The 56543-nt window shown below is 71.9% G+C and carries 48 protein-coding genes and 1 pseudogene (1 of these 49 running past the window's edge); 25 read left to right on the forward strand and 24 right to left on the reverse strand.

Translation table 11 applies throughout. The annotated features are described in order from the left end of the window. Positions 1 to 91: 91 nt before the first annotated feature. Positions 92 to 778 carry a GntR family transcriptional regulator gene (locus ABZT74_RS25265; RefSeq protein WP_355873993.1) on the reverse strand — a complete coding sequence of 229 codons (687 nt, stop codon included), beginning with the start codon at positions 776 to 778 and terminating at the stop codon, positions 92 to 94. 359 nt (positions 779 to 1137) lie between these two features. Between ABZT74_RS25265 and ABZT74_RS25270 the strand changes: the two genes are divergently transcribed. The 5 genes from ABZT74_RS25270 (at position 1138) to ABZT74_RS25290 (ending at position 7366) form a co-directional block, all read left to right on the forward strand. Beyond that, the gene (locus tag ABZT74_RS25270) at positions 1138 to 1617 is read left to right on the forward strand and encodes an NAD(P)H-dependent oxidoreductase subunit E (protein WP_356438354.1); all 480 of its coding nucleotides are present in this window, start codon (positions 1138 to 1140) and stop codon (positions 1615 to 1617) included. Beyond that, on the forward strand, positions 1614 to 3230 hold the full coding sequence (locus ABZT74_RS25275) for an NADH-quinone oxidoreductase subunit NuoF (RefSeq protein WP_356438357.1): 1617 nt from the start codon (positions 1614 to 1616) through the stop codon (positions 3228 to 3230). The genes ABZT74_RS25270 and ABZT74_RS25275 overlap by 4 nt, the downstream gene beginning before the upstream one ends. Next, a complete protein-coding gene (fdhF, locus tag ABZT74_RS25280; protein WP_356173866.1) occupies positions 3227 to 6097 on the forward strand; it encodes a formate dehydrogenase subunit alpha in 2871 nt (956 codons plus the stop codon). The genes ABZT74_RS25275 and fdhF overlap by 4 nt, the downstream gene beginning before the upstream one ends. A 31-nt stretch (positions 6098 to 6128) precedes the next feature. Then, positions 6129 to 6311, forward strand: a complete 183-nt coding sequence (locus ABZT74_RS25285; RefSeq protein ID WP_355873984.1) for a formate dehydrogenase subunit delta — start codon at positions 6129 to 6131, stop codon at positions 6309 to 6311. Positions 6312 to 6433: 122 nt separating this feature from the next. Then, entirely contained in the window at positions 6434 to 7366 is a 933-nt protein-coding gene (locus tag ABZT74_RS25290) for a LysR family transcriptional regulator (RefSeq protein WP_356173869.1), read from the forward strand. 26 nt (positions 7367 to 7392) lie between these two features. Here the strand turns inward: ABZT74_RS25290 and ABZT74_RS25295 are convergent, their stop codons facing one another. Further along, positions 7393 to 8982, reverse strand: a complete 1590-nt coding sequence (locus ABZT74_RS25295) for a FadD7 family fatty acid--CoA ligase (RefSeq protein ID WP_356173871.1) — start codon at positions 8980 to 8982, stop codon at positions 7393 to 7395. Between the two features lie 295 nt (positions 8983 to 9277). Between ABZT74_RS25295 and oxc the strand changes: the two genes are divergently transcribed. Beyond that, positions 9278 to 11029 (forward strand): oxalyl-CoA decarboxylase, encoded by a 1752-nt coding sequence (oxc, locus tag ABZT74_RS25300; protein ID WP_356173873.1) that lies wholly within the window; start codon positions 9278 to 9280, stop codon positions 11027 to 11029. A 65-nt stretch (positions 11030 to 11094) separates the two neighbouring features. Continuing rightward, complete coding sequence (gene frc / locus ABZT74_RS25305; protein ID WP_356173875.1) at positions 11095 to 12351, forward strand: formyl-CoA transferase; 1257 nt, start codon at positions 11095 to 11097, stop codon at positions 12349 to 12351. A gap of 80 nt (positions 12352 to 12431) precedes the next feature. Here the strand turns inward: frc and ABZT74_RS25310 are convergent, their stop codons facing one another. Continuing rightward, positions 12432 to 12866, reverse strand: a complete 435-nt coding sequence (locus ABZT74_RS25310; protein ID WP_356173878.1) for a PAS domain S-box protein — start codon at positions 12864 to 12866, stop codon at positions 12432 to 12434. Positions 12867 to 13032: 166 nt separating this feature from the next. Here ABZT74_RS25310 and ABZT74_RS25315 point away from each other — a divergent pair, with 166 nt between their 5' ends. Then, on the forward strand, positions 13033 to 13419 hold the full coding sequence (locus ABZT74_RS25315; RefSeq protein WP_356173881.1) for a hypothetical protein: 387 nt from the start codon (positions 13033 to 13035) through the stop codon (positions 13417 to 13419). 155 nt (positions 13420 to 13574) lie between these two features. Here the strand turns inward: ABZT74_RS25315 and ABZT74_RS25320 are convergent, their stop codons facing one another. Then, complete coding sequence (locus tag ABZT74_RS25320) at positions 13575 to 14153, reverse strand: helix-turn-helix domain-containing protein (protein WP_356173884.1); 579 nt, start codon at positions 14151 to 14153, stop codon at positions 13575 to 13577. A gap of 310 nt (positions 14154 to 14463) precedes the next feature. Between ABZT74_RS25320 and ABZT74_RS25325 the strand changes: the two genes are divergently transcribed. Continuing rightward, the gene (locus tag ABZT74_RS25325; RefSeq protein WP_356173887.1) at positions 14464 to 15948 is read left to right on the forward strand and encodes an MFS transporter; all 1485 of its coding nucleotides are present in this window, start codon (positions 14464 to 14466) and stop codon (positions 15946 to 15948) included. Positions 15949 to 16132: 184 nt separating this feature from the next. Here ABZT74_RS25325 and ABZT74_RS25330 read toward each other — a convergent pair whose 3' ends face one another. Both ABZT74_RS25330 and ABZT74_RS25335 read right to left on the reverse strand, forming a co-directional pair. Continuing rightward, a complete protein-coding gene (locus ABZT74_RS25330; RefSeq protein ID WP_356173890.1) occupies positions 16133 to 17797 on the reverse strand; it encodes an aromatic amino acid ammonia-lyase in 1665 nt (554 codons plus the stop codon). 97 nt (positions 17798 to 17894) lie between these two features. Next, positions 17895 to 18854, reverse strand: coding sequence for an ABC transporter substrate-binding protein (locus ABZT74_RS25335; RefSeq protein WP_356173893.1), 960 nt, complete (start codon positions 18852 to 18854; stop codon positions 17895 to 17897). A gap of 337 nt (positions 18855 to 19191) precedes the next feature. Here ABZT74_RS25335 and ABZT74_RS25340 point away from each other — a divergent pair, with 337 nt between their 5' ends. The 4 genes from ABZT74_RS25340 to ABZT74_RS25355 are packed head-to-tail and all read left to right on the forward strand — an operon-like array spanning position 19192 to position 23291. Continuing rightward, positions 19192 to 21765 (forward strand): ATP-binding protein, encoded by a 2574-nt coding sequence (locus ABZT74_RS25340; RefSeq protein WP_356173896.1) that lies wholly within the window; start codon positions 19192 to 19194, stop codon positions 21763 to 21765. Positions 21766 to 21767: 2 nt separating this feature from the next. Beyond that, a complete protein-coding gene (locus ABZT74_RS25345) occupies positions 21768 to 22241 on the forward strand; it encodes a roadblock/LC7 domain-containing protein (protein WP_356173911.1) in 474 nt (157 codons plus the stop codon). A 56-nt stretch (positions 22242 to 22297) separates the two neighbouring features. Further along, the gene (locus ABZT74_RS25350; protein WP_081220281.1) at positions 22298 to 22729 is read left to right on the forward strand and encodes a DUF742 domain-containing protein; all 432 of its coding nucleotides are present in this window, start codon (positions 22298 to 22300) and stop codon (positions 22727 to 22729) included. 34 nt (positions 22730 to 22763) lie between these two features. Beyond that, positions 22764 to 23291, forward strand: coding sequence for an ATP/GTP-binding protein (locus ABZT74_RS25355; protein ID WP_241539967.1), 528 nt, complete (start codon positions 22764 to 22766; stop codon positions 23289 to 23291). Positions 23292 to 23463: 172 nt separating this feature from the next. On the opposite strand, the gene ABZT74_RS25360 is transcribed toward ABZT74_RS25355, so the two are convergent. The 4 genes from ABZT74_RS25360 to ABZT74_RS25375 form a co-directional block, all read right to left on the reverse strand. After that, complete coding sequence (locus ABZT74_RS25360; RefSeq protein WP_356438360.1) at positions 23464 to 24138, reverse strand: ABC transporter permease; 675 nt, start codon at positions 24136 to 24138, stop codon at positions 23464 to 23466. After that, the gene (locus ABZT74_RS25365; protein ID WP_355873950.1) at positions 24135 to 24845 is read right to left on the reverse strand and encodes an ABC transporter permease subunit; all 711 of its coding nucleotides are present in this window, start codon (positions 24843 to 24845) and stop codon (positions 24135 to 24137) included. The genes ABZT74_RS25360 and ABZT74_RS25365 overlap by 4 nt, the downstream gene beginning before the upstream one ends. Next, the gene (locus tag ABZT74_RS25370; protein WP_355873948.1) at positions 24845 to 25978 is read right to left on the reverse strand and encodes an ABC transporter ATP-binding protein; all 1134 of its coding nucleotides are present in this window, start codon (positions 25976 to 25978) and stop codon (positions 24845 to 24847) included. The genes ABZT74_RS25365 and ABZT74_RS25370 overlap by 1 nt, the downstream gene beginning before the upstream one ends. A 162-nt stretch (positions 25979 to 26140) precedes the next feature. After that, positions 26141 to 27022, reverse strand: a complete 882-nt coding sequence (locus ABZT74_RS25375) for a DNA-3-methyladenine glycosylase 2 family protein (protein ID WP_356438363.1) — start codon at positions 27020 to 27022, stop codon at positions 26141 to 26143. A gap of 260 nt (positions 27023 to 27282) precedes the next feature. Between ABZT74_RS25375 and ABZT74_RS25380 the strand changes: the two genes are divergently transcribed. Further along, positions 27283 to 28596: a hypothetical protein gene (locus ABZT74_RS25380; protein ID WP_356438366.1), complete on the forward strand. Its 1314-nt coding sequence runs from the start codon at positions 27283 to 27285 to the stop codon at positions 28594 to 28596. 26 nt (positions 28597 to 28622) lie between these two features. Here ABZT74_RS25380 and ABZT74_RS25385 read toward each other — a convergent pair whose 3' ends face one another. Continuing rightward, positions 28623 to 29447, reverse strand: a complete 825-nt coding sequence (locus tag ABZT74_RS25385; RefSeq protein WP_356438369.1) for a CDP-alcohol phosphatidyltransferase family protein — start codon at positions 29445 to 29447, stop codon at positions 28623 to 28625. A 106-nt stretch (positions 29448 to 29553) separates the two neighbouring features. Between ABZT74_RS25385 and ABZT74_RS25390 the strand changes: the two genes are divergently transcribed. The 5 genes and pseudogenes from ABZT74_RS25390 to ABZT74_RS25410 form a co-directional block, all read left to right on the forward strand. Next, positions 29554 to 30534 (forward strand): zinc-binding alcohol dehydrogenase, encoded by a 981-nt coding sequence (locus tag ABZT74_RS25390; protein WP_356438372.1) that lies wholly within the window; start codon positions 29554 to 29556, stop codon positions 30532 to 30534. Positions 30535 to 30671: 137 nt separating this feature from the next. Continuing rightward, positions 30672 to 31070: a 6-carboxytetrahydropterin synthase gene (locus ABZT74_RS25395; protein WP_356438375.1), complete on the forward strand. Its 399-nt coding sequence runs from the start codon at positions 30672 to 30674 to the stop codon at positions 31068 to 31070. Positions 31071 to 31141: 71 nt separating this feature from the next. Further along, positions 31142 to 32293: a glycosyltransferase family 4 protein gene (locus tag ABZT74_RS25400; protein ID WP_356438590.1), complete on the forward strand. Its 1152-nt coding sequence runs from the start codon at positions 31142 to 31144 to the stop codon at positions 32291 to 32293. Further along, positions 32290 to 33237 (forward strand): class I SAM-dependent methyltransferase, encoded by a 948-nt coding sequence (locus ABZT74_RS25405; RefSeq protein WP_356438378.1) that lies wholly within the window; start codon positions 32290 to 32292, stop codon positions 33235 to 33237. The genes ABZT74_RS25400 and ABZT74_RS25405 overlap by 4 nt, the downstream gene beginning before the upstream one ends. Positions 33238 to 33473: 236 nt before the next feature. Next, positions 33474 to 34205: pseudogene (locus ABZT74_RS25410) on the forward strand (lysylphosphatidylglycerol synthase transmembrane domain-containing protein); the annotation flags it as partial. A gap of 137 nt (positions 34206 to 34342) precedes the next feature. Here the strand turns inward: ABZT74_RS25410 and ABZT74_RS25415 are convergent. Continuing rightward, the gene (locus ABZT74_RS25415; RefSeq protein ID WP_356438593.1) at positions 34343 to 35104 is read right to left on the reverse strand and encodes a creatininase family protein; all 762 of its coding nucleotides are present in this window, start codon (positions 35102 to 35104) and stop codon (positions 34343 to 34345) included. Positions 35105 to 35143: 39 nt separating this feature from the next. Between ABZT74_RS25415 and ribA the strand changes: the two genes are divergently transcribed. The 3 genes from ribA (at position 35144) to ABZT74_RS25430 (ending at position 38220) form a co-directional block, all read left to right on the forward strand. Further along, positions 35144 to 35851: a GTP cyclohydrolase II gene (ribA, locus tag ABZT74_RS25420; RefSeq protein WP_355873926.1), complete on the forward strand. Its 708-nt coding sequence runs from the start codon at positions 35144 to 35146 to the stop codon at positions 35849 to 35851. Further along, positions 35848 to 36834, forward strand: a complete 987-nt coding sequence (locus tag ABZT74_RS25425) for an ornithine cyclodeaminase family protein (protein ID WP_356438381.1) — start codon at positions 35848 to 35850, stop codon at positions 36832 to 36834. Before ribA ends, ABZT74_RS25425 begins: the two co-directional genes overlap by 4 nt. Positions 36835 to 36984: 150 nt before the next feature. Further along, positions 36985 to 38220, forward strand: coding sequence for an MFS transporter (locus ABZT74_RS25430; protein ID WP_356438384.1), 1236 nt, complete (start codon positions 36985 to 36987; stop codon positions 38218 to 38220). 13 nt (positions 38221 to 38233) lie between these two features. Here the strand turns inward: ABZT74_RS25430 and ABZT74_RS25435 are convergent, their stop codons facing one another. The 3 genes from ABZT74_RS25435 to ABZT74_RS25445 are packed head-to-tail and all read right to left on the reverse strand — an operon-like array spanning position 38234 to position 41558. After that, complete coding sequence (locus ABZT74_RS25435) at positions 38234 to 39460, reverse strand: serine hydrolase domain-containing protein (RefSeq protein WP_356438387.1); 1227 nt, start codon at positions 39458 to 39460, stop codon at positions 38234 to 38236. 29 nt (positions 39461 to 39489) lie between these two features. Continuing rightward, on the reverse strand, positions 39490 to 40983 hold the full coding sequence (locus ABZT74_RS25440) for an MFS transporter (protein ID WP_356438390.1): 1494 nt from the start codon (positions 40981 to 40983) through the stop codon (positions 39490 to 39492). After that, on the reverse strand, positions 40980 to 41558 hold the full coding sequence (locus ABZT74_RS25445; protein WP_356438393.1) for a TetR/AcrR family transcriptional regulator: 579 nt from the start codon (positions 41556 to 41558) through the stop codon (positions 40980 to 40982). The genes ABZT74_RS25440 and ABZT74_RS25445 overlap by 4 nt, the downstream gene beginning before the upstream one ends. Before the next feature lie 127 nt (positions 41559 to 41685). Between ABZT74_RS25445 and ABZT74_RS25450 the strand changes: the two genes are divergently transcribed. Next, on the forward strand, positions 41686 to 42135 hold the full coding sequence (locus tag ABZT74_RS25450) for a PPOX class F420-dependent oxidoreductase (RefSeq protein ID WP_356438396.1): 450 nt from the start codon (positions 41686 to 41688) through the stop codon (positions 42133 to 42135). Positions 42136 to 42427: 292 nt separating this feature from the next. Here ABZT74_RS25450 and ABZT74_RS25455 read toward each other — a convergent pair whose 3' ends face one another. Next, complete coding sequence (locus tag ABZT74_RS25455; RefSeq protein WP_356438399.1) at positions 42428 to 43093, reverse strand: TetR family transcriptional regulator; 666 nt, start codon at positions 43091 to 43093, stop codon at positions 42428 to 42430. 194 nt (positions 43094 to 43287) lie between these two features. Beyond that, positions 43288 to 45414, reverse strand: a complete 2127-nt coding sequence (locus tag ABZT74_RS25460; protein WP_356438596.1) for a TIM-barrel domain-containing protein — start codon at positions 45412 to 45414, stop codon at positions 43288 to 43290. Positions 45415 to 46372: 958 nt separating this feature from the next. On the opposite strand from ABZT74_RS25460, the gene ABZT74_RS25465 reads away from it, so the two are divergent. Together ABZT74_RS25465 and ABZT74_RS25470 are read left to right on the forward strand one after the other, a co-directional pair. Then, positions 46373 to 47857: an APC family permease gene (locus tag ABZT74_RS25465; RefSeq protein WP_356438402.1), complete on the forward strand. Its 1485-nt coding sequence runs from the start codon at positions 46373 to 46375 to the stop codon at positions 47855 to 47857. 11 nt (positions 47858 to 47868) lie between these two features. Then, positions 47869 to 48846, forward strand: a complete 978-nt coding sequence (locus ABZT74_RS25470; protein WP_356438405.1) for a hypothetical protein — start codon at positions 47869 to 47871, stop codon at positions 48844 to 48846. 310 nt (positions 48847 to 49156) lie between these two features. On the opposite strand, the gene ABZT74_RS25475 is transcribed toward ABZT74_RS25470, so the two are convergent. The 7 genes in view from ABZT74_RS25475 to tkt are tightly spaced (at most 19 nt apart) and all read right to left on the reverse strand, a layout consistent with a single transcriptional unit that may run on beyond the window. Further along, positions 49157 to 49762, reverse strand: a complete 606-nt coding sequence (locus ABZT74_RS25475) for a histidine phosphatase family protein (RefSeq protein ID WP_356438408.1) — start codon at positions 49760 to 49762, stop codon at positions 49157 to 49159. Positions 49763 to 49770: 8 nt separating this feature from the next. Then, complete coding sequence (gnd, locus tag ABZT74_RS25480; RefSeq protein ID WP_356177934.1) at positions 49771 to 50649, reverse strand: phosphogluconate dehydrogenase (NAD(+)-dependent, decarboxylating); 879 nt, start codon at positions 50647 to 50649, stop codon at positions 49771 to 49773. A gap of 6 nt (positions 50650 to 50655) precedes the next feature. Next, complete coding sequence (pgi, locus tag ABZT74_RS25485) at positions 50656 to 52305, reverse strand: glucose-6-phosphate isomerase (RefSeq protein WP_356438411.1); 1650 nt, start codon at positions 52303 to 52305, stop codon at positions 50656 to 50658. Next, on the reverse strand, positions 52298 to 53230 hold the full coding sequence (gene opcA / locus ABZT74_RS25490) for a glucose-6-phosphate dehydrogenase assembly protein OpcA (protein ID WP_355881128.1): 933 nt from the start codon (positions 53228 to 53230) through the stop codon (positions 52298 to 52300). The genes pgi and opcA overlap by 8 nt, the downstream gene beginning before the upstream one ends. Next, positions 53227 to 54882 (reverse strand): glucose-6-phosphate dehydrogenase, encoded by a 1656-nt coding sequence (zwf, locus tag ABZT74_RS25495; protein WP_355881126.1) that lies wholly within the window; start codon positions 54880 to 54882, stop codon positions 53227 to 53229. Before zwf ends, opcA begins: the two co-directional genes overlap by 4 nt. Beyond that, positions 54879 to 56024, reverse strand: coding sequence for a transaldolase (gene tal, locus ABZT74_RS25500; RefSeq protein ID WP_356438414.1), 1146 nt, complete (start codon positions 56022 to 56024; stop codon positions 54879 to 54881). The genes zwf and tal overlap by 4 nt, the downstream gene beginning before the upstream one ends. A 19-nt stretch (positions 56025 to 56043) precedes the next feature. Continuing rightward, positions 56044 to 56543 carry the 3' end of a transketolase gene (tkt, locus tag ABZT74_RS25505; protein ID WP_356438417.1) on the reverse strand. 1576 nt of this gene lie beyond the right edge of the window, so 500 of the gene's 2076 nt are visible here — the last part of the coding sequence; its start codon lies off the right edge, out of view; its stop codon occupies positions 56044 to 56046.

Consider the following 56543-nt stretch of genomic DNA (forward strand, 5'->3'; position numbering starts at 1 on the left):
GCAACCCGCTACGACAAGACCGCCGAGTCCTACCAGGCAGCCGTCACCCTCGCCTCGCTCCTGATGTGGGCGTGACATTTGAAGACAACTCCTAGGCCCGTCCGCCCGCCGCGATCTGCTTGCGGTAGAAGCCCGTGGTGCGCTCGGTGTGCTTGCGCATCACCTCGCCGGCGCGGTCGGCGTCGCCCTTGGCGATGGCCCTGATCAGCTGGGCGTGTTCGTTCCACGCCTCCTTGCCGCGCGGGCGGGCGATCGGCGTGTAGTACCAGCGCACCTTCTGGCCGACACCGGAGATCAGCTCGGCCAGGACGTCGTTGCCGGCCACGGAGGTGATGAAGGCGTGCAGGGCCGTGTTCGCGCCGACCAGTCGCTCGACGTCACCCTCGGCGAGCGCGTCGACGCCCTCCTGCTGAAGCTCCCAGAGCCGCTCGATGTCCTCGGGCCGCGCGTTCTGCGCGGCGAGCTGGGCCGAGTACGTCTCCAGGACCGCGCGGACGCCCAGGAGTTGGGCGGCCTCCTCCTCGGTGGGGGAGTGCACGAACGCTCCCTGGGCCGGACGCAGGTCCACCCAGCCGTCCGTCTGGAGCCGCTGCAACGCCTCACGGACGGGCTGACGGCTGACGCCCAGATGCTCGGCCAGCTCGGCCTCGACGAGGTGCTGACCGGGCTTGAGGGAGCCGCTGACGATCAGCTCGGTCAGGGCGTCGTACACGGCCTGGCGCAGTGGCGCCGGGCGGGTGACGCGCCGGGCCGCGGCGGCCGTGAGTGCCTCGCGCATGGGAGCCCCGATCTGCCACCGGTCCCGCGGGCCGACGGCTCTGCCAAGTGGTGGCCGCCGAGTGGGTCGCCGACGGCCCGGCCAGCATACAGGTTTTGGTATGCAAGATGGCGGGCTCCTCCGGAAGGAATCCCAGGTCGGCCGGGGGTGCGTGCCGTGCCGCCCATCGACTTGGGAGGGCTTCGAGCGCGGTGAGGGGAGCGGGAGCCGTGATGGTTCGCCCTCCACGGTGCCTCAAGTCCCCTCCAGGTGAACGTGATTGATGACGATTGAGTTCTGTATACAGAAGCCTGTATGAGGTATCGTCCGGACTCCCGCGAGCATCGCCGGGGGCCCGCGTGACGGAAGGCGGAGCGAACATGACGACCAGCGCGAGCGACGTGACGGTCGAGAGCGTGGTCCGGAGAGTGGCGGCCGGCCACCGGGATCAGCGCGGCGCGCTGCTGCCCGTACTGCACGCCGTACAGGCCGAGTTGGGGTACGTGCCACAGGAGGCCGTGCCGGTGCTGGCCGACGAGTTCAACCTCTCCCGGGCCGATGTCCACGGAGTCGTGACCTTCTACCACGACTTCCGCCGCGAACCCGTCGGCCGCACCCTCCTGCGCATCTGCCGGGCCGAGGCGTGCCAGGCACTGGGCGCCGAGGGCCTGATGACCTACGCCAACGAGGCGGGACTGGTAACCGGCGGGACGACCGCCGACGGTGCCGTGACCGTCGAGCAGGTCTTCTGCCTCGGCAACTGCGCCCTCGGCCCGGCCGTCGAGGTGAACGGCCGCCTGTACGGACGCGTGAACCCGGCCCGACTGGGCTCCCTCCTCGACGGGACGGTCTCCTCATGAACGACACCACCGCGCACCCGGCCGCCACGGTCTACGTCCCCCGCGACTCGGCCGCCCGGTCCGTCGGAGCGGACGACGTGGCGGACGCCCTCCAACAGGCCACTTCACGGGGCGACTTCGCGCTCGACGTGGTCCGCAACGGATCGCGCGGCATGCTCTGGCTCGAACCCCTCGTCGAGGTGATGACCCCCAGGGGCCGCGTCGGATACGGCCCCGTCGCCCCGTCCGACGTCGAGGACCTGCTCGCCGCGGGCCTGCTCGACGGCGCCGACCATCCGCTGTGCCGCGGAGTGGTCGACGAACTCCCCTGGCTGGCACGCCAGAACCGGGTCACGTTCGCCCGCGTCGGCGTCACGGACCCGCTGTCGCCCGAGGACTACGTGGCCCACGGCGGCATCGCGGGGCTGCGCGCCGCACTGGAGCGCCCGCCCGCCGACGTGGTCGCCGAGGTCACCGCGTCCGGACTGCGCGGCCGGGGCGGCGCGGGATTCCCGGCCGGCATCAAATGGAAGACCGTGCTCGACTGCCCGGACGAGCTGAAGTTCGTCTGCTGCAACGCCGACGAGGGCGACAGCGGCACCTTCGCCGACCGGATGGTCATGGAGGGCGACCCGTTCCTGCTCATCGAGGGCATGACCATCGCCGCGCACGCGGTCGGCGCGCGCGAGGGCTACCTCTACATCCGCTCCGAGTACCCGGACGCGGTGGCCTCGATGCGCGCGGCGATCGGTGTCGCCCGTCGGCAGGGCTGGCTCGGCACGGGCATCCTCGGCTCCGCGCTCGACTTCGACCTGCACGTCCGCGTCGGCGCCGGGGCGTACATCTGCGGCGAGGAGACCTCCATGCTGGAGAGCCTGGAGGGCAAGCGCGGCACCGTGCGCGCCAAGCCGCCGATCCCCGCGATCGAGGGCCTGTTCGGCAGACCGACGGTCGTGAACAACGTCCTCACCCTCGCGACGGTCCCCGTCGTGCTCGCCGCGGGCGCGGCCGCGTACCAGGAGCTCGGAGTCGGCCGCTCCCGCGGCACCCAGGTCTTCCAGCTCGGCGGCAACATCGCGCACGGCGGCATCGTCGAGACCGCCTTCGGCGTCACCCTGCGTGAACTGGTCGAGGACTACGGCGGCGGTACGTTCACCGGGCGCCCGGTGCGCACGGTGCAGGTCGGCGGCCCTCTCGGCGCCTACCTGCCGCCGTCGATGTTCGACCTGCCGATGGACTACGAGGAGTTCGCCGCCGCGGGCGCGATGGTCGGGCACGGCGGAGTCGTCGTCTTCGACGACACCGTGGACATGGCGGCCCAGGCGCGCTTCGCGATGGAGTTCTGCGCCGCGGAGTCCTGCGGCAAGTGCACGCCGTGCAGAGTCGGTTCGGTACGGGGCGTCGAGGTGATCGACAAGATCGTGGCGGGCCGGCACCGGGACGAGAACCTGGCCCTGCTCGAGGACCTGTGCGACCTGATGACGGACGGGTCGCTGTGCGCGATGGGCGGCCTGACGCCGATGCCGGTGCGCAGCGCCCTCGCGCACTTTCCCGACGACTTCCTCGCCCGCGGACCGGGCCGGGGAGCACCAGCCGAGCGGACGAGCGGAGTACGGACGGAGGGCACGGCATGACACTGCTCAAGGAACCCGACTTCGGGACCCCGGAACGGCCCGGCGAGGCCACGGTGTCCGTGGAGGTGGACGGCCTGCCGGTGACCGTCCCCGAGGGCACCTCGGTGATGCGTGCCGCCGCCCTGGCCGGCATCGACATCCCGAAACTGTGCGCCACCGACAGTCTGGAGCCCTTCGGCTCCTGCCGGTTGTGCGTGGTGGAGATCGACGGCAGGCGCGGCACCCCGGCCTCCTGCACCACGCCGGTCGCGGACGGGATGCGGGTGAGCACCCAGACGCCGAAGGTGGAGAAGCTCCGGCAGGGCGTCATGGAGCTGTACATCTCCGACCATCCGCTGGACTGCCTCACCTGCCCGGCCAACGGCGACTGCGAACTCCAGGACATGGCGGGCGTGGTGGGGCTGCGGCAGGTGCGGTACGGCTACGAGGGGGAGAACCACCTCGACGCCGAGAAGGACACCTCCAACCCGTACTTCGACTTCGACGCGTCCAAGTGCATCTCCTGCTCCCGCTGCGTGCGGGCCTGTGGCGAGGTGCAGGGCACGTTCGCGCTGACCATCGAGGGACGCGGCTTCGACTCCAAGGTGTCGCCCGGCGCGGGCGAGACGTTCATGGACTCCGAGTGCGTCTCCTGCGGGGCCTGCGTGCAGGCCTGCCCCACCTCCACCCTCCAGGAGAAGTCGGTGGTCGAACTCGGCATGCCGACCCGGTCGGTGGTCACAACCTGCGCGTACTGCGGGGTCGGCTGCTCCTTCAAGGCCGAACTGCGCGGCGACGAACTCGTACGGATGGTGCCGTACAAGGACGGCGGCGCGAACGAGGGCCACTCCTGCGTGAAGGGCCGCTTCGCCTTCGGCTACGCCACCCACCCGGACCGGATGCTCAAGCCGATGGTCCGCGACCGGATCACCGACCCGTGGCGCGAGGTCGACTGGGACGAGGCGATCGGCACCGTCGCCCGCCGGATGCGCGACATCCAGGCGCGGTTCGGGCCCGGCTCGATCGGCGCGATCTCCTCGTCCCGGTGCACGAACGAAGAGGTCTACGTCGTCCAGAAGATGGTCCGCGCCGCCTTCGGCAACAACAACATCGACACCTGCGCCCGGGTCTGCCACTCCCCGACGGGATACGGACTCAAGCAGACCTTCGGGGAGTCCGCCGGCACCCAGGACTTCCGGTCCGTCGCCGAGGCCGACGTCATCATGGTGATCGGCGCCAACCCCACCGACGGCCACCCGGTGTTCGCCTCGCGGATGAAGCGCAGGCTCCGCGAGGGCGCCCAGCTGATCGTCATCGACCCGCGCCGCATCGACCTGGTGCGCTCACCGCACGTCGAGGCCGCGCACCACCTCCAGCTCAGGCCCAGCACCAACGTCGCCGTCGTCAACGCCCTGGCCCACGTGGTCGTCACCGAGTCGCTGGTCGACCGTTCCTTCGTCGACAGCCGGTGCGAGGGCTTCGACGAGTGGGCGCGCTTCGTCGCCCTGCCCGAGAACAGCCCGGAGGCCACCGAGGAGATCAGCGGGATCCCCGCGGACCAACTCCGGTCCGCCGCACGGCTGTACGCCGCGGCACCGAACGGCGCCATCTACTACGGCCTCGGCGTCACCGAGCACAGCCAGGGCTCCACCATGGTCATGGGGATGGCGAACCTCGCCATGGCCTGCGGCAACATCGGCCGCGACGGCGTCGGTGTGAACCCGCTGCGCGGGCAGAACAACGTGCAGGGCTCCTGCGACATGGGGTCCTTCCCGCACGAACTTCCCGGCTACCGGCACGTGTCCGACGACGCGGTCCGCGAGGTGTTCGAGAACCTGTGGGGCGGCACGCTCCTCGCCGAACCGGGGCTGCGCATCCCCAACATGTTCGACGCCGCGATCGACGGCACCTTCCGCGGACTGTTCGTGCACGGCGAGGACATCGCCCAGTCCGACCCCAACCTCCAGCACGTCACGGCCGCCCTGGAGGCCATGGAACTCGTCGTCGTACAGGACCTGTTCCTCAACGAGACCGCCAAGTTCGCGCACGTCTTCCTGCCCGGCGCCTCCTTCCTGGAGAAGGACGGCACCTTCACCAACGCGGAGCGCCGCATCAACCGGGTGCGCGCCGTCATGAAGCCGAAGTCGGGCAAGCACGAGTGGCAGATCGTCTGCGAGATCGCCACCGCCATGGGCTACCCGATGGCGTACGACCACCCGGCCGGCATCATGGAGGAGATCGCCTCGGTCACCCCTACGTTCACCGGGGTCTCCTTCGAGGTGCTCGACAAGCTGGGCAGCGTGCAGTGGCCGTGCAACGCGGCCGCCCCGGACGGCACACCGGTCATGCACGTCGACGCGTTCGTGCGGGGCAAGGGCCGGTTCGTCGTCACCACGTATGTGCCGACCAAGGAGCGCTCCACCCGCCGGTTCCCGCTGGTGCTCACCACCGGACGCATCCTCAGCCAGTACAACGTGGGCGCGCAGACCCGGCGCACCGGCAACGTCGCCTGGCATCCCGAGGACATCCTGGAACTGCATCCGCACGACGCCGAGGTGCGCGGCATCACCGACGGCGCGCTGGTCACCCTCGCCAGCCGGGTCGGACGGACGACCCTGTGCGCCGAGATCTCCGACCGGATGCCGGCCGGCGTCGTCTACACCACGTTCCACCACCCCGTCACCGGCGCGAACGTGGTCACCACCGAGAACTCGGACTGGGCCACCAACTGCCCCGAGTACAAGGTGACCGCCGTCCAGGTCGCTCTCGCGCACCCGCTCGGGCACGCCGACGACCTGCCGGAACGGACGGGGGACACGGCACCGGGGCCCGCCGGGAACGGTGTCCGGAAGTCCGCCGGCGACGACGTGCTCACGGCGGTGGACTGAGATGGCGGGGACCGTGCCGGCGGAGCGCCGGATGGCGAACGACATCGCCGTGAACCTGGTGCACCTGCCCGGGGACGAGGCGGCGGAGGCGGTCGCCGGGCACATCGGCCGGTTCTGGGACCCGCGCATGCGGTCCCGGCTCGTCGCGGACGTCGACGCCGGGGCCGACGGGCTGCATCCCCTGGTGGTCGCGGCGGTACGGCTCCTGCGCTGACCGCGGCCGTGCACGACAGGCCACGGGACACGGCCGGATCGGTAGGCTCGGGATGATCACGGGGCAGCCGGCCGGCCGGTCCGCGGCGCCGGGGTGCGGCGTGAGCGAGAGAGGAGTCGTGCATGCTGTTCCGGCAGCTCGAGTACTTCGTGGCGGTGGCCCGCGAGCGGCACTTCGCGCGGGCGGCGGAGTCCTGCTACGTCTCGCAGCCCGCGCTCTCGGCGGCGATCGCCAAACTGGAGCGGGAGTTGAACGTCACGCTCATCAACCGCGGGCACAACTACCAGGGCCTGACCCCGGAGGGCGAGCGGCTCGTGGTGTGGGCCAAGCGCATCCTCGCCGAACAGGACGCGTTCAAGGCCGAGGTGGCCGCCGTGCAGTCGGGCATCACCGGCACGCTCCGCCTCGGCACCGACCCCACCGCCTCCACCACCCTCGCGATGCCCGTTGCCGCGTTCTGCGCCGCGCACCCGCTGGCCAAGGTGCAGGTCCGCTCCCGTCTGTCGACGAAGGAACTCCACCGCCAGCTGCGCGACTTCGAACTGGACGTGGCGATCGCCCACTTCGACCCCGGAGACCAGGAAGGCCTCCAGGTCGTCCCGCTGTACCAGGAGAGGTACATGCTGCTCGTCTCCGACGACCAGCTGACCGCCCAGGCCACCACCATGACCTGGGCGGACGCCGCCCAGCTGCCGCTCGCGCTGCTGACCCCGGACATGCGGATCCGGCAGATCGTCGACGGCGTCTTCGCGGACAAGGGCTTCGTGGTGACCCCCCAGGTGGAGACCGACTCCATCGCCTCGCTGTACGCGCACGTCGGCGGCGGCGAGTGGGCGAGCATCGTCCCGCACACCTGGCTGCGCGCGATGCCGGTGATCGGCAGGACGCGGGCGCTGCCGCTGGTCGACCCGGAGGCGGGCGCCCAGGTGTCGGTGGCGATCCACGCGGCGACCCCCGGATCGGTGGCCGCCCGCGCCTTCGTGAACGCGGCGACCGGCCTCTCCCTGGACGACTTCTTCGGCCGGCCCCTCATCGGCGAACACCGCGTGCGCTGACGGGGGCACGGTCCGCCGTCCGCCCCTCAGCGCGCGTACCGGGCCTCGACCGCCAGCCGGTCGAGACCGCCCTTGGTGGTGTACGGCAACTCGCCGACGAAATGCAGCCGTTCGGGCACCTCGAAGGGTGCGAGCCGTTCACGGCAGTGCCGCAGCACCTCCTCGGCGCCGGCGCACTCCGGGTCGTAGACGACCAGGGCCGCGCCGACCCGCTGCCCGTACACGGCATCGGGGACGGCGAACACGGCGGCCTCGGCGACGCCCGGGCAGCCCGCGAGGACGTCCTCCACCCGCTCGGGGGAGATCTCCTCCCCGCCGCGGCTGATGATGGTGGTGATCCGCCCCGTGAGGCGGAGATGGCCGTCCTCGTCGAGCGAGCCCAGGTCCCCGGTGCGCAGCCAGCCCCCGGAGAACCCGCGTGCCGTCTCCACGGGGTCGGCGAGATAGCCGCGGGCGACCGTGGGCCCGGACACCCACACCTCGCCCTGGACACCGGCGGGGCACGGCCGGCCGTCCCGGCCCACGACCCGCAGCCGCACGCCCGTCGGCAGGCCGACCGACCCGTGCTTGAGGACCCCGTCCTGCGGCAGCGGCTCGCTGGTCGCCTGGTGGCTGGACTCCGTCATCCCGTAGGCGGAGAGCAGGGGAGCGCCGAACGCACGCTCCAGGGCCCGTTGCGTGGCCGGGTTGAGCGGGGCGCTGGAGCTGCGGACGAAGCGCAGCGGCGGACCCGGCGGGCCGGGGTGCTCGAACTCCGCCCGCTCCAGCAGGACCTCGTGCAGCGTCGGTACCGCGGTGAACCAGGTGGCGGACGCTGCCCGCATGTCGTCCCAGAACGTCCCCGCGCAGAACCGGCCGCGCACGGGCAGCAGGACGCCGCCCCCGCCGGCCAGGGACGCCAGGAGCGCCGCGAACAGGCCGTGACCGTGGAAGAACGGCATCACCGCGACGGTCGCGTCCGCGGGGCCGAGCCGGTACGTGGCGCAGATGCCCCGCACGGAGGAGGCGACGTTCGCCTGCGTCAGGGGGACCATCCGGGCCCGCGCGGCGGTCCCGGAGGTGTACAGCACCAGCGCGTCCCGAGCGCTCAACTCAGCTGCGGCGCCCGTCTTTCGGCGGGGGGCGGCAGCCGTGTCCGCGAGCACGGCCGCGGTCCCGCCCGGGGAGACCTCCACCCGCAGCGGCCAGGCCGGGACCCGCAGCGGTGCCGGCGGCGGCGTGTCGGCCGCCGACGGCCCGATCAGGACCGCGGGGACACCGAGCGCGTCGAGCCGTGCGGAGAGTTCGGGCGCGGGCAGCGCCGGGTCCAGCGGGGCGGTCACCAGCCCGGCCCGCGCCGCGCCGAACAGCCCGACGACGAACTCGGCGGTGTTGGCGCCGACCAGACCGATCGCGTCACCCCGGCGCAGTCCGGTGGCGGCGAGGCGCGCGGCCAGGTCGTCGGCCAGCGCCGACAGGACCCGGAACGACACCGGTCGGCGGCCGGCGCCGACCACCAGGGCCCGGGCGTCGGGACGTTCGCGCGCCGGCCGGTCCAGCAGGTCGGCCAGGCCGGTCAGTTCGGGCGGCCGGTAGCCGTCCGCCTCACGCGCCGACGCCGCGGCCGGAACGGCCATGACCCCACCTCCGTACCCCCAGGTCCGCCGGAGCGGCCGTCCGCCGCAGCGGGCCCCGGCTTCGGCGAGGCGCTCCTCTGCGAGCCTGCGGCGAGGCGGGGAGCGCGTCCAATACGCAGCGGCGAACGGCCGATAGCGGCGCTCTATCAAGGGAGTTGAGAGGTCCCGGGGGCGCCCTCGATAGACGCTGTTTATCGGCTGGTCGCCGATGGGTCTTGGACGCGGGCGGGCCCGCTGCCGAAGGGTGGGAGAAGGAGCCGCACCGGCAGGATCTGCCCAAGGAGGACCTCGGACCATGACCGCCCCCTCGACACTGGAGACCGCGGCGAAAGCCGACGTTCCGACCGAGCTCACCGACGGCTACCACCTGGTCGTCGACGCGCTCAGGATGAACGACGTCGACACCATCTACGGGGTGGTCGGCATCCCGATCACCGACCTGGCCCGCCTCGCGCAGGCCCGGGGCATCCGCTACGTCGGCTTCCGGCACGAGAGCAACGCGGGCCACGCGGCCGCGGCCGCCGGCTATCTCACCCAGAAGCCCGGAATCTGCCTCACGGTGTCCGCGCCCGGCTTCCTCAACGGTCTCGTCGCGCTGGCCAACGCCACCACCAACTGCTTCCCCATGGTGCAGATCTCCGGCTCCAGCGAGCGGCACCTCGTCGACCTGCGGCAGGGCGACTACGAGGAGATGGACCAGCTCGCCGCCGCGCAGCCGTTCTGCAAGGCCGCCTACCGGGTGGGCCGTGTCGAGGACATCGGCCGGGGCATCGCCCGCGCCCTGCGCACCGCGGTCTCCGGGCGCCCCGGCGGTGTGTATCTCGACATCCCCGCCGCGGTGCTCGGCTCCATCATGGACGCCGAGGCCGGCGCGCGGACGCTGAGCCGCCTCGTCGACCCCGCTCCGCGTCAGCTGCCCGCACCCGAGGCCGTGGACCGTGCCATCGAGCTTCTCGCGGGCGCGGAACGGCCGTTGGTGGTCCTCGGCAAGGGCGCCGCGTACGCGCGCGCCGACGACCAGGTCCGCGCGTTCGTCGAGTCCACCGGCATCCCGTACGTGCCCATGTCGATGGCCAAGGGCCTGCTGCCCGACGACCATCCGCAGTCGGCGGCCACCGCCCGTTCGCTGGCCCTGAAGAAGGCCGACGTCGTCATGCTCGTCGGCGCCCGCCTCAACTGGCTGCTGAACCACGGCGAGTCACCGCAGTGGAACCCCGACGCCAGGTTCATCCAAGTGGACATCGAGGCACGGGAGATGGACAGCAACCAGCCCATCGCCGCCCCGCTCGTCGGCGACATCGGGTCGGTCCTCGACGCCATCGCCGAGCGGACCAAGCCCGGCCGGATCGCCGCCCCCGCCGCCTGGCGCGAGGAACTCGGCGCGCGCTCGGCGCGGAACGTCGCGAAGATGGCGGAGCGCCTGGAGGCCGACCCGCACCCCATGCAGTTCATGGGCGCCCTGAAGGCCGTACGGGACGTGCTGCGCGAGCGCCCGGAGATCTACCTCGTCAACGAGGGCGCCAACGCGCTGGACATCGCGCGCAACGTCATCGACATGCACGTACCGCGGCACCGCCTCGACAGCGGCACCTGGGGCGTCATGGGCATCGGCATGGGCTACGCGATCGCCGCCGCGGTGGAGAGCGGCGCGCCGGTGGTGGCCGTGGAGGGCGACAGCGCCTTCGGGTTCAGCGGTATGGAGCTGGAGACCATCTGCCGTTACGGACTTCCCGTCGTCACCGTCGTGATGAACAACGGCGGTGTCTACCGGGGCGACGACGTCAACCCGCTCGGTGACGCACCCTCCCCGACCACCCTGATGGCCGCCGCCCGGCACGACCGGATGATCGAGGCGTTCGGCGGCAGGGGCTATCGCGCGACCACCCCCGCCGAGGTCACCGCCGCTCTCACCGAGGCGCTGGCCTCCGGCGGGCCCGCGCTCATCGACTGCGTGATCGACCCCGCGGCCGGCACCGAGAGCGGCCACATCGCGCACCTGAACCCCAAGGGCATCACCGTCGGCAACATCCGGCCGGCCCGCTCATGAGCCCTCGACCCCCCGCCCGCAGCGACGACTCCCGCACCGCGATCATTCACGAGAAGGAAACCGCCATGAGTGAAAAGCCGCTCGCCGGAATCAAGGTGATCGACTTCACCGGGGTCCAGGCCGGTCCCGCGTGCACGCAGATGCTCGCCTGGTTCGGCGCCGACGTCATCAAGGTCGAGCGCATCGCCGGCGGTGATGTGACCCGGCGTCAGCTCCGGGACATCCCCGACCTCGACGCCCTCTACTTCACCATGCTCAACAGCAACAAGCGGTCCCTGGCCATCAACACCAAGTCCCCCGAGGGCAAGGAGGTCATGGAGAAGCTGATCCGCGAGGCGGACATCCTGGTGGAGAACTTCGCGCCGGGTGCCATGGACCGGATGGGCCTGGGCTGGGACCACATCCACGCCCTGAACCCCCGGCTCATCTTCGGCTCGGTCAAGGGCTTCAACGACGACTCGAAGTGGAACGACCTCAAGGTCTACGAGAACGTCGCGCAGGCCGCGGGGGGCGCCGCGTCGACCACCGGGTTCTGGGACGGGCCGCCCACCATCAGCGGTTCGGCGCTCGGCGACAGCAACAGCGGGATGCATCTGCTGGTCGGCCTGCTCACGGCGATCATCCAGCGCAACGCCACGGGCGTCGGCCAGAAGGTCTCGGTGTCCATGCAGGACGCGGTCCTCAACCTGACCCGGGTCAAGCTCCGCGACCAGCAGCGCCTGGAGCGGGTCGGCCACCTGGAGGAGTATCCGCAGTACCCGAACGGCGAGTTCGGCGACGCGGTGCCGCGCGGCGGCAACGCGGGCGGCGGCGGGCAGCCCGGCTGGATCCTCAAGTGCAAGGGCTGGGAGACCGACCCGAACGCCTACATCTACTTCACGATCCAGGAGCAGAACTGGGCCCGCACCTGTGAGGCCATCGGCCGGCCCGAGTGGACCGAGGACCCCGGGTACACCACCGCCCTGGCCCGGCAGCCGCACATCATGGAGATCTTCGGCGAGATCGAGAAGTGGCTCGCCGACAAGACGAAGTACGAGGCGGTCGACATCCTGCGCACCTTCGAGGTGCCGTGTGCGCCCGTGCTCAGCATGAAGGAACTCGCCGCGGACCCGGACATGCGCAGGAGCGGCACGATCGTCGAGGTCGAGCAGAAGGAGCGCGGCACCTATCTGACGGTGGGCAGCCCGATCAAGTTCTCCGGCTTCAAGCCCGAGATCGCCGGCGCCCCGCTGCTGGGCGAGCACACCGACGAGGTGCTCGCGGACCTCGGCTACGACGCGAACGCGATCCGCAGGCTGCACGAGGGCCAGGTCGTCGCCTGAGCCCGTACGGCGAAGTGCCCCGCGAACAGGAGAAGTTCGCGGGGCACTTCGTCATAGGGACAGGACGGCGCAGCGCGCGCCTACACGGACGTACGGTCCGTCTCGGCGCGGCGCCGCATCATTTCCTTCTCCCGGGCCCGCCGGGCGGTCACGTCCCGGACGACCGCGCCGACGTACGGGGTGCCGTCGTTCCCGGTCAGCAGCACGACGCTGAACTCGATGGACAGGGTCCGGCCGTCCGACGCGAGCGCGGGCACCGTCAGGAGGTCGGCGTCACCGTACTTGGTGGTCCCTCGATCCATGGCGGTGCCGAAGCCCTCCCAGTGACGCCGGCGGTGCTTCTCCGGAATGATGACGTCGAGACTGCCGCCGTCCACCTCGGCCGCCGAGAAGCCGAAGATGCGCTCGGCCCCTCTGTTCCAGTACCGGATCAGGCCTTCCCTGTCGATGATCACCACGCCGTCGGGTGCCTGGTCCGCCATTCCCAGCACCACTTGGGGATCCAGCTCTGCCATGTCGCCTCCGGGTCGGGGCCATTTGGTGGGCGACAGTATACAGAATCCAGTCTGCGGAGAGCATGGCTGTGACGCCTTGCTCCCCTCGTCCGATGGACCGGGTGGCCGGGTCGGGGAATCAGGGCAGCCTCTGGCGGTCCGGTGTCGCGGGTGGGATCGTCGCCGGGTGACCGATACCGCCGCTGGGCGTCCCGATGACCGCACCGCGTCCGTTCTCCGGTTCGCCACGGAGCTGGTGGCCTGGGTGGCCGCTCCCTGGGCCCTGTCCACGTACTCGTGGACACTCGCCGTGCTCTCGGTGGTGATGCTGATCGGGCTGCCGACGGTCTTCGCGACGCCGGGAGACAAGGCCCAGGTCCTGGTGGCGGTGCCGGGTTGGGTGACCGTGCTGCTGGTACTGCTTCAACTCGTCGCGGCCGTGGTGTTCTCGTGGCTCGCCTGGTCCGGCTGGGTGGCGGCCCCCGTCACCGTGCTGGCCGCCGTCACGTGCTTCACGGAGCGGCGCCGCTGGCGGTGGCTCTGCCGCCCGGAGCCGGCCCGGGCGGCCGGCTGACTCCGGGCATCCAGAGGTGACCCGGGCAACTCGCTGACCCCCTGAAGCGGGTCTCCAGGGGCGGCGGCGCGACGGTGAGGTCCGCCGGAGCGAGGGCGGCCCGGCCGGTGCGCGGCGCGCGTGTGTCCGGGCCCGTGCGTGTGCGCGTGGCGGAGTCAGTGCGGCGCCCGGACCCCGTCCAGTGCCACCGACATGACGCGGTCGCGCTGGGCGTCGTCCAGGAAGTTCGTCGCCGTGATGCCGGCGATCATGCGCAGCAGGTCGTCGAAGTTCATGTCGTTCCGGGCCTCGCCGGCCTGCTGTGCCCGCTCGAAGAGCGGTCCGCCGGCCGCGTACATCGAGTCCCGGCAGGCCAGGAAGATCTCGGACTCGTCGTTCAGGGCCTCCCGGATGGCCCGCTTGGTGACCGTGTAGTCCACGAAGCGCCGCAGCCAGGACGTCAGCGCGTCCCACGGCTCCCGTCCCGCGACCTCCTCGGCGACCCGGCACAGGTCGTCGACCTCGCCCGCGTAGACGCTCTCGAAGAGGTGGCGGCGCGTCGGGAAGTTCCGGTACAGCGTCCCGATGCCGACGCCCGCACGACGGGCCACGTCCTCCAGGGACGCCTCCGCGCCCTTCTCCGCGAACGCCTCGCGGGCGGCGGCCAGCAATGCGTCGTAGTTGCGGGCGGCGTCCTTCCGGTGCGGACGGCGGGACGCGACGATCTCACTGACGGGGTAGGGCTCGGCCGTCACTGCTGCCTCCCGGCTGGATCGGGTTGAAGCGGAGGTATGCCTCCGCTACAGTGGAGGGGTACCTCCACTTTAACAGCCGGGGTGCGTCCGGCATCGACCGCGTGCGGCCGCACGCGACGCCGACGTGCACCCCCCGGCTCCTCGACCCCGGCGGGCCGTGCGACGACGCACCGCCCTCGCCCCCGACTCTGTCTCCTCGCGCGACCGCCGTCGCGGCCGCCGGTGTGCCCGGGCGCCGACCGGCGCCCCGCCCGTCCCGTACGACCGTGGCCCGACGACCTCGGCCGCAACCTGTCCGGAGAGGCTCTTCATGCCCCGCACGTCCACCCGCCTCACCTTCGCGGTCCTCGCGACCGGTGCCGGCGTGTTCTCCATGCTGCAGTCGCTGATCGCGCCGGCCCTGCCGACCGTTCAGCACGCGCTGCACACCTCGCAGTCCACCGCGACCTGGGTGATGACCGCGTACCTGCTGTCCGCCTCGATCTTCACGCCGATCCTCGGAAGGGTCGGTGACCTGATCGGCAAGAAGCGCACCATGGTCGCGGTGCTGGTCGCCGTCCTGGCCGGCTGTCTGCTCGCCGCCCTCGCGCCCACCATCGGCATACTCATCGTCGCCCGTGTGGTGCAGGGCGTGGGCGGCGCGCTCTTCCCGCTGTCCTTCGGCATCATCCGCGACGAGTTCGCCGCCTCCAAGGTCAGCGGCAGCATCAGCAACCTGTCCGCCGTGATCGCCGCGGGCGGAGGAGTCGGCATGGTGGCGGCCGGCCCCATCGTGAGCGCGCTCGACTACCGCTGGCTGTTCTGGATCCCCGTCGGCATCGTCGCGGTGACCACGCTGATCGCCCTGCGCTACGTGCCCGAGTCGCCCCGGCGGGCCGCGGGGCGCGTCAACTGGCTCGGTGCCGTTCTGCTCTCGGGCTGGCTGGTCGCCCTGCTGCTGCCACTGAGCCAGGCGGGCCAGTGGGGCTGGGGCTCGGGCCGGGTGATCGGTCTGCTCGCCGTCGCCGTCCTGCTCTTCGCCGTCTGGCTGGCCTCCGAGGCCCGGTCCTCCGGCCCGCTCATCGACCTGCGCATCATGCGGCTGCCCGCCGTGTGGACCACCAACACCGCCGCGCTGTTGTTCGGCGCGGGCATGTACGCGATCTGGTCCTTCCTCCCCGGCTTCGTCCAGACCCCGCGGTCCGCGGGCTACGGCTTCGGCGCGAGCGTGAGCGCGGCCGGCCTGCTCATGCTGCCGATGCTGGTCGCGATGTTCTGCTCCGGTGTGCTCAGTGGCCGCCTCGAACCCGTCGTCGGCGCGAAGAAGTTGCTCGTCGCCGGTGCCACGCTCGGCGCGGTCGCCTGCGCGATCCTCGCCCTGTGGCACGACCGGCAGTGGCAGGTCGCCCTCGCGGCGGGCGTGTTCGGTCTCGGCATCGGCCTCGCCTTCGCCTCGATGGCCAACCTCATCGTCGGCAGCGTCCCGGCCGAACAGACCGGCGCCGCGACCGGGATGAACGCCAACATCCGCACCATCGGCGGTTCCATCGGCGCCGCCGTGACGAGCGTGCTGGTGACCGGCCATCTCCAGTCCTCGGGCCTGCCGTACGAGTCCGGGTACACCCACGGGTTCACCCTGCTCGCCCTGCTCTGCCTGGCCGCCGCACTGGCCGCGCTCCTCGTCCCGGCCCGGCGCGCTGCCCGCCTCTCCGGCCCGCGTGCCTCGGGGGACACACGGCGCGCCGCCGCCGGTTCGGCCACCGACGCACAGGAGCCGGCGCAGACCGACGCCGTGGCTCCGGGCGCCCGGAGCTGACCGCGGGGGCCGTGCCCGGGCGATCCCGTCCGGTGAAGCGGCACGCCGCAGCCGGCCCTGAGTCCCACCGTGCGGGGGCCGTGTCGCGAGACCGGCCCCCGCACTGTCACGTCCCGGGGTCGCGGGGGAGCCCTCGTGCGGTGCCCGGAGGGGCCGGGCGCTGCCTAAGGTGCCCGCGCGTCCCTCAGTGGGTGGCGAACTCCGCGAACTCGTCGAGCAGGGCCGCCGCGGTGGTCACGTCGCCCGTGAGGGGACGGTCCCGCATCTCGGGGTCCAGCTCCGCGGCAGCCCGAGCGTAGGCGCGGCCCGCCGCCGTCTCCGCACGCGGCGCGCTGCCCCGCAGGCGCAACGCCCGTACGGCGGCGACGAGTTCGCATCCGAGGACCAGCCGGTACGCCTGCGCGAGGCGCAGCGATGTGCGGGCGGCCTGCGTCGCGAAGGTTGCCGCCTCCTCCATCCCCTGGGACAGCACCACGTGCCCGAGCGCGGCCGGGGTGGCACAGGCGTGTAGCTCGGCGAGCGCGGACGCGGCGCTGTACTCCAGGATCATCATTCCCGAACCGGCCGAGGACGTGTCGGCCAAGTAGGAGCGCAGGCCGGTCAGTTCGGGTCGGCCGAGGCCGGACAGCCGGGCCGCCGAGAGGCGGGCGGTGCCGAGCACCGCGAGGCCCAGCCGGTCGAGGGCGAGCGTGAGCGGCGCGGTGAAGAAGCCGCCGTGATGCCGGGCGACCGGCGTTCCCGTGGCCGCGTCCCAGCCGATCAGGGGGTTCTCGGTGGCGGAGTTGAGGTCGATCGACAGCACCCGCTCCAGGTCCTCCCACGCCTCGGTCGCCGGACCGTGGGCCTGCGGGAAGCACCGGAAGCCGTAGGGGTCCTGCACCCGGGACGTACCGCTCGCGGGTGGCGCCTCGTCCCTGCTCGCGCCGGTGCCGAGCAGTTCCCGGACGCGGGCCGCCGCACCCTGGACCGCCGGGTGCGGATGGGCGGCGTGCACCTCCGGCGCGTACGGCTCCGTGGACGCGTCCACCGCGAGCAGCGACAGCGAGGCCACCACGTGGGCGGCGCGCAGCAGGACGCCGAGGTCGTGGCTGGCGAGCGCGGACTGGCCGAGGGTGAGGGCGTTGCTGCTGAGCAGGGCCAGCGCGTCCCCCCGGCGGACCGGCAGGCTCGCGGGGAGCGGGTTCCCGGCGTCCGCCCGGTCCCGTATCCAGGTGCCGTGCCCGAACAGGGCCAGCCCCAGTTCGGCCAGCGCGGTCAGGTCCCCGGTGCCCACGGCCCCGTACTCCGGGATCCGGGGATGGACCTCCGCCCGGAGCGCGTCCGTGACGGCCACGGCGATCTCGGGGCCGAGCCCCGATCCGCCGGCGAGGAGCTGGTTGGCGCGCACCAGCATCATGGCGCGGACCTCGCGGGCGGGCAGTGGCGCGCCCACGCCTCCCGCGTGGCTCAGCAGCAGCCGCAGGTCGTGGCCCGCGCCGTCGGACTCCTCGACGGCGACTCCCCGGTGCGCGCCGACACCCGTGCTGCGCCCGTAGACCCGGGCGCCCTCGGCCGCCAGCCGTCGTGCGGCACGCCGGGTGTGTTCCATGGCCTCCAGCGACGCGGGATGCGGTGGGGGAGGCGGGGCGCCGTCGGCGACCGAGGCCACCGTCGCGGCGTCGAGCCCCCGGCCGCGGAGAGCCGCCGCGGGCGGCGGGTCGCTCCCGGCCGGGCCGGGTGTGCCCGACTCCCCGGCACCCGGGCCCGTGAGGGGCGGCGGGACGCTCTCGTGCGCGAGGGCCGTGTCCCCGCCGCCCGCGTCCGCGAGGGCCGTGGCTGCTTCGGCCGCGTCGGCCGTGCGCTTGAGCATGACGGGCGTTCACTCCTCCGTACGCCGCCGGAGGCCGGGCCGGGGCGGTGTGACCGCCCCGGCCGCGGCATCCGTCAACCGGCCGCCGAGCTCCGCGTCAGCTGAGTCCGGCGGAGGACAGCCAGGACTTCGCCACGTCCAGCGGGTCCTTGCTCTCGTTCTGCACCTGGCCGTTGAGCGACACCAGGGTTTCCGTGTCGAGCTTCGCCGAGACGTCGTTGAGAACCGCAATTCCCGCCTTCGGCAGACCCTTCTTGTAGGTCAGCGGCGTCACGTTCTCGAAACCGAAAAGACTCTTCGGGTCCTGGAGCACGACGAACTTGTTCTTGCTGATTCCGGGGTCCGTGGAGAAGATGTCCGCGGCCTGGATGTTGTTCCCCTTGAGGGCCGCCACGGTGAGCGGGCCGCCGGCGTCCAGCGCCTTGAAGTTCTTGAAATCGAGACCGTATACGGACTTCAGTCCCTTGAGGCCCTGCTGGCGGGTCTGGAACTCCGGCGAGCCGCCGATCACCAGGTCCTTCGCCGAGTCGGCGAGGTCCGCGATGGTCGACTTGTCCGTCAGGCTGTACTTCTTCGCCGTGGCCTCGTTGACCGCTATCGCGTCCTTGTCCTCGGCCTTGGACGGCGTCAGCAGGCCCAGCTTGGAGTCGAGCTTGGCCGTGATGGCCGTGCTGGTCTCCTCGACCGTCTTCGGGGTGGCCTTCGCGTCGAGGTAGGCGAGCAGCGCGCCGTTGTACTCCGGCAGGACGGTGATCGTGCCGTTCTTGATCAGGCCGTACGTGGTCTCGCGGCTGCCGATGTTCAGCTTGTAACTGACCTTGACGCCCTTGGACTTGAGGGCTTCGCCGTAGATGTCGGCGAGCAGGATGCTCTCGGGGAAGTTGTTGGAGCCGACAACGACCGTACCGCCCTTGGCGGCGTCACCCTTCAGCGGGTCGGACGTGCCGGAGTCGTCGGAGGAACCGCAGCCCGTCAGTGCGGCCGCGGCCACAACCAGCAGGGTGGCAGCGTACGTTGCGGACGTTCGGGTACTTCTGGCGATGGTCACGTTGGTCATCCAGACTTGGCAATGGGTGGGGCGTGGGCGGGGCGCGGGTCTTGACAGTCCAGACGATCCAATCGAGCCACCTCAAGGGCCGTCAAGACACGAATAGATCACTGGTGGGGACCGTACAGCTTCGCCCCGTAGGCGCAACGCGACCAATATGCGCGCGAATCCGACGTCACTGCATGTCACTTTTTGGTTGATCATGGCCGTACTCTTACGCCAGCCGCTAGGGTTGGCCGCGTCGAGGGCCCCCTTCCACTTGTCGGCCCGAGCACGCTGTCGTGACCATTGATCCATGCAGGCCTGCCAAAAGGCTTCCAACGGGGAATGAAGTCAAGGAGGTTGGGTGCCCGCGCACAGAAAAGCCGCCTCGGGGCAGCCGTCCACGGCTCTTCCGGTCGGCCGGACACCATCCCCGCTGGACCGCTGGCCCTTTCGCCGGAAACTCAACGTCCTGGTGATCGTGCCGCTCGCCGTCATCTCCGCGATGATCGCCTATGTCGTGTACGGCGAGATCGACAAGGCCCGCTCGGCGGCCGACACCGCCCAGCTCGTCCGTGACAGCGCCCAGGTGACCAAACTCATCGACGCCGTGCAGACGGAGCACCGGCAGGCACTCCTCGTCTCGCTGCGTCACGAGGCGGGCGGTTCCGGAAAGAGCGCGCAGGACACCACCTCCTACCTCGACGCCCAGCAGGAGGTCGGCACCCGTATCGCCGCCGTCCGGACCGCCTACGGCGAACGGCTGCCCGACGCCGAGGCGCAGGCGCTGAAGGAACTGGAGGGCCTGGACAGCCTCCGCAAGACCGTCGAGCAGGGCCCGATCCCCGCCGACAACATCGACCCCGCCTACGGATCGGTGATCGAGGGCCTCATCAACGGCCTCGGCCTCGGACTGTCGGGCGGCGAGTCCGGCTCGTCCGCGGCCAACCTGCTCGACGCCCTGTTGCGCGCCGACACCGCCCACGCCTCCTTCGAGACCAGCGTCTTCGCGGCCCGTACCCGCGACTCCAACGCGCTCATCGAGTTCACCGGCGCCGTCGGCGACTACGACCAGTACTCCTACCAGGCCGAGCGGTTCACCCGGTTCGCGAGCCAGGACCAGAGCACCGCCCTCGCCGGGATCGAACGCAGCCCCTACCAGAGCGTGATCAGCCAGCACTGGGCCGCCCTCCAGGTCGACCCCAGCGCGCTGGTCGCCGAGACCCCGACCCAGCTGCGGGCCGCGCTCGGCGACGCGCTGCGCGCCGACCCCACCTACGAACGGCAGGCCGGCAACCGGCTGAAGATCGTCCAGTCGCTCATCGGCGAGATCGCCGCCGACGCCCAGTCCGCGTCCAGCGAGGCCTGGTGGCGGGTGGCCTGGCTGGTCGCCGGCAACCTCCTCGCCTTCGCCGCGTGGATGCTCTTCTCCGTGCTGGCCCGCCGTTCCGTGGTGCGCACCGTACGGTCCCTCACCTCGGCCGCCCAGCACGTGGCCGGCGCCGCCCGGAGCGAGCTCGCCCGGGTCGCGGACGACGACGCCGACGACGCGAGCCCGCCGCGTCTGGAGGCCGTGCCCGTGCCGGTGCGCGACGAGATCGGCGAGCTGGCCGAGGCCTTCAACCAGGTGCAGGTCACCGCGACCGCCCTGCTGGAACGCCAGGTCGTCAGCCGGCGCAACATCGCCGAGATGTTCGGCAACGTCGGGCGTCGCGTCAGCAACCTGACGGCACGCCAACTGGCGCTGATCGACTCGGTGGAGCGCGGCGAGACCGACCCCGAGGTGCTCGACCGCCTCTACCGCATCGACCACATCGCCGTCCGCCTCCAGCGCAACGCCGACAGCCTCATGCTCCTCGCCGGCATCAGTGAGACCGGCCTCACCACCGAACCGATGCGGCTCAGCAACATCGTCCGCGCCTCGCTCGGCCAGATCGAGGGCTACCAGCGCGTCACCCCGCACGCCGAGGGCGATGTCACCGTCGTGCCCGACATCATCGGCGACCTGACCCTGATGCTCGCCGAACTCCTGGAGAACGCCGTCATGTTCTCCCCGGCGAGCAGCGGCGTCGAAGTCGTCCTGCGACCCCGGCACGACGGAGGCGGCGCGCTCGTCGAGATCATCGACCACGGCCTCGGCATGAGCCCCGAGCGGCTGGAGCAGGAGAACACCCGCCTGATCCGCCGCGAGCGGCTCGACCTCGCGCCGACGGAGGTCCTCGGCCTCTTCGTGGTCGGCGGTCTCTCCCGGCGCTGGGGCATCGAGGTCGTCCTCTCCCGCACCCCGGGCGGCGGTGTCACCGCCACCGTCGCGGTCCCCGCCTCCCATCTCGTGTCCCACGACCCCGGCAGGACCGTTCCGCGTGCCCCGCGCATGATGCCCCCGGCGCGCCACCCGGGTCCGGCCGAACCGCGCCCCGCGCAGGTCGAGTCGCCGCCCGGACCCGCGGGGCTGCCCCGCCGGGTGCCCGCCCGGCCCCGGCCCGCCGAGCCCGCCGGCCACGCCCGCCGCGCGGAGCCCGCGACGGGCCCGGGCGCCGAGCACGCCATGACCCACGGCGGTGTCCGCGCCGGCACCGGAGCCGAGCCGGCTCCGGGACCCACGGCGCCCACCCCGCCGGCACGGCCCGGCGAGGCCGGTCCGCTGCGCCGCCGGGTGCGCGGGGCGACCCTGTCGGCCACCACGGCGTCGACGCGGCTGCCCAGGACCCGGGAAGCCGTCACCCATCGCAGGCCACCCTCCTGGCAGCCCACGGACGCCGAGGCGGCACGCTCCGAACTCGACGAGTTCGAGGCCGCAGTGCAGCGCGCCCAGCGCGAGAGCGAGACGGGGGAGCACCCGGTCTGGGCGTTCCGCCCCGACGACGGGCCCGGCGGACCCGCCGGCCCCGACACCCTGAACAGAAGACCCTCTTCCCCGGAAGGCATGAGCACGTGACCATGTGGACAGGCGGGCCGGAGTCCCGAACCGCGGAGCCCGAGACGGACGTGAAGGCCGCCGCTGCCGACTTCAACTGGCTGCTCAACCGGTTCGCCACCGAGACGGCGGGGGTCGTCGACGTCATCGGCGTCTCCTCCGACGGACTGCTCATCGCCGTCTCCCAACTGCGCGGCCAGGCCGACTCCGAGCGCCTCGCGGCGATCGTCTCGGGCATCACCAGCCTGGCCATGGGCGCCTCCGGCAACTACGGCCTCGGCGGCCTCAACAAGGTCATCATCGACCTGGAGGAAGGACACGTCCTGGTGTCCGCCCTCGGGGCCGGAGCGGTGCTCGGGGTGGTCGCGTCGAAGGAGGCCAAGCTCGGCAACATCGCCTACGAGATGACGCTGTTCGCCAACCGCGCGGGCGCCGTGCTGAGCCCGCAGCTGGTCATGGAACTGAAGAACACCGTGGGCATCGCCCCGGCCGGATGACGTCCGAGGCGTGGTCGCACGACCGGTGACGGAACTGGGTGAAGGGGGAGGACGTGATGACGTCCGGCGAGCCACGGGCCGGCGGTGACGCCGAGTGGGGGGCCGAGCGGCCCGCCTCGGTCGTCCGGCCGTTCCTGCTCACCGCGGGACGGATCGCCGGCGGCGACAGCCTCGTCCCGCCGATCCCGATCGAGACGCAGGTCGTGGCCACCGAGGTGGGACTCGCCGCACTCGACGCGTTCGTCTTCGACCAGCACCGCGACATCATCACGGTCTGCCGTGAGCCGCAGTCCCTCGCGGAGATCGCGGCGAAGCTCCGGATGCACCTCAACGTGATCCGGGTCCTCGCCGACGATCTGCGCGCCGACGGCCAACTGGCCCTGTACCTTCCCCAGGCCCACTCCAACCGCGATGTCTCCGTATTGCGAAGGGTTATCGATGGTCTCCGAGCTGTCCCCGACTCCCGGGGAGCGATCCGTGAGGGCTGACGACGAGCGGCCCCGGCCGCCGCTGCCGGTGAAGATGGTGATCGCGGGCGGCTTCGGCGTGGGCAAGACCACCACGGTGGGTGCCATCTCCGAGATCGAACCGCTCACCACCGAGGCGTCCATCACCTCGGTCGCCGCCGGCGTCGACGACCTCTCCCACACACCGGAGAAGGTGACGACGACCGTCGCCATGGACTTCGGCTGTGTGACGCTCGACCCCACGCTGAAGCTCTACCTGTTCGGCACCCCCGGCCAGGAACGCTTCGGCTTCATGTGGGACGACCTCGTCGAGGGCGCCCTCGGCGGACTCGTCATCGTCGACACCCGGCGGCTCGACGACTGCTACGCCGCCGTCGACTACTTCGAGCACCGCCAGATCCCCTTCGCCGTCGCCGTCAACGCCTTCGACGGCAGGCTCGAACACGATCTGGACGACGTACGGTGGGCGCTCGACGTCGCCGACCACGTGCCGCTGACCGTGTTCGACGCGCGCGAACGGGGCTCCGTGCGCGACGCGCTGCTCGTCGTCCTCGAACACGCCCTCGCCACGGCACAACGCTGAGCCGGACGGTACGACGGAGGCGGGGGGGGGGCGCGGGGGGCCCCCCCCCCCCCCCGCCCCCCCCCCCCCCCCCCGGGCCCGGGCCCCCCCCCCCCAGGGGGGGGGGGGGGGGGCCCCGGGGGGGGGGGGGGGGCCCCCGGCCCCCCCCCCGCCTCCGTCGTCACGACCGCCCTCAGGCGGACCGGCGCCTGCGTACTCCGGGAGAGACGGCCACCCGGCCCACCGCCCAGAACAGCGTGAGGACGAGCAGCGCGAGGATCGCCGTGAGGGCGGCGCCGCCGACGACCTTCTCGTAGTCCCGCTGGTACAGCCCGTCCAGGATGTAGCGGCCGACCCCGCCGAGCGAGACGTAGGCCGCGATCGTCGCCGTCGACACGATCTGGATCGTCGCCGAGCGCAGTCCGCTGAGGATCAGCGGCAGCGCCGCCGGGATCTCCACCTGGAACAGGATCTTCGACTCCTGCATGCCCATGCCCCGGGCGGCGTCCACGGGGGACGGGTCCACGGTGCGGACCGCCTCGTAGGTGGTGATGAGGATCGGCGGGATCGCCAGGACCACGAGCGGGATCATCACCGGTACGATCCCGAGCCCGAGCCACACGAACATCAGCACCAGAAGACCGAAGGTCGGCAGCGCGCGGGCGCCCGCGGACAGGAACGCGAGCGCGTTGCCGCCGCGCGCGGTGTGCCCGGTGACCAGGCCGACCGGCAGTCCGATCGCCGCCGCGATCGCGAGGGCACCCGCGGTGTACTGCAGGTGCTCCCACACGCGTTGCGGAATACCGTCGTAACCGTGCCAGTGGGCGCCGTCGCTGAAGAACGACTGCATGAAGTTGACTACGTTCACGACACGGCCTCCGGGGTGCGGACCGCCGGGTCCTCGAGCGTGGCCGCGGGACGCCGCGCGGCGCGGCCGGACGGGGGCTCCCACGGGGTGAGGATGCGCCGCAGCAGGACCAGCAGCGCGTCGACCACGATCGCCAGCACGGCGGTGGTGACCACCGAGGTCACCGCGAGCCGCGGACGGTGGTAGAGCATCGCGGTGGTCAGCAGGTTGCCGAGCGCGCCCTGGTTGCCGATCAGCGAACCGACGCTCACCAGGCTGATGCTGGAGGCCGTGGCCACCCGCAGTCCGGCCATGATCGCGGGGACGGCGATGGGCAGTTGGACCTGGAAGTAGCGGCGGACGGGACCGATGCCCATGGCCGCGGCGGCCGCGTTGGTCTCCTGGGGGACCGAGCGGATCCCGTCGACCACCGCGGGCACCAGAACGACCAGGCTGTACAGGCACAGCGGGATCATCACGGTCAGCTGGGTCAGCCCGGTGGAGTCGATGAGCACCACGAAGAACGCGATCGACGGGATCGCGTACAGCACCGTCGAGGTCCACAGCACCGGCGGGTACAGCCAGTCGTAGTGCACGCACAGCAGGCCGATCGGCAGCGCCAGCAGCAGGCCGACCAGCACCGGGATGAGGGCCTCCTGCATGTGGATGCCGATCAGGCCCGCGTAGCTGTGCTGGAGGTCGCTCGGTATGTCGAAGAAGCCGTTCATCACAGGGCCTTCGCCGGAGCGGTGTCCTGCGGGGCGTCCGTGGCCCTGCGCTGCCGGGCCACGCGGATCGCCGCGGCGATCGTCTCCTGCCCGGCGACACCGAGCACCTGCCCCGAGCCGTCGACGCCGACGGCCTGACCGGTCGGCGACAGCACGGCCCGGTCGAGGGCGACGCGCAGCGAGTCCCGGCCCACCTCGAAGCTCTGCCCGTACGGGTCGAGCGTCCCGACCTCGCCGTTCCAGTCGGGCGCGGCCCAGCCGAGCGGCTTGCCGCCCGCGTCGGTCACCAGGACCGGTGCCTGCGCCGTGCCGCGTCCGGCGGCCTCCAGCGCGCCGGAACCGACCGGTACGACCCGGGAGCGGTCGAGTTCGAGGTCGCCGGTGGAGAGGAACGACAGCCCGCGGATGCCCCGGTCGGCGCCGAGGAACTGCTCGACGAACGGGTCGGCGGGGGCCGACAGGATCTCGTCGGGCGCGGCGAACTGGGCGAGTTTGCCGCCGGTGCGCAGCACGGCGATGCGGTCGCCGATCGTGATCGCCTCGTCCATGTCGTGGGTGACGAAGACGATGGCCTTGCCCAGTTCGCCCTGGATGCGGAGCAACTCCTCCTGCAGGCCCCGGCGGACGACCGGGTCGACCGCGGAGAACGGCTCGTCCATGAGCAGGATGGGCGGGTCGGCGGCGAGCGCGCGGGCGACACCGACGCGCTGCTGCTGGCCTCCGGAGAGCTGGTACGGATAGCGGCGGGCCATGCCCGGGTCGAGGCCGACCCGCCCCATGAGCTCCGCCGCGCGTTCCCGGGCACGCTGCTTGGACCAGCCGAGCAGCCGCGGCACGGTGGCGATGTTGTCGAGGATCGTCCGGTGCTGGAAGAGACCGGCGTTCTGGATGACGTAACCCATCGAGCGGCGCAGGGCGTTGACCGGCTGCCGCGTGATGTCCTCGCCGTCGACCAGGATCGTGCCGCTGCTCGGCTCGATCATGCGGTTGATCATGCGGAGCGTGGTCGTCTTGCCACAGCCCGAGGGTCCTACGAGGACGGTGATGGAGTGGTTCGGTATCTGGAGGGACAGGCGATCGACGGCCACCGTGCCGTCTGCGTATCGCTTGCTGACATCTTCGATGGCTATCAAGCGTCGAAACCCTTCGGGGACGGCATGGCTCGCGCGTGGCGCGATCACGTGCACAAGGGGTCGTAGTCTAGCCAGTTGATGTTTGTTCTCGGCCGGGGCAGGTCGTGACGTGCGCAAGGGTGTCCGGTTTCGGCCGAGTCGTGCCGGAAGCGGGACGGCCGGTCACGGCGTGCGGGTCCGCGCGGGCCGGTGTCCGCCGGCGCCGAGCCGTTCGGCCCGCAGCAGCCGCAGATGGAGCGCGGCCCAGGTGCGGAAGGGCCGCCAGTTCTCCGCGATCGCCGCGGGTTCGCGCCCGGGCCCGTACCGGTCCTCCATCTCCGCGATCAGCCGCGGCTCCCGCGTGGGCAGCACGTCCGGGTGTCCCGCACCGCGCAGGACGACGAGTTCGGCGGCGAAGGCGCCGAGGCCCTTGACCTGTCGGACCCGCCGCTCGGCCTCCTCCGGATCCAGGGACCGCAGTTCGGCCCCGTCCAGTTCCCCGTCCAGCGCGGCCCCGGCGACGGCGTGCAGGTACTCGGTCTTGCGCCAGGGCAGTTCGACGTCCAGACGGAGCAGCCGCTCGGGCGAGGGGAACGCTCCGTCGTCGCCGAGCCGGGCGACGATGCCGGCACGGGTGTTCCGGGCCGCCGTCCTCCCGGTGCGCTGGGTCAGCACCGCCCACACGGCCGCCTCGTAGGGAGAGTGGAAGCCGCACGGGCGAAGTCCCGGCCTGCGCGCCTGGATCCCGCCGATCACCGGGTCGCGGTCGCCGACGGCGGGCCAGTCGCGGGCGTCGACGTCCAGGGAGAGGAACCGGGCCACCTGGTCCGCCGCCGCGTCGAGATCGCCGTCCCCGGTGACCACGATCCTGGCGGCGGACCCGGCCTGCCCGACCTCCGCGGTGACGCGCCGCCAGTCGGCGTCCGCGGTGAACGCCGTCCGCAGCGTCCCTTCGGTGCCCGCCGCCCCGGCCGGGGGCAGCGGTGCCATCTCCTCCCAGAACTCCCGGCTGCTCTCCAGGGACCAGGGACCCGTCACCTCGTACGTGACCTCGTGCCGCGCCATGTCCGACCTCCCGCTGGGGACACGCTCACCGTGCCGACGCGCACCACTGTGACGGCAATACCTGACACATCCCGTCAGGTAATTCCGGCGGGGCGTCGCATCCGCCGCGGTGGGCGCGAGCGTGCCGCCTTGGCCCGTCGGGGTGAACCATGCCCGGCCCCGCACCGGGTTCGTACGAATATCGGGCCGCGATGCCGACCATGATCGCGTGCGGGGTCCTTCGGCCGCCGCTCCCCGTACTCACGCACCGAGGTGGAGACATGCTCAGCCCGCGCGCCCGGCGGACCACGAACCGGCTCCTCGCCCTGGTCACGGGCTGCCTGCTGCTCGGTGCCGCCGGCACACTGCCCGCACCGGCGGCGGAACCCGGCCGGGTCACCGTCCCGGCACCCGGAGCAGGCGGCTGGACCCGCAACGGCTCCGCCCGGCTCTCGGGCGCCGACCTCCAGCTCACCCGGACCGTGGCACACCAGGCCGGCTCGGCGGTGTTCCCGGTCCCGGTGGTCACCGACGGCCTCAAAGCCGCGTTCTCCACCGTCATCGGCGGCGGCAGCGGCGGCGACGGCCTGACCTTCGGCCTGCTCGACCCGGCCCGGGCCACCCCCACGGCCCTCGGCGCGGACGGCGCCGGGCTCGGCTGGGCCGGGAAGCCCGGCGTGGCGATCACCTTCGACACCCACCGCAACACCGGAGACCCGTCGGCCAACTTCATCGGTGTCACGACCGCCACGAGCGATAGCTCACGCACCCTCGCGACCACGTCCGCCAGCGTGCCGGACCTCCGCTCGGGCCCGCACGCCGTCGCGATCGCCGTCTCCGGCAAGACCCTCACCGTCTGGATGGACGGCACCCGGCTGCTGACCGCCACGGTCCCCGCGCTGCCCCCGACGGCGATGCCCGTCTTCACCGGTGCCAACGGCGGCAGGACCGACAACCACGCCGTCCGTGACACGGTCATCACGGCGACCTCCTACGCGGTGGCGCCGCCCGGTCCCAACGGCTGGACCCGCAACGGTTCCGCCACGCTGTCCGGCACCGACCGCACCGACCTCGTACTCACCGACGCCGTGCGCGACGCCAGGGGATCGGCCGTCCAGGCCACCGCCGTACCGTCGGCGCGGCTCCGGGCCCGCTTCACCGCGCGACTCGGCGGCGGCAGCGGCGCGGACGGTCTCGCCCTGCTCCTGCTCGACGCGGCGAAGGCCACTCCGACGGCGCTGGGCGCGGGCGGCGGAGGACTCGGCTGCGCGGGTCTGCCGGGGGTCGCCGTCGCCCTCGACACCCATCGCAACGCCGGTGATCCCGCGGGCGGGTTCGCGGGGGTGGCCGCCGGCGGAACCGGTTCACCGCTGCGCTACGCCGCCACCTCGGCCGCCCTGCCCGGTCTGCGGAGCGGCTCCCGTGCCGTCGACGTGTCCGTGACGGGTACGGGGCATCTGCTGGTCTCGGTGGACGGCACCCGGGTCGTCGACACCGAGGTCGTCCTGCCGCGGAACGTCCTGGTCGGATTCGCCGCCGCGACGGGCGGCCGCACGGACCGCCACACGGTCCGCGACATCGTGATCACCTACTGAGTTCCCGTGGGGACGGCGGTCCGCGCTCACGCCGCCGAGCGCGTGGCCGGACGCGGCGCGACGGCCGGGACCTTCGCCGCCACTGCGACCAGGTCCCGGGGCCGCCGCTCGCTCCGCGCCGCCGGCTCGACCACCGGGCGCGCGCCGTGCCGCCACAGCCACACGATGTCGCGGCCGAACGACCAGACCAGCGAGCCGAGCGCCAGCGCCACGGCCGCCGCCGTCACCCCGTACGGCAGGATCCCGGCGCCCGCGACCAGCAGCACGATGCCCTGCAGCGCCGCCACGGTCTTGCGGGCCATGCTCGGCGGCAGCGCCGCGTTGAGCCAGGGCAGCACCCTGGCCGCCGCGACGAACACGTAGCGCATGGTGCCGATCAGCAGCACCCACGGGCCGAGCGACATCGCGACGTACACGCTCAGGACCAGGATCAGGAACGCGTCCACCTCCATGTCGAAGCGGGCGCCCAGGGCGGACGACGTACCGGTCCGCCGGGCGACCTTGCCGTCGACACCGTCGAGGATCAGGGCGACCGCCGTCAGGCCGACGAGCAGACTCACCGGAGGCGAACTCTGGAAGGAGTCCGCCACGAGCGCGGTCACACCGCCCACCAGGATCGCGCGGCCGAGCGTGACGCGGTTGGCCGGCCCGAAGGAGCGGGGCCGCGTGCGCCGCAGGGCGCGGGTGAGCACGGCCCAGGTCGAGATCCCGAAGGCCAGACCGCTCAGCCAGCCCGCGGGTCCCATCCCTATCACCGTGCCCAGCAGCACCAGCAGGAGAAGCTGCACCCCGGCTCCCACCAGGGTCTCCTGCTGGGGAAGCCTCGCGCCGTACGTGTTGTTCAGGGCCACCGCACATCCTCCGGCCGTGTGACAGAGTCGATCAACGCCGCGTACTGTCCGCGGCTTGTCACTGGTCCGTACGTGAAGATCTGCTGAATCGTTCAGGGGGACGCTCATGGAACGCACGGCTCGCGCCTTCTGGCTCGCCGAACCCGGTCGCGGAGAGATCCGCCCGACACTCCTGCCCTCTCCCGGGAACGGAGAGGTGCTGGTGCGCACGCTGTACTCCGGGGTCAGCAGGGGCACCGAGACCCTGGTGTTCCGCGGCGGAGTCCCGCAGAACCAGCACGCCGCGATGCGCGCGCCCTTCCAGGAGGGGGACTTCCCGGCACCCGTCAAGTACGGCTACCTGAACGTCGGCCGGGTCGAGGAGGGACCCGAACCGCTCCTCGGGCGCACCGTCTTCTGCCTCTACCCGCACCAGACGCACTACGTCGTCCCGTCGAGCGCCGTGACCGTCGTGCCCGACTCGGTGCCCGCGTCCCGCGCGATCCTCGCCGGCACCGTCGAGACCGCGGTCAACGCCCTGTGGGACGCGGCCCCGTTGATCGGCGACCGGATCGCCGTCGTCGGCGGCGGCATGGTCGGCTGCTCGGTCGCCGCCCTCCTCGCCCGGTTCCCCGGCGTACGGGTCCAGCTCGTCGACGCCGACCCGGAACGCGCCGCCGTGGCCCGCGCCCTCGGCGTCGGCTTCGCGCTCCCCGCGGACGCGGCGGGCGAGTGCGACCTCGTCGTGCACGCCAGCGCCACCGAGGCCGGCCTCACCCGCTCCCTGGAACTCCTCGCCCGGGAGGGCACCGTCATCGAACTGAGCTGGTACGGCGACCGCCGGATCAGCCTGCCGCTCGGCGAGGCCTTCCACTCACGGCGGCTGACCCTGCGCAGCAGCCAGGTCGGTTCCGTTTCCCCCTCCGGCAGGGCCGGACGGACCTACGCCGACCGGCACGCCCTCGCCCTCGAACTCCTCGCGGAACCGGCCTTCGACGCGCTGATCACCGGCGAGTGCGCCTTCTCCGAACTCCCCGGCGTGATGCGGGAACTCGCCTCCGGATCGATCCCCGCGCTGTGCCACCGCGTCGCCTACGACGAGGTTTGAGCCGACCGGAACCGGCCTGACCTCAGGCGACTCCGAAGAAAGGGCGGCCGGCGGCTGAACACGGTGCGCGGGGTACCCGTACTAGAAGACGTGATCCCGGCAGAGGATCAGACGTACCGCACCTGGAGGGTCGTCCGTTGTTCAGCATCACCGTCCGCGATCACCTGATGATCGCCCACAGCTTCCGTGGCGACGTCTTCGGACCCGCGCAGCGCCTGCACGGAGCGACGTTCCTGGTGGACGCCACCTTCCGCCGCCCCGAGCTCGACGACGACAACATCGTCGTCGACATCGGGCTCGCGACGCAGGAACTCGGCGCCGTCGTCAGCGAGTTGAACTACCGCAACCTCGACAGCGAGCCGGACTTCAAGGACACCAACACCTCGACCGAGTTCCTCGCCAAGGTCATCGCGGACCGGCTCGCCGCCCGGGTCCGCGCGGGCGGCCTCGGCGAGGGTGCCCGCGGCCTGACCGGCATCACCGTCACCCTCCACGAGTCGCACATCGCCTGGGCGAGTTACGAGCGTGCCCTGTGACCGACGTGATCCTCGACAAGACCACCCCGCGGGCCGGACACGGCACCGTGACGCCGGGCCCCGACGGCGCCCTGAACTACGTGCCCGTGCAGCACACGGCTCTGAAGAACGCCGAGATCATCCCCATGTCCCTGCGCTCCGTGCACTTCGTCATGCCCGGCGGTGTCGACGACGCGACCGCGCCGAGCGGCGGCAACGCCTACGACCGCCGGCTCTGCCTGGACCTGCCCGGCTTCGGCTGGCAGGTCCACCGGCACGCCGTCCCCGGCGAGTGGCCCCGCCCCGGCGCCGCGGCCCGCACGGAACTCGCCCGCACGCTGGCCGGCCTGCCCGACGGCACGGTCGTCCTCCTCGACGGCCTGGTCGCCTGCGGAGTCCCGGAGATCGTCGTCCCCGAGGCCGAGCGGCTGCGGCTGGCCGTGCTGGTGCACCTGCCGCTCGGCGACGAGACCGGGCTCCCGCCCGCCGTCGCCGCCGACCTGGACGCGCGGGAACGGACGACCCTGCGGGCCGTGTCGGCCGTCGTCGCCACCAGCGACTGGGCCGTCCGCAGGCTCGTCGCCCACCACGGCCTCGCCCCCGACCGCGTCCACGTCGCCGCCCCGGGCGCCGACATCGCGCCGCTCGCCTCGGGCACGGACGGTGTCTCACGGCTGCTGTGCGTCGCCGCGGTCACCCCCCGCAAGGGCCAGCACCGGCTCGTCGAAGCCCTCGCGACCGTCACCGACCTCCCCTGGAGCTGCGTCTGCGTCGGCGGACTCGCCCAGGACCCGGCCTACGTCGCCCACCTGCGGTCCCTGATCGCCCAGTACGGCCTCGGCGACCGCCTCCACCTGGCGGGCCCGCAGGCCGGAGCCGAACTCGACGCGAGCTACGCCGCCGCCGACCTCATGGTCCTCACCTCGTACGCCGAGACGTACGGCATGGCCGTCACCGAGGCGCTGGCGCGCGGCATTCCGGTGCTCGCCACCGATGTCGGCGGCCTTCCCGAGGCGGTCGGCCGCGCGCCCGACGGCGGGGTGCCCGGCATCCTCGTACCGCCGGAGGACCCGGGGGCGCTCGCCGCCGAACTGCGCGGCTGGTTCGGCGAGGCCGACGTGCGCCGCCGTCTGAAGGCCGCCGCCCGCGGGCGGCGCGCCGCGCTCGACGGCTGGGCGACCACCGCGCGCAGCCTCGCCGGAGTGCTCGGCCGGCTGCCCGACGCACCCCGGAGGGCCGCATGAGTGCCCCGACGACGTCCGCGGGCGGGCCGGATTCCGGCCTGCCCGAGGAGACCGAGGAGAAGGTGAGGACGGGCGTGCCCGGTCAGCGAGGAGCGGAGTCCGGCGCCGACGAGGTGCCGCGCTACGCGCCCCAGTGGCTCCGGCTGCGTGAACCCGCCGACGCCGCCGCCCGCGCGGGCGACCTGCTCGACCCGCTGCGCGTCCGGCTGGCCAACCGGCCGGTGCGCGGCGGCGACCTGGTCATCCACGACCTCGGCTGCGGCACCGGCTCCATGGGCCGCTGGCTGGCACCCCGGCTCGACGGCGCCCAGCACTGGATCCTGCACGACCGGGACCCCTACCTGCTGCACTTCGCCACCGTCGGGGCGCCCCGCGCGGCGGCCGACGGCAGCCACGTCGGCGTCACCACGCAGCGCGGCGACATCGGGCGGCTCACCGCGGACGCCCTCGCCGGAGCGTCCCTGGTCACCGCGTCGGCACTGCTCGACGTGCTCACCGGCGAGGAGATCGACCGGCTCGCGGCGGCCTGCGCCGATGCCGGGGTGCCCGCCCTGCTGACCCTGTCCGTCGTCGGCCGCGTCGAACTCTCCCCATCCGACCCGCTGGACGCCGAGATCGCTGAGGCGTTCAACGCCCACCAGCGGCGCGGCGACCGGCTCGGCCCCGAAGCCGTCACGGCGGCCTGCGAGGCCTTCGGCCGGCACGGCGCGACGGTCCGCGCGCATCCGAGCCCCTGGCGGCTCGGTCCCGACCAGGCCGAGCTGACCGCGGAGTGGCTGCGCGGCTGGGTCGGCGCGGCGGTCGAGCAGCGCCCCGACCTCGCGGAACGCGCCGAGTCCTACCTGCGCACCCGCCTGGAGGCGTGCGCCGCGGGGGAGTTGAGCGTTCTCGTGCACCACAGTGACGTCCTGGCGCTGCCCCGGGGAAACAGGGGTGCGGTGTGAGCGCCGGCCTGGAGACGGTGAGCGCGACGGAACCTGCCGTGTCGGCACCAGCGGTTTCCGTGGCGGCACCGGCGGGCGTCCCCGGGCCGCCCCCTGTCGACGCTCTCCCGGACGGGGCCGCCGAGCCGGACCCCGGACCGCGCGCCCGAGGCGCCGTCCGCGAGGTGCGCAAGCATCTCGGCACCGTCGCCGGTGTCCTCATCCTCGGTGTGCTTCTGTGGCGACTGGGTACAGGAGTGTTCCTCGACGGGTTGCGACGGATCGACGGGACCACGCTCTTGGCGGCGATCGGGATCGGGCTGCTCACGACGGCGTTCAGCGCCTGGCGGTGGTGCCTCGTCGCGCGCGAACTGCGCATCCGGCTCCCGCTGGGCGCCGCCGTCGCGGACTATTACCGCGCGCTGTTCCTGAACGCCGCGCTGCCCGGCGGCGTCCTCGGCGACGTGCACCGGGCCGTGCGGCACGGACAGAGTGCCGGCGACGTCGGCCGGGGCGTGCGCGCGGTGGTCATCGAACGCACCGCTGGGCAGGCCGTGTTGCTCGCCGTCGGCGCGGCGGTGCTGCTCACCCAGCCCTCACCCGTGCTCACCCAGTCCCGGGAGTCCGCGCTGCTGCTCGCCGTCGTCTCGGTGTGCGGGGTGGTGACCGTGGGCGCCGTCCGCAAGGGCCGGGCCCCGGCGTCCGCGACCCGGTACGGCGCCGTCCGCGCCGCTCTCACCGAGGCGCGCGGTGCCCTGCTGGCCCGGAGCAGCTGGCCCGGCGTGACGCTGTCGTCCGTCCTGGTGCTCGCCGGACACCTGGCGATGTTCGTGCTGGCGGCCCGGGCGGCCGGGTCCGACGCGTCCGTCACGCGACTGCTGCCGCTGGCCCTGCTGGCCCTGCTCGCCATGGGACTGCCGCTGAACATCGGCGGCTGGGGCCCTCGCGAGGGCGTCACCGCCTGGGCGTTCGGTGCCGCCGGGCTCGGCGCCGGCATGGGCCTCACCGTCGCCGTGATCTACGGCGTGCTGAGCTTCGCGGCGAGCCTGCCCGGCGCCGTGGTCCTGGTCGTCCGGTGGGGAGCCGCGCTGCGGCGCCCCCACGAGGAGAACGCGGAAGGGCGTGATCAGTGCAGCGTCTCGGACGTCACCAGAGCGAAGTACGCGCCGAAGGCCTCGGCCAGCCCGGCCAGGAGCTCCCTGCCCTTCTCGGCGGACGCCATCGAGGGACGGCCGATGACCCCGGACTCGGTATAGGCCGACATGCCGAGCGTGAGCAGATGCCGACGGTCGTCGGCGACGAAATCGGAGGCCTCATAACCGTCTTTGACGCATTCCGGATGAGCGTGCAGGAGAATGGACGTCTCGATTTCTCCCGCATGCATGTCGCTGAGCAACGAGGTCTGCACGTCGGCCCGTTCGCAGGCGCCCTCCCAGTCCTCCGCGGCGGGGAAAAGCGCCATACGCGTACCGGTGCCCGCGGATTCCTGGACGACATTCCCCAGCACGTAATTCCCGCCGTGGCCGTTGACCACCACCAGGGTGTCGACGCCCGAGCGCCGCAACGACGCGGCGATGTCGCGGACCACCGCGTACAGGGTGACCGCGGAGATGCTCACCGTGCCCGGCCAGGCGGCGTGCTCGTGCGAGCAGGAGATCGTCACCGGGGGAAGGAGCTGCACCGGGTAGGCGGCCGCGATCTCCCGGGCCACCGCGCACGCGACGAGCGTGTCCGTCGTCAACGGCAGGTAGGTCCCGTGCTGTTCGAGACTGCCGACGGGAAGAACAGCGACCTGACGGGGGACACCGGCCCCCCGTGCGCGGACATCCTCCGTGGTGTCAAGCGGCAATACACCGGACACCGTCGAGCGCGTTCCCGAACCACTCATGTTTTCACGGCCCTTTCGACTCTGCTTAGGAACCAGATCATGACAGATAACTTTGGCGTACTCGGCGGGAATGCCCACCTCACAGGTGTCGAACGAGTCGTGATTGCCCCCCTGCCCACCGAATACGGCGATTTCCACGCCGTCGGTTACCTCGACCACGACCGGGGCGAGGAACAAGTCGTCCTCGTCTACGGCGACTTGGACGCCGTACGGGAAGGCGATGTACTCACCCGGCTGCATTCGGAATGCCTGACCGGTGACGCCTTCGGGTCGCAGCACTGCGAGTGCGGGCCCCAACTCGCCGCCGCACTGCGGGCGATCGTCGCCGAGGGCCGCGGTGTCCTCGTCTACCTGCGGGGCCACGAGGGCCGGGGCATCGGCCTGCTCGCCAAGCTGAAGGCGATGAAGCTCCAGGCGGAGGGCCTCGACACCGTCGAGGCCAACCTCGCCCTCGGCCTGCCGGTGGACGCCCGGGACTACGGGGTGGCGGCGCAGATGCTGCACGACCTCGGCGTACGGTCCGTGCGGCTGCTGTCGAACAACCCGCGCAAGCGCGAGTCGCTGGTGCGTCACGGCATCAGGGTCGCCGAGCAGGTGCCGCTGCTGATTCCGCCGTGCGAGGACAACCTCACCTATCTGCTGACCAAGCGGGAGCGCCTCGACCACTACCTCCCGCACCTGGACGGCGACGAATGGGCGAAGGCGATCTTTTGCGGGTCGGCGAAAACGGTCATCACTGAGGAATGACACACGACGACCCCGGCCCGCTGTTCCTCTCGCGCGAGCGGGTGACCGCGCTGCTGGACACCGACGCGGCGATCGCCTCGCAGCGGGCGGCCTTCACCGCGCTCGGTGACGGCACCGCGGAACTGCCCGGCAAGATCATGCATCCCAGCCGCTTCGACGACAGCGTGGTCTTCGCCTACCTCGCGCGGCTGTCCGCGGACACCGGGGCCGTCGCCAAGATCGGCAGCGTCAACCCGGCGAACGCGGCGGCCGGGCTGCCCACCGTCCACGCGGTCGTCACCGTGCTCGACCCGGTCACCGGGCAGGTCGTCGCCGTGATGGACGGCACCGCGGTGACGACCCTGCGCACGGCGGCGGCCAGTGCCGTCGCCTTCGACGTCCTGGCCCGCCCCGACAGCGACGAACTGGGCCTCCTCGGCTCCGGAACCCAGGCCCTCGCCCACGCGCGGGCCGTCGCCCGGGTGCGTGACCTGCGTTCCGTACGCCTGTGGAGCCCGCATCCCGGCCGCCGCGCTGAGGCGGCGGCGCGCCTCACGGCCGAACTCGGCGTCCCGGTCGCGGCGGTCGGCTCGGCCGAGGAGGCCGTCACGGGCTTGCCGATGGTCGCCGCCTGCACGCTCAGCGCGACCCCGGTCGTGCGGGGCGCCTGGCTGGCCGCCGGCTGCACGGTCGTCAGTGTCGGCTCCTTCGAACCCGGCCGCAGCGAGGTCGACGCGGACGTGCTCCGCCGGGCCGCCGCGGTCGTCGTCGACGATCCGGCGACGGCGGCCGAACACGCCGGACCGGTGGTGGACGCCCTGCGGGAGGGACGACTGAGCCTCGACGACCTGGTCCCGCTCGGTGGCGTCCTCACCGGCCGCCACCCCGGCCGCACCCACCCCGAGGACATCGTCATCCACAACAGCACCGGCCTCGGAATCCAGGACGCCGCGGCGGCGTGGGCGGTGGTGCACGCCTCGGGGAAGGCGGAGCCGACGGCCTGACGGCGGCGCGCCGCCCCGGCGGCGCGAGGGCGGACCGCGTGCCCCGCCACCCGCCCTCGCGACCCGTGACCGACCTCGTATGATCGCCCGGCACACGGAGTCGATCGACGGAGCCGGACCATGTCCCGGCGTCGGCGGTGAGGGAGGACGATGAAGACCGCGGCGCGCCCGCCGACGACCCGGACGGCGCCGCTGCGCAGCGCCGCCTTCCGCCGGTTCGTCCTCGCCAACCTCATCTCGGCGACGGGGACCGCGATGGCGCCGATCGCCCTCGCCTACGCGGTGATCGGAGAGGGGGGCGGCGCCGGTTCGCTCGGCCTGGTGCTCGCCACGAACACCGTTCCCACGGTCGCCTTCCTGCTGGCCGGCGGCGTCCTCGCGGACCGGATGTCCCGCAGCCGGATCCTGGTGGCGGGCAACGTCGTCGCGGCGAGCGCCCAAGGCGCCCTCGCCGCCGTCGTCCTGGCCGGTGCGGCCTCGACCCTCTCGATCGCCGCCTGCGGATTCCTCTCCGGCGTCGCCATGGCGTTCACCGTGCCCGCGGGGCAGGGCGTGGTGAACCAGCTGGTCGCCGCCGAGCATCTGCAACAGGCCAACGCGCTGGTCAGGCTGCCGGGCAACGCGGTACGGGTGCTCGGCCCGGTCGTGGGCGGCCTCGTCGTCGCGCTCTGCGGACCCGGATGGGCGCTGGCCTGGGACGCCCTCACGTTCGTGATCGCGGCCCTGCTGCTGCACGGGCTGCGCCTGGAGGCCCCCGTCACGGTGCACAGCGCGCTGAGCGATCTGCGGGCCGGCTGGGCCGGATTCCGTTCCCGGACGTGGCTGTGGACGTACACCGTGGCAGGAATGGTCGTGGTCGCCGCGTGGCTGGCCGGCTTCCAGATGCTCGGGCCCCTCCTCGCGGCGGACGTGTACTCCGGCGCCGGCTCCTGGGGCCTCGTACAAGGAGCTTTCGCGCTGGGCCTGTTGGCGGGCGCGTTGGTCTGCCTGTGGTGGAAGCCGTACCGGCTGCTCGCCGTCGCCGTGAGCACCGCCTCGCTGCTCTTCCTGCCGCTGACGGCGATGGGACTCGGGCTGCCCCTGTCCGCCGTGCTGGTCGCGGCCCTGCTCGCCGGGATCGGCCTGGACGTCGCCATCGTCGCCTGGACGACCGCCTTCCAACTGCATGTTCCCGAAGACGAGTTGGGGCGGGCCAGCTCCTTCAACAGTGTCGGCGAGCGCCTCGCGATCCCGCTCGGCTACCTGCTCGCCGCCTTCGCCGCGGGCACCTGGTCCGACCGGGACGTCCTCCTCGTGTGCGCGGGGGCGATCGTGGCCGCCACGGTGGTCAACCTGTGTGTGCGGGACGTGTACCGCATCAACCGGGCCGAGAGGCAGCCCGGTTGATGCCGGCCATGGGTCAGCCCTGGACCGCCTCGTGCACCAGGCGCTTGAGTTCGGGGTAGACCGAGTGGGAGGCGGTGGGCCGGAGCTGGCTCAGGAACTGCACCGTGAGGTCGTTGCGCGGGTCGACCCAGAAGGTGGTGGTGGCGACACCGCTCCAGCCGAACGCGCCCTCGCTGGAGGGGGACCGGGTCAGTTCCGGGTCCAGGACGACCGAGACGCCGAGGCCGAAGCCGAGGCCGGCGTTGCCCGGCTCCTGGTGGAAGGGGACGCCGATGGTTCGGCGGTCGGCGTTGCCGGGCAGATGGTTGGCCGCCATCATGTCCACGGTGCCGGGGCGGAGCAGCCGCACCCCGTCGAGTTCGCCGCGCCGGCGCAGCATCTCCGCGAAGCGGTGGTAGTCGTGGGCGCTCGCGACCATCCCGCCGCTGCCGGAGAGGAAGCGGGGCCGGCCGCGCAACGGCAGTCCGGCGATGGGCCGGATGCCTCCCTCGCCGTCCTCCCCGTACAACTCGGCCAGCCGGGACTCCTGTTCCGTCGAGACGTGGAAGCCGGCGTCCGCCATCTCCAGCGGCCGGAAGATCCGCTCGTGGAGGAAGGTGTCGAGGTCCTGGCCGGAGACCACCTCGATGACGCGGCCGAGGACGTTCGTGGCGACGGAGTAGTTCCAGCGGGTGCCGGGCTCGAACTGCAGGGGGAGCCCCGCGTACACCTCGCACGTCCGGGCCAGGTCGGCGCCCGGTGCCACCGAGGACTCCACTCCGGCGTCCCGGTAGAGCGCGTCGACGGGGTGCGCGTGGTAGAAGCCGAAGGTCAGGCCGGCGGTGTGGCTGAGCAGGTGACGGATCAGGATGGGCTGTTCGGCCGCCCGTGTGACCGTTTCGGATCCTGAACCGCTGACGTACACACGCGGTTCGGAGAAGGCCGGGAGATGGTCGGACAGACGGTCGTCGAGTCCGAGGCGGCCCTCTTCGACGAGCATCAGCGCGGCGACCGAGGTCACCGGCTTGGTCATGGAGTACATCCGCCACAACGTGTCGGATTCGACCGGGAGTCCGGCCTCGCGGTCACGCTGTCCGTACGTGGTGAGGTGGGCGACCTTGCCGTGCCGGGAGACGCAGACCAGGTAGCCGGGCAGATGGCCGTCGTCGACCATGTGCGTGAAGTGCTGGTCGAGTCGGGCCAGCGCCTTGGTGTCGAGGCCGACCGATCTCGGTTCGACTTCCTGTCGCAGATGTCCCATGGCTCTCCTCCGGGCTGCGCCTGTCTCGTTCATCGTCCCGTACGGGCCGAGGCCGTGTCGTCCGGGCTCCGGTGAGCGGTGCCCACGGTGTTCTTGTGCCCAGGAAGCCGCAGTGCGAGCAGTGTTCCGGCCGTGCAGATCGCCGCCAGCGTGAGCAGGGGGAGGCCGGGGGAGCCGGGTTTCACGGTCAGCAGCGTGGCCGCCGCGGCGATCCCGAGGACGGGGCCGATGTTCATCGCCGTCTGCTGCAACCCGCCCGCGACGCCGGCCGATCCCGCCGATGCCTGCCGGACGACGACCGCGGTCGCGGTGACCATCACGGTGGCGAAACCGGCGCCCAGCAGCAGGAAGCCCGCACCGACGGACACCGCGGTCGACGCCGTGTCGAGCCGCGCCAGGAGCAGGACACCGGCGGTGAGCAGGAGCGTTCCGGTCAGGGTGGTCGCGCGAGCGCCGAGTCTGCGCAGGAGGACGGCGGCGACGGGGGCGCCGAGCACCATCATCACGCCGCCCGGCAGTGCCCGTACGCCGGTCTCCAGCGGGTCGAGACGCAGGGTTCCCTGAAGGAAGTAGCTGGCGGTGAAGAGGGTGCCGAACATGGCGGCGGACGCGGCGACCAGGATGCCGAGCGCGGCTCCGACGGTCGCCGAGCCGAGCAGTTCGAGGGGCACCAGTGGGCTCGCGGCACGTCGTTCCCGGCGCAGGAACGCCGTGCCGGCGGCGGCCACCGCCGTCAGCCCGAGCGCGGTGGCCGCCGTCCAGCCGGAGCCGGGGATCTCGACCAGGGTGTGGACCAGGGCGACCAGCGTCACCGTCAGAAGGCAGGCGCCCGGAACGTCGAGGGCTGCGGAAGCGACCGGGCCGGTCCCCGCCTCCGCTCCTCCTCCCGCACCCGCGTCCACCGCTCCGTCGGCTTCCGCGGCGGCCGGCGGCCGGACCGTGAGTGCCAGCACGCCCAGCAGCAGAGCGGGAAGGACGTTGAGCGTGAAGACGGCCCGCCATCCGAACTCGCTGACCAGCGCACCCCCGAGGAGAGGCCCGGAGGCCGCGGCGACGCCGATGGCGCTGGTCCGCAGCGCGATGGGCATCCCGAGCCGGTCGGGCGGATACGCGGCCCGCAGCATTCCGAGGGTGGCCGGCTGCAGCAGCGCCCCGAAGACGCCCTGCGCCACCCGGAGCGCGATCACCCAGCCGATCGAGGGAGCGAGGCCGATCCCCGCCGACGCCGCGCCGAACCCCAGAATGCCGAGGGCGAAGACCCGTTGATGCCCGTGACGGTCCCCGAGCCGTCCCGCGAACACCAACAGACCGGCCACCGCGATGAGATACCCGGTGCTGGTCCACTGGACCCGGGCGAACGAGGCGTCCAGATCGCGCTGGAGCGTGGGCTGCGCGACGGTGAGGACCGTGCCGTCGAGCGCGACGATCACGGCACCCGCGACGCTGCTCGCCAGAGTGACCCGGCGGTGCGCCGCCGCGGTCGCCGTTCGGCGCACGGCGCCCAGGGAGCCGTCCGCGCTCACCGCTCCTCCGGCCCGAGGTGAGCGTCCAGCGCCGCCCGCAGCAGAGGGGTGAACTCGGCCGCGCCGGTGGTGAGTTGCAGGCTGCCCCACCCCCACAGCTGGGCGATGCCGTGCAGGTTCGCCCACAGGGCACCCGCGGTGGTCGGGGCGTCGGCCTCGGGGCGGGCCCGGCCGACGAGGTCGACGAGCACCCCGAACAGCGGAAGGCTCGTCTCCCGCAGCCCCAACCGATTGCTCTGCAAAAGGTCATGACGGAACATCAGCTCGTACATCCCGCGCCGGGACAGGGCGAAGTCCAGATAGACCGTCGCGAGGGCGGTGAGCCGGGCCCGCGGGCCGGTCGAGACGTCGTCCGCCGCCGCGGCCCGCGCCTGGAGATCGTCGAACCCGCGCCGCGCGATGGCGGACAGCAGCTCCAGGTGGGTCGGGAAGTAGCGGCGCGGGGCGCCGTGCGACACCCCGGCCCTGCGGGCGATCTCGCGCAGGGTCAGCGCCTGCGCGCCCTCGGTCGTCACCAGGTCGACCCCCACGTCGATCAGGCGCGCCTTCAGTCCACCGGTCTCCGGATCACTCATAGACACTGTCTACCAGGGTGAGTAGACAGTGTCTACCACTAGCGGCGACCGTGACCGGGCAGCGGCCGTTCGGGTGGCGTGGCTCCTTGGACGGAATGGGACGTCCGGCCCCGGGCGTTGCCCAGATATGACTGCCGAAGAAGCACGGGACGAGAAGCAGGACGACCTGCTCGAACTGCTCTCCGCGTACAAGGGCGGCGTGCTCGTCACCCTGAAGAAGGACGGCCGGCCCCAGCTGTCCAACGTCAGCCACGTCTACTACCCCGACGAGGGGGTCATCCGCGTCTCGCTCACCGACGACCGGGCCAAGACCCGCAACCTCCGCCGGGATCCCCGGGCCTCGTACCACGTGACCAGCGACGACCGCTGGGCGTACACGGTGGTCGAGGGCGCCGCCGAGCTGACGCCCGTCGCCGCCGACCCGGACGACGAGACGGTCGAGGAACTCATCCGCGTCTACCGGGACGTCCTCGGCGAACACTCCGACTGGGACGACTACCGCGCGGCCATGGTCCGCGACCGCCGCCTCGTCCTGCGCCTGCACGTGGAGCGGGCCTACGGGATCCCCGCCCGCTGACCCTGTCCCGCCTGCCCGCGACGGGCACTCCGCGCACACCGGCCGCCCCTGAACCCGGCCGGGGTGCGCGGAGCCCCTCTCAAGGGTGCCGCAGACCAGAGCCTCGCGGGTGCTCTGATCGTCGGTCAATACCTGACCTTGCATCAAGTGCCCCGCTGTGGAGGGCCGGTGAACGTGCCATGACCGCGGGCCTCGCGGATCAGCCGGCCACCGGCACGGCGATGACCGGCGGGACGCACAGCGCCGCGAACGTGACGGCGAACGCGATTCTCCTCGCGCTCGGCCGGACCGTTCAGCGGGCCGTACGGTCCGCGGTGAGGTAGGCGATGACCATGTCGCCGAGCATCGCCCGGTACCGGTCCCGCTGGTCGGGGGCGACCAGGTCGCGGCCGAACAGGGCGCCGAACGTATGGCGGTTGGAGACCCGGAAGAAGCAGTAGGAACTGATCATCGCGTGCAGGTCCACGGCGTCGACGTCCGCCGTGAACAGCCCCGACGCGCGGCCGGTCGCCAGGATCCGGCCGATCACGTCGAGCGCGGGCGAGCCGATGCGGCCCAATTCGTCGGACGCGACGATGTGTTCGGCCTCGTGGATGTTCTCGATGCTCACCAGGCGGATGAAGTCGGGGTGCGCCTCGTGGTGGTCGAAGGTCAGCTCGGCGAGCCTGCGGATGGCCGCCACCGGGTCCAGGTGCTCGACGTCCAGCTTCTGTTCGGCCTGCCGGATGATCGTGTACGCCCGCTCCAGGACCGCCGTGAAGAGCTGCCCCTTGCCGCCGAAGTAGTAGTAGATCATCCGCTTCGTGGTGCGGGTGCGGGCGGCGATCTCGTCGACCCGGGCGCCCGCGAAGCCGGCACGGGAGAACTCCTGGGTCGCCACGTCGAGAATCTCGGCCCTGGTGCGGGCGGCGTCGCGGATGCGCCCGCCGGGTCGTGCCGGTTCTTCGACGCTGGTCATCGGGTTCCTTCGGGCGAAACGGTCGGTGCGCGCGATTCTAGAAGCAGGGCGTGAAGGGGTGGGATCGGACGGCCCTCTCCCGCCGCCTCTCTTCCCGGCGGGCCGGCGGATACCGCGGATACGGACGCGTCAGCGCCCCGGTGCGTCCCGCCGCGCGGTACGCGGAGGGACGACCGGGGCGCTGACGTGCCGGCCTACCGGACCAGACGCAGGGTGAACCCCCGGTCCAGCGTCAGCCGGGGTGTGCTCACCGTGGTCACCCCGGTGCCGCTGTCGTGCGACCACGACGTGCGCGGCAGGGGGTGTCCGTCGAGGAGCACCTGCCGGGGCGCCGGCTCGCCGTGCACGGTGAAGCGGTACGCGCGGGACGCGGGCTTGTCCTGGTAGCTCCCCTTGCTCGCGCCGACGTCGACCGTCGTCGCGGTTCGTCCGGCGCGCATCGCGACGTGCTGGGTCGCCGAGGCGCCCTCGGCGAAGTGCCGGGTCACGCCGTCGTCCTCGTACAGCGTGTAGCCGCTGTCGCCCTTCGGGTACAGGTCCCAGTCCAGTTCGCCCCGGTCACGGGTCTTCCAACTGGTCGTCCCCTTGGGCCACATGGGAACGATCGAGCCGCCCTTGACGAAGAGGGGCAGGGTGTCGAGCGGCGCGTGGTAGCCGTCGACGGTGGTCGGGCCCTCGTAGGTGCGGCCCGTCCAGTAGTCCGTCCAGGTGCCCTTGGGCAGATAGATGCCGTCCCGGGTGTCGGTGTCCTTGTAGACGGGCGCGACCAGGAAGTCGGAGCCCGAGAGGAACTCGTACCTGGCGTCGGCCCCGAGGGTCTTCGGGTCGTCCGGGTACTCGAGCCAGAGCGGGCGTACCGCGCCGACGCCCGACGTCGCCGCCTCGGCGGACAGCGTGTACATGTAGGGGAGCAGGCGTTCCTTCAGCTGGAGGTACTTGCGGTTGACGGAGGTGTACGGCTCCCCGTCCAGCCAGGGCTGCTGGTCGGCCGGTTTGCCGGTGGTGATGTCCGAGGCCCAGCCGTCCATGGTCATGACGGCCGGCAGGAACGCCTTCCACTGGAGGTCCCGCGCGTACATCTTCGGGTCGTGGCCGTAGATCGAGCCCACGTCACCGGTGTTGTACGCGATACCCGACAGGGTGGCCCCCGCGTAGGTGGGGATCTGCCAGCGGATGTAGTCCCAGGACAGCTTCTGGTCGCCGCTCCACAGGACGCCGCAGCGCTGGGCGCCCGCCCAGGACACCGGCAGCCAGACGAAGCCGCGGGCGTCGCTGTTGTCCTCGATCCCGGCCTTCGCCCGGTCGCAGGCGTCGAGCGCGAACCTGTACCCGTTGCCGACCCAGGCCACGTCGAGTTTCGCCACCCGCTGGCCCGCCTTCACCTGGTCGGCGAGTTTGTCGATGCCGTCCTGGGTCCACAGTCCCAGCTGGGCGTTGTGGTCGACCAGGCCCTTCGCGGTCTGGTCGAGGTTCTCGTAGCCGCAGCCGTATCCGTCGTTGACGAGCATCCAGCCGAGCGGCATGTCGTGCTCGGTGTAGCCGTCGGCGACCTTCAGCGCGTCGAGGGTGTGCCGCTCACCGCGGTTGGCGTTGTGCAGATAGCAGTCGGAGTCGCCCGGTTCGAGGCCGTAGACGGGTGGCATGAACGGCTTGCCCACCAGAGCGGTGTACTTGCCGATGACCTTTTTGGCGTCCCCGAGGAAGTAGTAGGCGTCCAGGCGCCGTTCCTGCTGCCCGGCGCGCACCGGCGAGCCGAAGTCGTACACCCCCGGCGCGAAGGTGTTGCGGAAGACTCCGTACCCCGCGCTGGACAGGTAGAAGGGCTGCGAGTTGTTGTAACCGCCCTCGTTCCAGTTGAAGTTGTTCGCCACGTACATGGTCTGGTCGCGGTGCGCGAAGGAGCCGTTCTGTTCGCCGCCGCCGAAGAACTGCTCGCCCGTGGCGCGGGCCAGGCTCTGCCGCATCCCGCTGGTGGACCAGCGCAGCGGCTTGTCCTCCTGCCAGATCCGGGTGCGGTTGTCGGGTTTGTAGAGGCCGAAGCGCAGCGGCTTCTTGTACACGCGCAGGACGGCGTCGGGGGAGCGGATGCCGTAGTACGCGCCGGCGTCGAACGTCGTCGTGCGGGTCTGCCGGGCGGGCTGCTCCCGGACGATCGCGCTGCCCGCGGGGTCGCTGAACGCGCCGGACGGGTCCGCCTGCAGCCGGAGTTGACCGTCCGCCAGGAAGTCGGCCCGGGCCTTCAGGTCACCGGCCGCGACGGTGTAGCTGCCGTGTCCGCCGCTGAAGGAGGTGAGATCGCCGGCGTCCGTGGTCTGCGGCAGGTAGACCTTCCCGGTGAACGCGTTGTCGTGCACGTCGTACGGCACGACCAGCACGTGGTAGGTCCCCGACGCGTTCGGGATCACGGTGGCCTCGGGGTCGGCGGTGCCCGCGCTGGAGGCGGCCTCCTTGCCCGTGTCGTCGTACACGTAGAAGTCGAAGTCGTCGGTGGGGTGCTGCCACTCGATGGAGATCGGTACCCCGCCTTCGGGGTTGTCCGCCCAATACCCCTCGGGTACCTCGACGTTCACGTCGAATCGGTCGCAGACCTTGCTGTCGGGGTCCTCGGCGGCCGGCGGACAGCTCTCGGTGCCGCCGGCGGTGCCCTTCGGATAGACGGGACTCTGCCAGGTGACGCTCTGGTGGGTGGCGTCGAGGACGGCACTCGCCGGGGTCGCCGCGAGCGCCGGTCCGGCGGGGGCGCTGAGGAGGGTGACGGCCAGGGCGGTGGCCAGCCCCGCCACGGCCCAGGAACGGTGTCGGAGTCTTCGCACGGTACGCATCTCCACTCGACGGATTCGAACCAGGTGCCGCACCGGCCTCACGGGGCCGATGCTTGCTGATGCTTGAACAGTCGTGATTCCGCGCAACTTCGAGCATGAAGGGTCACAGGCTTTGCGGGAGCTGTCAACGGTGTGATCGTGAGCCCGAAAGGGACGTACGGGAGCGAAGAGGTGCGATCCGTGAACCGGTCCGCCGACGGACCGCCGGCGGAATCCGGGGGCGTTCGCCACCCCGGGCACGGCTCGTCAGAAGCCGTGAATTACCGACCGGTTGACGTTGAAAGAGCAACGGTCACCGCTATCATCGCAGCACCCGCGGAGCGACCCTCCGCATCCGCGGCGTGACCCTCTGCCCGATGACGGCGCTGGTGCGGCATCGGCCTCCACACCCCCCACTCGCACGGCGCTGCCCGGCGTGCCCACCGGCGCGTCGCGCAGCACGGAAAGCAGCACGACCATGAGCAAGAACAGGGGAAGAGGGCTTCAGGCCAACGCCCTCGGCACCTTCGACACGATCGTGATGGCGGTGGCGGGCAGTGCTCCCGCCTACTCGCTCGCCGCCACCACCGCCGTCCTCCTCGGCGCGGTCGGCCTCGCCGGTCCCGCCGCGCTCCTCTACTGCGCGATACCCATGCTGGGCATCGCCCTGGCCTTCAGCTACCTCGGCAGGATCGACGTCAACGCCGGTGCCAGCTACTCGTGGGTCGGCCGCACTCTGCACCCCTTCCTCGGCTTCATCAGCGGCTGGGCCCTGGTCGTCTCCGCCACCATCTTCATGGTCGCGGGCTCGCTGCCCGCCGGCTCCATGACCCTCGCCCTCGTCGACACGGAACTCGCCGACGACACCGCCCTCGCCACCGTCGTCGGCGCGGCCTGGTTCCTCGTCATGCTGCTCGTCGTCCTCGGCGGCGCCCGGCTCACCGTGCGGGCCCAACTGATCATGTCCGGCGTGGAACTGGCCGTTCTCGCCGTCTTCGCCGTGGGCGCCCTGCTGCACGACGGCAACGCCCGCGCCTTCTCCTGGTCCTGGCTCGGCCTCGGCCAGTTCGACGGCGTGAGCGGCTTCGCGTCCGGCGCCCTCATCGCCGCGTTCTACTACTGGGGCTGGGACGTCACCAGCAACCTCAGCGAGGAGACGAAGGACAGCCGCCGCACGACCGGACTCGCCGGACTGATCGGCGTCGGCATCGTCTTCCTGCTCTTCGAGGTCTTCACCATCGCCGTGAACGTCATCCTCACCGACCGGCAGATCGAGGAGAACAGCGCCGACGTGCTCGGCGCCCTCGGTGAGGAGATCTGGCCGGGCTGGGGCGGAAAACTCATCGTGGTGGCCGTGATGCTCTCCACCATCGCCACCCTGGAGACCACCCTCATCCAGGTCACCCGCTCGTTGTTCGCGATGGGCCGCGACCGCACGATGCCGAGCGCGCTCGGCCGGGTGCACCGTCGCTGGAACACCCCGTGGGTGGCGATCGTCGTCGTCGGCGCCGTCGCCCTCGCGATGTTCGTGACCTCCAACGCCCTCGGCTCGGTCGGTGCCATCCTCTCCGACGCCATCGCCGCCATCGGCCTGCAGATCGCCGTCTACTACGGCCTGGCCGGCCTCGCCGTCGTCGTCGCCTACCGCAAGATGCTGCTGAAGTCCCCGGCCGACTTCGTCTTCGGCGGCCTCTGGCCCCTCGCCGGCGCCGCGTTCATGTTCTGGGTGTTCGTCGAGTCGCTCGGCGACCTCAGCGCCCCGTCCATCGTGATCGGCATCGGAGGCATCGCCGCCGGGCTGGTCCCCATGCTCTGGTACTGGCGGCAGGGCAGCGACTACTACCGGCCCGCGAAGCTGGACGCCACGCGCGTCGTCGAGGCCGAGTACATCCCCGAAGGCCACGCCGGATCGGCGGTCGCCGCCGGAACCCGCGTCCACGAGGGCCTGCCCACCGACTTCTGAGGGGGCTTCCGATGGCGGGAGACCGCTTCACACCCGAATTCGACCCCGACTGCGGCGACGCGCCCCTCACCTCGGCGCGCCAGGACATCGTCATCGGCCGCTGGCAGGGGCTGCGCGAACTCCTGCGCGCCACCGGCGCCGACTGGGCCGCGCGCAGCCACCGCGTCCGGCTGCTCGCCCCGGCCTGCGCGGGCAACTCGACGGCCGAGTCCTGGCTCGCCGCCGAACCGCACAGCGCCGACGCCATGGTCCTGCGGGCCGCGACGGACGTGACCCGGGCCTTCAACCTGGCCATTGCGGCGGGCCGCGGGGTGCCCATCGATCCGCTCCGCGTCGACAGAGCGGCACTGGCCTGTCTGCGGGCCGCCGAGGCCCATCCGGAGGACCCGACGCCGTGGATCTTCCTCATCTCGGTCGCGCGGCTCTACCCCTCGGGCGTGCGGCGCAGGGAACTCGGCCGCTGGTGGGACGAGTTGCACGGCCGCGACCCGTACAGCGTGGAGGGACACCTGCAGATCCTGCACTACTACTCCTCACGCTGGCACGGCACCCACGGTCTGATGTACGACTTCGCGCGGGACGCCGCGGGGGTCGCGCCGGCCGGCTGCGCACTGCCCGTGCTGGTGCAGTACGCCCGCGTCGAGGAGTACCGCCACGTCCTCGACGCGGCCGGGCGGCAACGGGACGCCGTCGTCGGCATGGGGCAGCACTGGAGTCACGACGCCGCGGTCAACGACGTACGGCGCACCTGGCAGCGCTGGATCGGCGCCCGCCCGGACGCCCCGCCGGCGCCGGTGGAGCTGCGCGACCTCAACTTCCTCGCCCACGCGGCCTGTTACGCCGACACGACGGACACCGCGGACATCGCGGCCGACCTGTTCCGGATCATCGGGCGGCGCGCCACCCGGACACCGTGGTCCGTCACGGGCGACGCGGAGAAGGAGTTCGTGCGGTGGGGAAGACGTTCCGCCCACGGGAAGGCGCGCTGAAGCCCCGCTCGCCGCAATCGCCGCCCGACGCCGAACACGCGCTGCACGCGGCGGAGTTCACCGGCGATCCGGGGAACGATCGGGCAAGGCGGTCACGCGTCCCGCGCCGACCCGCTACCTCGGCACCGGCGCCCTCTTCGACACCCTCCAGATGGTCGGCTCGATCGCGCCGGGCGGGGTGATCTACCAGGGCACCATCACGGGCGTCGTACGCATCGCGGGCGGCTGACACGGCCGCGGCCCCGGCCGGCACGTCCGGGGACGTGCCGGCCGGGGCCGCGTCACGAAAGGGGCCCGCAGTATCGCGGGACTAGGAGACCGAGGAGCCCGGCTCGTTCCACGTGGCGATCACCGGGTCGCCGTGCTCGGTGGAGAGCCGGCTGACGGTGCCGGTCGCGAGCTGGAACAGCCGCCCCGACCCGGCCGGAAGGCCGAGCCGGCGGGCGGTCAGGACCCGCAGGAAGTGCGCGTGCGCCACGAGCACCACGTCACCGGCCTCCGCGCGCAGCGCGGCGTCCACCCGGGCCAGCACCCGGTCGGCCCGCGCGCCCACCTCGTGCGGGGACTCACCGGGATGGCCGTCGGGGCCCGGCGGCACCCCGTCGGTCCACAGCACCCAGTCGGGCCGCTCCTGGTGGATGGCGCGTGTGGTGACGCCCTCGTAGCCGCCGTAGTCCCACTCGTGCAGATCGGGTTCGATCCGCGCGTCGGACAGGCCGGCCAGCCCGGCCGTGCGGACGGCGCGGCCGAGCGGGCTGGTGAGGACCCGGGCGAGGGAGCGCCCGGCGAAGAACGGGGCCAGGGACTTGGCCTGTTCCTCGCCGTGCCCGGTGAGCGGCAGGTCGGTCCAGCTGGTGTGCTGTCCCGTCAGGCTCCATTCGGTCTCGCCGTGGCGGACCAGGACGAGATCGCCCATGGCCGGGGCTACTTCGCCGACTCGACGGCGTGGCCGCCGAACTGGTTGCGCAGGGCCGCGATCATCTTCATCTGCGGCGAGTCGTCCTGGCGGGACGCGAAGCGGGCGAAGAGGGAGGCGGTGATGGCGGGCAGCGGGACGGCGTTGTCGATGGCCGCCTCGACGGTCCAGCGGCCCTCGCCGGAGTCGTCGGCGTGGCCGCGCAGCTTGTCGAGGTGCTCGTCGCCGTCCAGCGCGTTGACCGCGAGGTCGAGCAGCCAGGAACGGATGACGGTGCCCTCCTGCCAGGAGCGGAACACCTCGCGCACGTCGGTGACGGAGTCGACCTTCTCCAGCAGCTCCCAGCCCTCGGCGTAGGCCTGCATCATGGCGTACTCGATGCCGTTGTGGACCATCTTGGAGAAGTGGCCGGCGCCCACCTTTCCGGCGTGCACGAAGCCGAAGTCGCCGTCCGGCTTGAGCGCGTCGAAGACCGGCTGCACCTTGGCTATGTTCTCGGCGTCGCCGCCGACCATCAGCGCGTAGCCGTTCTTGAGGCCCCACACGCCGCCGGAGACACCGGCGTCGACGAAGCCGATGCCCTTGGCCGCCAGCTCCTCGGCGTGCTTCTCGTCGTCCGTCCAGCGGGAGTTGCCGCCGTCCACGACCGTGTCGCCGGGCTCCAGCAGGTCGCCGAGCTCGTCGATGACGGTCTGGGTGGGGGCGCCGGCCGGCACCATCACCCAGACCACACGCGGGCCTTCGAGCTTGCCGACGAGTTCGGTGAGGCTGGTGACGTCGGCGAGGTCCGGGTTGCGGTCGTAGCCGACGACGGTGTGGCCGGCGAGGCGTATGCGCTCCCGCATGTTGCCGCCCATCTTGCCGAGACCGATGAGTCCGAGCTGCATATCAGTTCACTTCTTCCCGAGAGAGCGGTAGGTGGCCACGAGGGCGGTGGTGGAGGGGTCGAGGCCGGGCACGTCCGTGCCGTCGGCGAGGGCGGGTTCGATGCGCTTGGCGAGGACCTTGCCGAGTTCGACGCCCCACTGGTCGAAGGAGTCGATGTTCCAGACCGCTCCCTGGACGAACACCTTGTGCTCGTACAGGGCGATCAACTGGCCCAGCACGGACGGCGTCAGCTCGGCGGCGAGGATCGTGGTGGTGGGGTGGTCACCGCGGAACGTCTTGTGCGCGACCAGTTCCTCCGGCACCCCCTCCGCACGGACCTCCTCGGGCGTCTTGCCGAACGCCAGCGCCTGCGTCTGCGCGAAGAAGTTCGCCATCAACAGGTCGTGCTGCCCCTTGAGCGTCTCGCTCAGCTCACCCACCGGGTTCGCGAACCCGATGAAGTCCGCCGGGATCAGCTTCGTGCCCTGATGGATCAACTGGTAGTACGCGTGCTGACCGTTCGTCCCCGGCGTCCCCCACACCACCGGACCCGTCTGCCACTCCACCGGCCGGCCCTCACGGTCCACCGACTTGCCGTTGGACTCCATGTCCAACTGCTGCAGATACGCCGTGAACCGGGAGAGGTAGTGCGAGTACGGCAGCACCGCGTGCGACTGCGCGTCGTGGAAGTTCCCGTACCAGATCCCCAACAAGCCCATCAGAAGCGGCGCGTTGGCCTCGGCCGGAGCACTACGGAAGTGCTCGTCGACCAGATGGAAACCGTCCAGCATCTCCCGGAACCGGTCCGCACCGATCGCGATCATCAACGACAGGCCGATCGCCGAGTCGAACGAGTACCGGCCCCCCACCCAGTCCCAGAACTCGAACATGTTGTCCGTGTCGATACCGAAGTCGGCGACCTTGCCGCCGTTCGTCGACAACGCCACGAAGTGCCGGGCGACCGCTTCCTGACCCGCCTTCAGGCCCTCCAGCAGCCACTCCCGCGCCGACGTCGCGTTCGTGATCGTCTCGATCGTCGTGAACGTCTTCGAGGCGATGACGAACAGCGTCTCCGCCGGATCCAGACCCAGCAACGCCTCGTGCAGGTCCGCGCCGTCCACGTTCGACACGAACCGCACCGTCAAGGACCGGTCCGTGAACGGACGCAGCACCTCGTACGCCATCGCCGGACCCAGGTCCGAACCGCCGATACCGATGTTCACGATGTTCTTGATCCGCCGGCCGGTGTGTCCGGTCCACTCACCCGACCGCACCCGCCCCGCGAACCCGGCCATCTTGTCCAGGACCACGTGCACGCGGGGGACGACGTTCTCCCCGTCGACCTCCACGACCGCGTCCGCCGGCGCCCGCAACGCGGTGTGCAGCACCGCCCGGTCCTCCGTCGTGTTGATCCTCTCGCCCCGGAACATCGCGTCCCGCAGCCCGAACACATCGGTCGCGGCGGCGAGTTCCTGGAGCAGGGCGAGGGTCTCGTCGGTGATCAGGTGCTTGGAGTAGTCGATGTGCAGATCGCCGACCCGCACGACGTAGCGTTCGGCGCGGCCGGGGTCGGCGGCGAACAGCTCACGCAGGTGCGGCTTGAGCAGCGTCGTCGCGCGGTGGTCCTCCAGGGCCACCCACTCCGGACGCCGGGTGAGACGGGGGAAGTCAGGCACGGGAGGTCTCCTTGGCGGCCTCGCCCCGCAGGGCGACGGCGTACATCTCGTCCGCGTCGAGGCGGCGCAGTTCCTCGGCGATCAGCTCGGAGGTGGAGCGCACCTTCAGTGCGAGGGTGCGCGGCGGCTGGCCGGGCAGGGACAGCGTGGCCAGCGGCCCGTCGGGACGGTCGATCACGACCTCGCCGTTCTCGGTGCCGAGCCGTACGGCGGTCACCACGGGCCCCGCGGTGACGACGCGTTCGGCGGTGACCCCGAGGCGGGCCTCCAGCCAGCGCGCGAGCAGTTCGGCGCTCGGGTTCTGCGCCTCGCTCTCGACCGTCGCCGAGATCACCTTCGCGCGGGCCTGGTCGAGGGCCGCCGCCAGCATCGAGCGCCACGGCGTCAGCCGGGTCCACGCCAGGTCGGTGTCGCCCGGCGCGTACGAAGCGGCGCGGGCGTCCAGGGCGCGCAGCGGGTCCTCGACGGCGTACATGTCGGTGATCCGGCGTTGCGCGAGGGCGCCCAGCGGGTCCTTGACCGGGTTGTCCGGCGCGTCCACCGGCCACCAGACGACGACCGGGGCGTCCGGCAGCAGCAGCGGCAGGACCACGGAGTCGGCGTGGTCGGACACCTCGCCGTAGGTCCGCAGCACGACCGTCTCGCCGGTGCCCGCGTCCGAACCGACGCGCACCTCCGCGTCGAGGCGGGAGTTGGTGCGGTCGCGCGGGGTGCGGGCGACGCGCTTGATGACGACCAGCGTCCGCGAGGGGTGCTCGCGGGACGCCTCCTCCGCCGCCTTGATGGCGTCGTAGGCGTTCTCCTCGTCGGTCACGATGACCATCGTCAGGACCATGCCCACGGCGGGAGTGCCGATGGCCCTGCGCCCCTGCACGAGCGCCTTGTTGATCTTGCTTGCCGTGGTGTCGGTCAGATCGATCTTCATGGCCTGCGCCAGCTCCGTCCGTCTCGTGCGAGCATCTCGTCGGCTTCCTTCGGGCCCCAACTGCCCGAGGGGTACTGCGCGGGCTTGCCGTGCGCGTCCCAGTACCCCTCGATCGGGTCGAGGACCTTCCAGGACTCTTCCACCTCCTGGTGACGGGGGAAGAGATTGGCGTCGCCGAGCAGGACATCCAGGATCAGCCGTTCGTACGCCTCCGGGCTGGACTCGGTGAACGACTCGCCGTACGCGAAGTCCATGGTGACGTCCCGGATCTCCATCGAGGTACCCGGCACCTTCGATCCGAAGCGCACCGTCATGCCCTCGTCCGGCTGGACACGGATGACGATCGCGTTGGCGCCGAGTTCCTCGGTGGCCGTGGAGTCGAAGGGGGAGTGCGGGGCTCGCTGGAAGACGACCGCGATCTCGGTGACGCGGCGGCCCAGGCGCTTGCCGGTGCGCAGGTAGAAGGGGACGCCCGCCCAGCGGCGGTTGTCGACCTGGAGCTTGACGGCCGCGTAGGTGTCGGTCGTCGACGCGGGGTCGATGCCGTCCTCCTGGAGGTAGCCGCGCACCCGCTCGCCGCCCTGCCAGCTCGCCGCGTACTGGCCGCGCACCGTGTGCTCGCCCAGGTTCTCCGGCAGCTTCACCGCGCGCAGCACCTTGAGCTTCTCGGTCAGCAGCGACTCGGCGTCGAACGCGGCCGGTTCCTCCATGGCGGTCAGCGCCATCAGCTGGAGGAGGTGGTTCTGGATGACGTCCCGGGCGGAGCCGATGCCGTCGTAGTAGCCGGCCCGGCCGCCGATGCCGATGTCCTCGGCCATGGTGATCTGGACGTGGTCGACGTACGACCGGTTCCAGATGGGCTCGTACATCTGGTTGGCGAAGCGGAGCGCCAGGATGTTCTGGACGGTCTCCTTGCCGAGGTAGTGGTCGATACGGAACACCTGGTCCGGGTCGAACACCTCGTGCACGATCTTGTTCAGCTCGCGCGCGCTCTTCAGGTCGTGGCCGAACGGCTTCTCGATGACCGCGCGCCGCCAGGATCCCTCGGGGGCGTCCGCGAGACCGTGCTTCTTGAGCTGCTGGACGACCTTCGGGAAGAACTTCGGCGGGACGGACAGGTAGAACGCGTAGTTGCCGCTGGTGCCCTGCGAGGAGTCCAACTCCTCCACAGCCTCACGCAGTTGCTCGAACGCTCCGTCGTCGTCGAAGTCGCCCGGGATGAACCGCATGCCCTCGGCGAGCTGCTGCCAGACCTCCTCGCGGAACTCGGTGCGCGCGTGCTCGCGCACCGAGTCGTGCACGACCTGGGCGAAGTCCTGGTCCTCCCACTCGCGACGGGCGAACCCGAGGAGCGAGAAACCCGGCGGCAGCAGACCCCGGTTGGCGAGGTCGTACACGGCCGGCATGAGCTTCTTGCGGGACAGGTCACCGGTCACACCGAAGATGACGAGCCCGGAGGGGCCCGCGATCCGGGGGAGCCGGCGGTCGCGCGGGTCACGCAGCGGGTTGTCCCAGTCGGCGGCCGGGACGACGCCGAGTGCCTCGGCGAGCGCCTCGTGTGTCAGGCCGGACGGTTCCACGGGCGCGTCACCGGATCCCTGCGGCGCGGCGGCCGCATCCTGCTCGTCGGAAAGTTCCCCACGCTTGGTCATGCCCCCTCGACTCCCTTGCCGCGCAGCGAGGTCGAGACCGCTTCGAGCAGGTCCTCCCACGCCACCTCGAACTTCGAGACGGCCTCGTTCTCCAGCTGTCCGACGACCTCGTCGTAGGAGATCCCGAGCGCCTCGACGGCGGCCAGGTCGGCACGCGCCTGGGCGTAGCCGCCGGTCACCGCGTCACCGTGGATGTCCCCGTGGTCGGCGGTCGCGTTCAGCGTCGCCTCCGGCATGGTGTTCACCGTGCCGGGCGCGACCAGCTCGTCGACGTACAGGGTGTCCTTGTACGAGGGGTCCTTGACGCCCGTGGAGGCCCACAGCGGGCGCTGCTTGTTGGCGCCGGACGGGGCGAGCGCCGTCCAGCGGTCCCCGGCGAACACCTCCTCGTACGCCTCGTAGGCGAGCCGCGCGTTGGCGAGCGCGGCGCGGCCCTTGAGCGCGAGGGCCTCGTCGGTGCCGGCCTTGGCGAGGCGCTTGTCGATCTCGGCGTCGACGCGGGAGACGAAGAAGGAGGCGACGGAGTGGATGCCGGCGATGTCGATGCCCGCCGCGTCCGCCTTCTCCAGGCCGGCCAAGTAGGCGTCCATGACGGCGCGGTAGCGCTCCAGGGAGAAGATCAGCGTGACGTTCACGCTGATGCCGAGGCCGATGACCTCGGTGATCGCCGGGAGGCCCGCCTTCGTCGCGGGGATCTTGATCATGACGTTCGGGCGGTCGACGAGCCAGGCGAGCTGCTTGGCCTCGGCGATGGTCGCGGCCGTTTCGTGGGCCAGCCGGGGGTCGACCTCGATGGAGACCCGGCCGTCGCGGCCGCCGGTCGTCTCGAACACCGGGCGCAGGATGTCCGCGGCGGCGCGGACATCGGCGGTCGTCATCATGCGGACGGCCTCGTCGACCGTCACCTTGCGCACGGCGAGGTCGGCCAGCTGCTCCTCGTAGCCCTCGCCGGAGCCGATGGCGGCCTGGAAGATGGACGGGTTGGTGGTCACGCCCACCACGTGGCGGTTCTCGACGAGTTCGGCCAGGTTGCCGGACTCGATGCGCTTGCGGGACAGGTCGTCCAGCCAGATGGACACGCCTTCGTCGGAGAGGCGCTTCAGGGTTGCCGCGGTCGCGGTTGCTTCGGTCACAGTGATCATCTTCCTTGGTACGAACGGATCAACCGCGCAGGGCGGCGAGGGATTCCCGCGCGGCGGCGGCGACGTTCTCGGCGGTGAAGCCGAATTCGGCGAACAGTGTCTTGGCGTCGGCGGAGGCGCCGAAGTGCTCCAGCGAAACGATGCGTCCTGCGTCACCGACGTAGCGGTACCAGGTCAGACCGATTCCGGCCTCGACCGCCACGCGGGCCTTCACGGACGGCGGAAGGACACGTTCCCGGTACTCCGGGGACTGCTCCTCGAACCACTCGACGCACGGCATCGACACGACGCGGGTGCCGACGCCCTCGGCCTCCAGGCGGTCGCGCGCCTCGACGGCGAGCTGCACCTCGGAGCCGGTGGCGATGAGGACGACGTCGGGGGTTCCGGTCGAGGAGTCCCGCAGGACGTATCCGCCGCGCGCCGCGTCCGGGTCGGCCGGGTAGGTCGGCACACCCTGGCGGGTGAGGGCCAGACCGTGCGGGGCCGGGTCGGTGGCGTGCCGGCGGAGGATCTCGGCCC

This window comes from Streptomyces sp. NPDC005302 (genome assembly GCF_040607345.1).
In the GTDB taxonomy this organism is placed as follows: domain Bacteria; phylum Actinomycetota; class Actinomycetes; order Streptomycetales; family Streptomycetaceae; genus Streptomyces.

What these genes read in the sequence shown, in the direction of transcription:
- ABZT74_RS25265 (WP_355873993.1), bottom strand. Translation starts at nt 778, where the DNA reads ATGCGCGAGGCACTCACGGCCGCCGCGGCCCGGCGCGTCACCCGCCCG.
- ABZT74_RS25270 (WP_356438354.1), top strand. Translation starts at nt 1,138, where the DNA reads ATGACGACCAGCGCGAGCGACGTGACGGTCGAGAGCGTGGTCCGGAGA.
- ABZT74_RS25275 (WP_356438357.1), top strand. Translation starts at nt 1,614, where the DNA reads ATGAACGACACCACCGCGCACCCGGCCGCCACGGTCTACGTCCCCCGC.
- fdhF (WP_356173866.1), top strand. Translation starts at nt 3,227, where the DNA reads ATGACACTGCTCAAGGAACCCGACTTCGGGACCCCGGAACGGCCCGGC.
- ABZT74_RS25285 (WP_355873984.1), top strand. Translation starts at nt 6,129, where the DNA reads ATGGCGAACGACATCGCCGTGAACCTGGTGCACCTGCCCGGGGACGAG.
- ABZT74_RS25290 (WP_356173869.1), top strand. Translation starts at nt 6,434, where the DNA reads ATGCTGTTCCGGCAGCTCGAGTACTTCGTGGCGGTGGCCCGCGAGCGG.
- ABZT74_RS25295 (WP_356173871.1), bottom strand. Translation starts at nt 8,982, where the DNA reads ATGGCCGTTCCGGCCGCGGCGTCGGCGCGTGAGGCGGACGGCTACCGG.
- oxc (WP_356173873.1), top strand. Translation starts at nt 9,278, where the DNA reads ATGACCGCCCCCTCGACACTGGAGACCGCGGCGAAAGCCGACGTTCCG.
- frc (WP_356173875.1), top strand. Translation starts at nt 11,095, where the DNA reads ATGAGTGAAAAGCCGCTCGCCGGAATCAAGGTGATCGACTTCACCGGG.
- ABZT74_RS25310 (WP_356173878.1), bottom strand. Translation starts at nt 12,866, where the DNA reads ATGGCAGAGCTGGATCCCCAAGTGGTGCTGGGAATGGCGGACCAGGCA.
- ABZT74_RS25325 (WP_356173887.1), top strand. Translation starts at nt 14,464, where the DNA reads ATGCCCCGCACGTCCACCCGCCTCACCTTCGCGGTCCTCGCGACCGGT.
- ABZT74_RS25330 (WP_356173890.1), bottom strand. Translation starts at nt 17,797, where the DNA reads ATGCTCAAGCGCACGGCCGACGCGGCCGAAGCAGCCACGGCCCTCGCG.
- ABZT74_RS25335 (WP_356173893.1), bottom strand. Translation starts at nt 18,854, where the DNA reads ATGACCAACGTGACCATCGCCAGAAGTACCCGAACGTCCGCAACGTAC.
- ABZT74_RS25345 (WP_356173911.1), top strand. Translation starts at nt 21,768, where the DNA reads ATGTGGACAGGCGGGCCGGAGTCCCGAACCGCGGAGCCCGAGACGGAC.
- ABZT74_RS25350 (WP_081220281.1), top strand. Translation starts at nt 22,298, where the DNA reads ATGACGTCCGGCGAGCCACGGGCCGGCGGTGACGCCGAGTGGGGGGCC.
- ABZT74_RS25355 (WP_241539967.1), top strand. Translation starts at nt 22,764, where the DNA reads ATGGTGATCGCGGGCGGCTTCGGCGTGGGCAAGACCACCACGGTGGGT.
- ABZT74_RS25365 (WP_355873950.1), bottom strand. Translation starts at nt 24,845, where the DNA reads ATGAACGGCTTCTTCGACATACCGAGCGACCTCCAGCACAGCTACGCG.
- ABZT74_RS25375 (WP_356438363.1), bottom strand. Translation starts at nt 27,022, where the DNA reads ATGGCGCGGCACGAGGTCACGTACGAGGTGACGGGTCCCTGGTCCCTG.
- ABZT74_RS25380 (WP_356438366.1), top strand. Translation starts at nt 27,283, where the DNA reads ATGCTCAGCCCGCGCGCCCGGCGGACCACGAACCGGCTCCTCGCCCTG.
- ABZT74_RS25390 (WP_356438372.1), top strand. Translation starts at nt 29,554, where the DNA reads ATGGAACGCACGGCTCGCGCCTTCTGGCTCGCCGAACCCGGTCGCGGA.
- ABZT74_RS25405 (WP_356438378.1), top strand. Translation starts at nt 32,290, where the DNA reads ATGAGTGCCCCGACGACGTCCGCGGGCGGGCCGGATTCCGGCCTGCCC.
- ABZT74_RS25415 (WP_356438593.1), bottom strand. Translation starts at nt 35,104, where the DNA reads ATGAGTGGTTCGGGAACGCGCTCGACGGTGTCCGGTGTATTGCCGCTT.
- ribA (WP_355873926.1), top strand. Translation starts at nt 35,144, where the DNA reads ATGACAGATAACTTTGGCGTACTCGGCGGGAATGCCCACCTCACAGGT.
- ABZT74_RS25425 (WP_356438381.1), top strand. Translation starts at nt 35,848, where the DNA reads ATGACACACGACGACCCCGGCCCGCTGTTCCTCTCGCGCGAGCGGGTG.
- ABZT74_RS25430 (WP_356438384.1), top strand. Translation starts at nt 36,985, where the DNA reads ATGAAGACCGCGGCGCGCCCGCCGACGACCCGGACGGCGCCGCTGCGC.
- ABZT74_RS25435 (WP_356438387.1), bottom strand. Translation starts at nt 39,460, where the DNA reads ATGGGACATCTGCGACAGGAAGTCGAACCGAGATCGGTCGGCCTCGAC.
- ABZT74_RS25445 (WP_356438393.1), bottom strand. Translation starts at nt 41,558, where the DNA reads ATGAGTGATCCGGAGACCGGTGGACTGAAGGCGCGCCTGATCGACGTG.
- ABZT74_RS25450 (WP_356438396.1), top strand. Translation starts at nt 41,686, where the DNA reads ATGACTGCCGAAGAAGCACGGGACGAGAAGCAGGACGACCTGCTCGAA.
- ABZT74_RS25455 (WP_356438399.1), bottom strand. Translation starts at nt 43,093, where the DNA reads ATGACCAGCGTCGAAGAACCGGCACGACCCGGCGGGCGCATCCGCGAC.
- ABZT74_RS25465 (WP_356438402.1), top strand. Translation starts at nt 46,373, where the DNA reads ATGAGCAAGAACAGGGGAAGAGGGCTTCAGGCCAACGCCCTCGGCACC.
- ABZT74_RS25470 (WP_356438405.1), top strand. Translation starts at nt 47,869, where the DNA reads ATGGCGGGAGACCGCTTCACACCCGAATTCGACCCCGACTGCGGCGAC.
- ABZT74_RS25475 (WP_356438408.1), bottom strand. Translation starts at nt 49,762, where the DNA reads ATGGGCGATCTCGTCCTGGTCCGCCACGGCGAGACCGAATGGAGCCTG.
- gnd (WP_356177934.1), bottom strand. Translation starts at nt 50,649, where the DNA reads ATGCAGCTCGGACTCATCGGTCTCGGCAAGATGGGCGGCAACATGCGG.
- opcA (WP_355881128.1), bottom strand. Translation starts at nt 53,230, where the DNA reads ATGAAGATCGATCTGACCGACACCACGGCAAGCAAGATCAACAAGGCG.
- zwf (WP_355881126.1), bottom strand. Translation starts at nt 54,882, where the DNA reads ATGACCAAGCGTGGGGAACTTTCCGACGAGCAGGATGCGGCCGCCGCG.
- tal (WP_356438414.1), bottom strand. Translation starts at nt 56,024, where the DNA reads ATGATCACTGTGACCGAAGCAACCGCGACCGCGGCAACCCTGAAGCGC.